This is a genomic window from Niallia sp. FSL W8-0951, assembly GCF_038006525.1.
GTDB lineage: Bacteria > Bacillota > Bacilli > Bacillales > Cytobacillaceae > Niallia > Niallia circulans.
The window spans coordinates 980416-1037960 of the sequence record NZ_JBBOVK010000001.1 but is presented as its reverse complement, the minus strand read 5'-3'; the positions used below and the strand labels follow the sequence as shown (position 1 = coordinate 1037960).

The window sequence follows — 57545 nt, the reverse complement described above, 5'->3', positions numbered from 1 at the left end:
GAGGCATTGTTCTCCTCCTGACTGTAATTCTATTTTTTCTATTATTTCCGTTAGACAGATCTCTATTCTTTCAGTGCAGGAAAAAGACAAATATATAGCGAATGTTTATAGTAATTTAATGTTTAAAGGAGTGGATAAAATGGAACCACGTCAGGAAGTTTTGTTTAAACAATTAGAAACCTATCGAAAGGAACTTTTAGGGGCCGTTGAATCGTTGACAGAAGAACAGGCAGAAATCATTCCAGCGAGGTTTAGGAATAATATCCGCTGGAATCTTGGTCACCTATATCTTGATCAGTTATTATGGATTGAGGCATTGACTAAACTACCCACTGCTATCTCAAAACAATTCAATCAATGGTTTGGTTTCGGTACTACACCAGCCAACTTTACAGAAGAAACACCTTCTTTTACGGAATTAAAAGTACTTTTGCAGTCACAACCACAAGCCATATTAGAGAAGTACGGCGCTGATCTGGAAAAAGAATATCCCCCAATTGATATGGGAATGCAGACAATCGAACAAGTGCTGATTCGTACGATTTTTCACGAAGGCATGCATTTACAGGCGATTAATGATTTGAAAAAATTTATCTAACTAAAAATAGTCGGTCTCCAGCAAGTCTTGAATTTCCCTAGTCGCATTTATGTAGAGTAATATATCAGACTAATTGATTCCATAACAAGAGGGATATCCCCACCAGCTTGTACAAATGATTTAGTATACTTATAAACTATATGTTCAACAGCATGGTCAGTAAATAAAATAATCCTCTCCTATAGCAAATGTTAATATTGATCTATCTGAATGCAGCTGTTTTAAAAAGTTTTGTAAAGTTTATATGCAAACCAGATTCCTTGCGGATATTTATTAAACTCGTTATTGGCCATCATTTCTAATTTCAGCTTTTGAGGCGTGACCGATTAATTGGCTCTCGCACCCGCCTCAAAAGGAGAAATAGAAATTCGGGCGTTTTCATTTCCCTTAGTTAATACGTTCCTTATTCTTTAAGGATTCCTTGATCTAACGAATAAAGATAAGTAATAATATGCTCCTGAGTCAGCAGATATTGCTACTACCGTCCTAAAATTAGAATCTGACTCTAGCTTTTGGAGGCATTGATAATCAGGATATATTTTTACTATTGTTTTTTGATATATTGATTGTATTATTTTTTATTAAATGAACTAATAACGCGATTAAAGGCAAAGCTGTTCCAATGAGCAATGGTACTTCACTATTAAATTTATAGTATGAATAACTTCCAATCCATGAACCAAATGCTCCTCCTAAAAAGAAAATAGTCATATATAATCCATTAAGTCTATTTCTTTCCTCGGGATTCAAACTAAAGATAACTTTTTGACCTAATAATAAATTTCCTGATACCCCAACATCGATGCTAATGCCTGAGATTAAGATCAAAATCACACTCAATGGTGAATGATCTTGAACAAAAAATAATAGAACGATAGATAATAGAACAAGTGCCATTGATACATTAGTCATTGAAAAAATATAGCCTTTATCTGCTAGTTTACCAATAGTAGGAGTTAATAAAGCACCAGCAATTGCAACAAATCCAATTAATGCAATTTCGTTATTTGAAAAATCTAATGGTTCAGACCTTAATAAAATTGGGAGTACCGTCCAATAAAGGCTAAATGCTGCAAATAAACATGCGTGATAAAAAGCTCTTTGTTGTAAAGGAGAAGTATTTATTAGCAGCTTCACCATAGAAGCAATTAAATTGGAATATGACATATTACTATTTGATACAACTTCATAATTAGGCAAAAATTTTAAAATGATCAGTAATACAGCAACAAGGATTATTAATGAAAATAGAAAAACCATTCTCCAGCCGTACCATTCAGTTATTCCGATAGATAGTGGGCGAGCAATCATAATTCCAATCAATAAGCCACTCATCACTTTGCCAACATATTTACCTGTCTCTTCAACAGGTACAATCCTCATAGTTAGCGGAACTAATATTTGAGCTGCACAAGCCCCAATACCAATGATGATTGTTAATAACAAAAAGACAATTCCATTAGATGAAATCAGTGTACCAATTAATGAAATAACGGTAAACCCAATCAGAATAGTAATTATTTTTTTGCTTTTAAATAAGTCAGCCATTGGAACAATAAAAAATAATCCCAATCCATATCCAATTTGGGTCAAAGTAGTGAGCAATCCTGATAAATTAGAAGAGATGTTTAGATCTTTTGCAATGAACTGTACGATTGGTTGAGCATAGTAAATATTAGCAGCAAGTGATCCGCAACTAATTGCCAAAATGAAAATTAGAAAATTTGTTTTTTTAATCAATTTTATCAATCCTTTTGTTTATTTTGGTACGATCGTTCCGAAATACTAAAAAAAGAAAGACTATAGGTCTGCAATAGTCTTATCCACTAGATTATAGGCTAGATTTTTCTCTTTTTTGTATCTGGACATTAAATTAATGCTATGATTTAAACTTAATAAAGAATATGCAACTAATTCAGAGTCAGCCTCCTGTGAAATTTCTCCTTTCTTTTTTCCTTCTTCAATGACTTGCTTAAATACTTTTTCTAATTCATTAAAATCATTTATAAGTATTTCTTCTATGGAAGGATCAATATGTCCAATAAGCAGTGAAGAATTAGTTATAATACAACTTTTTGGATTGTCATCTGAATAGCATTTTTCAATATGTTGATAAAAAAAAGATTTAAGTGATCCTTTAGTGTCTATTCCGCTAAAAAGTAAATTTCTTTTTCGGCGGCCATAGTTTTTATAATGTTCTAAAACCAGTTTAAATAGTTCATCCTTATCTCCAAAACTCTCATAGAGTGTTGATCGACTTATTCCCATCGTTTCAATAAGATCTGATATGTATGTAGCATCATAGCCTTTTTCCCAAAATAAATACATAGCTTTATTCATAGCCTGTTCTTTATTAAAACTAATCCTTCTCCCCAATTTATAACACCCCCATTCATATAAAGTAGTATAAAGCTTTCGGAACGAAGAGTCCAGAAAAACATATTTTTAATCAAATCTTACGTTAAGAGCCTTTTCTGGAACAATGAAAAATGTTCTTTTGTGCTTTAGAATACATTGAATTAATAAATTTGCGACATAAGGAGATGAAAAAGATGAGTTAATAAACTCACCTTTTTTTCATACTGAACAGAGTACATATCAGTATGCTTGCACAGTGATGCATTCAAAAACTTTATAAGCATTTTAGCTGGGTTGGACAATTTTAGTTCAACCTCAAGACTTTCATTAGTTTCAATTTATTTAGTACAAATAGAACATTTTAATTGTTTATTTTTATTCACAAAAGCACTATGTATAAATATTATGCTTTAAAATAATAGTGGTGCGCAGTTCGAATAAATAGTAAAAGAGTGATTTTCAGTAAACAACACTAAACAGAATATGAAAGCATACGCTTTTCATTTTTGACGAAGATTTGTTTAATAAAAGTACTAGAAAATAGTCGGTACCATACCTCCATCCATGCGAATCGGAGAACCTTTAAAAGCGGATGCATAAGGGCTGCATATAAAGGCAGCTAATCTACCTATCTCAGCTGGTCTGATAAATCGCTGGATTTCAGACTGAGGTAGATTTGTGGTCATAAATTTTTTCTCTTTTTCTGAAAATGTCATATCTTCATTAGGATACATCCCCTCAATTATTTGATGAACATTTTCGGAGAGTGTTGGACCTGGCATAATCGTATTAACAGTGACTTCTTTTCCTATTGTTAATTTAGATAGACTTTTTGACAATGATAATAGCATTGTTTTTGTCATACAATATTGCGGCATTTGTCCCGAAGGCATAACTGCTTCTTCACTCGCAATAAAAATAATTCTACCAAAATTATTTTTTATCATTTTCGGTAAGTAAAATTTAGATAATCCATTTGCGGCAAGAACATTAGTATGGATATACTTTTCCCATACTTCATCGTTGACGTCCTCGTATTTCATTATTTCATAAATCCCCGTATTGTTAACTAAAATATCAATTTGAGGATGCTTTTTAAATAATGCTTCCCTTTGTTGAATATCTACTATATCAGCAGTGGCATTTTGAGGGAAGGTATCAGGGAACTCTAGTTTAATTTCATTTACGGTTTGTTCCACCTCCTCGTAATTTCGGCCATTAATTAGTACATTAACACCTTCTTTTGCTAGTTCAATGGCAATTCCTTTGCCGATCCCTCTTGATGATCCAGTGACTAAAGCTGTTTTATTTTTTAAATCTAGCTGCATAATCCATTGCTCCTTTTATTTTGTAGTTATTAATAATTATCCGACTGATAATACAGTTCCAAAAGTAAACGATCATTTAATCAAGTTTAAACCGAGATATTCAGTGCGCCATTTTAAAGGAGTAGTACCTTCCCAAAGATGAAAGGCTCGATAGAACGAGCTTTGATCTTCATATCCAATTAAAAAGGCGACCTCTTTAATATCAAGTGAGGGGTCTGCCAGGTACTCTTTTGCCTGCTCATGTCGAACTTTTGTTAACAAATGCTTGAAGCTCGTGCCTTCTTCCGTAAGCCGCCGCTGCAAAGTACGATCGCTTAACCCTAACTCGCTCGCAATAGCCGGAATATCAGGGCGACCTCCTGTTAGGCTGCGTTTCATGATCCACTTGACTGTCTCAGTAATAGAAGGTCTGCGTACTTGCTCATTCAACGACTGTTCCAGTACGGGAGTCAATATTTCTAGCAATTCTGCATTGTATGAGACAAAGGGACGATTCAGATCTGCTCGATGTATAGTTAACCTGTTACAATTTGTACCGAGCTGAATTCGGCAGCCAAAGTAATCTTCAAGTAACTGTAGGTCGCCAATTGAATGGGTAGAAAATTCTACGAATCTTGCTGTCAAAGGTTGACCTGTACCCCGACGTCCCAGTTCGAGAAGAAATGCCATCGTAATACCAATTAATATGGTCAGACCGGGATGTTCACTATGCAATGATTTTATTTCAATTGTACAGTGTTCCCCTTCCTCGGTAATATGTAAGCTTTCAGGAGGGCACAGTTGTTTGTACCTAGCCATCCGCTTTAAGGCATCACGGTAGTCACGAGCATGGTAAGTTGCTAAGACAGTCGGAGGGAAATGATCTGTTTCAAAGGATGTCGCAAGCTTGATGATTCCTTTCGCAGTGTCGTCAACGAGATCGGAATAAGCCTGCCAAATCGCAAAATATTGGGCTGTGGTGACAACTGGATCAGAAACAATGGTGATTGGCAATTGTGCTTTTCCAACCATGTCGATGGCGTCTATCCCCAATTGACGTAATCCTGTCCAAAATCCTGCCGGAATTTTAATACGGTCAGAGGCATAAAACGTCATATATATGGTCCTCCTTTCTCTATTTACATTACTAATTTTAAATGTAATTATGTCCTTTTTTACAAATGGTACTGTTTAATAATACCTCTCCAATAGAGTCTTGTAACTAGCGAACTGTGACAAACCACTTGCAAAATACGCCAATATTATAAGCAGAAAGAATGGTCATAAAGTTTTTTATTAGTCGTTACTATACGATTTTTATTTCTTATGATTAGTGTATTTACTTTAAGAAATAAGGATATGAAAAACGGCCAGACAAAAATCTGGTCGTTTTCATGTTAATTACATATCTAATTGGATTGTTTTCTCTATACTCCAAAAAAGAACCCGTTATAATCCACCAGCAACCTTTTAAAAACTTTCCATTTAGTATTAACAACTTAGAGAGAAACCTATTATACTTGAAATCTTTTGTTCCTTTTACCTTGTTTTCAACTATTTATGTAAGTTGCCACGAGAAGACTTTAATACCATAAAAATAGCTATAGCTAATCCAAGTACTCCTACCCAGGTGATGGAACCTAGCGATACCTTTTCTACAAATATCCCACCAATTCCTGCCCCTGCAGCCATCGATAATTGCATCATTGACTGGTTTAGTCCTAGAAGTACTCCGGATGATTCTGGTTTTATGGTTGCCAAATTGAACTGTTGTGCTGGAGCTGATGTCCACGCAGCAAAGGACCACAATATTAGTATGATTACAACACCAACATAAGTGTGAGTGATTAATGATAAAAGAATAAGCATGACAATGTGCAGAATCATCGAACCTATTAATGTACGTGACACACCCCATTTGTCTGTGCTAAAACCACCGAATTTTGAGCCGAATAAACTAGCAACACCGAATATAAGCAGAACTCCACTTAATAATTTTTCATGGATACCTGAGATGTTCAAAAGATAAGGAGATAAGTATGTGTAAGCAACTGAATACCCGCCAAGCCAGAAAAAGGTGATGGATAAACCAATCGCTACTTTTCGATCCTTTAGGAGAGCAAGTTGTTGTCTCAACGGAACCGATTCATCTCCTTTTGTTGACGGTATTACGAATGAGATGATGATCATTGCTAATAACCCAAGGAACGCAATTCCGCCAAATACTGCTTTCCAGTTGAATGCATCTGTAATAATTCGTCCTAGTGGAACACCAATGATTAAAGATGCTGTAAATCCCATCACTACAGTAGCTATTGCACTACCTTGTTTACCTTCAGGTGCTATTTTTGCCGCGATAGTCAGAGCTGTAACGACGACCATTCCAGCGCCTAGTGCCATTATAATTCTTGAGAAAACAAATAAGGTGTAACCTGGCAATAAGAATGCAAATATGTTTGCTATCACAAACAAGCCCAGTGATACAATCATAAGCTTTCGTCTATCCATGCCTGATGTTAGTGCCATAAGAATGGGTGTAAAGATTGCATAGACAAGCGAGAATATCGTTATTAATTGTCCTGCAGCCGCCAAAGTGATTCCTAGTGAATCTGCAATGTTATCCAATACACCAGAGATAATATACTCCGATGTTCCAACTAAAAAACTAATAAGTGCTAAAATATAAATTTTAAATGTGTTAGACAAAATAATCTCTCCTTCGCATATTATATTTACATATCTAGAAAAGACGATATGTAAATGATAAATATAAACATATCGTGATATATCGATATGTTAGGTGTAAATAAAGCTGAATTCTTAGAGAGAATTCAGTTACATTTACTTTAGATCTCTTGCTCCAAAATAGCTGCAATATTTTTTATTGCTTCTTCATCTCTTTTGTAATACGTATACTTTCCAATACGCTCTGTCTTAATCAGCCCAGCTCGCAAAAGTATATTTAGGTATTGAGAAGCTGTTGATTGCGTCATTTTTAATTGCTCTGTTATTTGACTAACGCATACCCCTGTTTTTCTCATATCAATCCCTTCATGAGGTACAAAATGACGTTCAGGTTCTTTTAGCCAGTGTAAAATTTGCAGCCTTGATTCATTTGATAAGGCTTTAAAGATTTCAATAGGTTTCATGTTTTTTATTATATCTAAAGAATACGATATGTCAATTTGTATTTAATTGAATTTTACAGATGAGGGAAGTGTTATAAATAATCAACATCTATTCTTTCGTTAATAAAACAACTGCCAGTCTCCCGAAAATTGCTTTGTAGAGCTATTTATTCTTTTGTATACGACTTATCATATCAACTAATTTTTTTGTTAATGATAATTCCGTTGTTATCCATCTGACAAAACATTTGTATAATAGGTATCTTCCTTTAGTTTCTTTTCTCTTTCTAAGACTATACTTCTCCTTTCCACAAAAACATCCCCAGAGAATAAGACATACACTAAATATGGTCTAATTCTCGGGGGATTTCTTCTTCGTTACATTTTTATCTTAAAATCTCAGTAATACAGATTATTTTTTATTATCTTTTGCAATCTTCTTAATCAAAGCTGGCAGCCAATCATCCAGATTCGTAAACGTAAATCCTGCTTTTTCTGCCTTTTCCGTATTCATATACCATGATGCAGGAATGGCATACGGAGAGAAATCTTCTTCATCTCCGTCAAGGGTAATTTTTGCAGTATGTCCTGTAATCTTTTCGATTATTTGGATTAATTTTTTCATTGTAATTTTCCCATTTGCTGTCGCATTAAATGGCCCTTCCACCTCTGAAAAACCTGCCCACATTAAAAATGCGGCCGCTTCCGAAGCAAGAATAAAGGACATTTCTGCCTCCATATTAACAAAGCCGATCGTTCTATCCTGTTGAATTCGCTCAACATGAAAATGCAGCCGGCGCGTGTAATCATCTTCCCCTAACACAATTGGAAATCTTACCGCTACAACGGGGAAATCTGCATACTGGAAAAATGCTGCTTCTGCCTGCCGCTTTCCTTCATCATAAACAAATTCGCTCTTATCTAGTTGTATTGGATAGTTGTATGGATGAAAATCTGCCTCTCTTTTTTCGTTTCCATCAACAGGATAAGTAGATAAAGAGGAAGTAAACACAAGCTTTCCTATTTTCCCATTAAATACATCACAAAAGTCTTTTGCTTCATTAGGTGTATAACAGATATTGTCATAAACAATATCAAAGGTTTGATCTGCGAAATGATGTTGTAATTGTTCCTTTTTAGAACGATCAGCGATAATATGTTTCACTTCGTTGTCAAATGGATGACTTACTGTCCCTCGAGTCATAATCGTAACACGGTGTCCCTCTTTCAGCAGCAATTCCACAAGCTTCCTTCCAAAAAAACGCGTGCCGCCTAGCACTAATATATTTTTCATCTTTTTCTCCTAATCTATGACATTATTTTAAAAATTCCATAGAAAGGAGCTAATTCCTCTTTTTCATTCACGATATTATTTCAATAAATCTATTATTTTGCAATAAAATATTCTATATTTACAATCTGTTCTTTTTGAATTATAGGTGTCACCCCTTGAACTATTTGATCCCCGTTATTCCATATTTCTGAATTACGCAATTTTGCTAAATCGAAAATTCTTTCCCAGCTTTGCTCCTTTGTAATAGTTAATTTACCATCGTCGAATAAAGTATCTTCCTCCTCAGTCATAGGGCAAAAACCGTTATTTAGCACACAATGCCAAGCAGAAAAATCAGAAAACAGAATTTGGTTTTCTGGTATCTCGACTGTTAAACATACAGCTTTTGTTCCTTTATTAAAATGTCCTTCCGACTGTAAATTTGGTTTTGTCGTCCACAGCCAAATAGGATAGGAGCCATTATGATTCAGCCTCTTACCCATTTGTTCTATCATCCATCTATAAGAAGGGAGAAAGTCTTTATCCACAAATTCTGCTTTTCCAGTTAAATAGCCAGTTTTATTTAATTGATTTACCATTTCGATTTCTTGGTTGGTGAAGTAAATAGGCATTTATCTATCAAACTCCTTTTCTTTATTATTAAAGCTGCAATATGGTAATATTAAACAAAAAAGGATAAGAGATTATATAAAACGGAATTTCTTTGGTGTTGGATCTTTTGTTATTTTTATTATATCGCTGATGGCTTTTATCGTTGTATTTTTTATGCGTGTCTCTATTCCAATACTCTTTCTATCATACTCATATGGCTTCTTCCTCTCATTGGGATTATCTCTGGTTTCTTAAAAAAAGGAGTCATTCAAATTAGCGCCTTATCGGCAATGTCCTTATCTTTTTCTTAACGGTATAGTACCGTTACTTCGTTCTTTTGGAATGAACCTTAATTTCCCTTAGTTTCCCTTATATACTTTCTATTTAAGGCATTGATAACAGATAAAGCGGATTTTTTTCTATAGGAGAATTCTACTTTGATTTATTTTTAGCTCTTTATGTTTTTTCTTTGATAGAGTTATTACTATTAATTTGTTTGAATGGGGTTACGTTTATTTAAAAAATGGTTAGGAGTGAGTCATGATGAATAAGTTACATGTATTGATAAAAATTTTGATTACTGGTTTAGGTCTTCTATTAATCTTAACAAACATTGATACTATCTGGTATAACATTTTTATTGTATTTGTCATTGTCTATCTTATCTATGATTTGCTTTTAAATATGTATCGCAAAAAGGATAATAGTCGAAAGCAATAAATTATTGCACTCTTCTATCATTATAGAGGATATGCTTGAAAAAATGTCCCAAAATCATTAGTTAACATAATAATATTATTATAAATTATTCTATTGACCTATCTCATCAAGATTCTTTCTTTACTCTTTTCTCGGCCATGAAAAAAATAGAATAATAGAAAGATGGTGAAAGAATTGAACGAATTACCACTAAAGCAGTTAGAGAAAATAATTGGATCGCTTCTATCTATTTCTCTTGTTGCTGAACAAGGCAGTACTTCTACCGTGTATCAAATGCTGGCCAGAAGTGGCACCTACATACTAAAAAGCGCTTTTGATGAAAAATATCGAGATTGGCTTCAGACAGAAGCATGTGTTTTAGAAAAATTAATCGGGAAAGAATTTATTCCTGTTCCGTATTACTATGGATTTATAAAGGTACAAGCCAGCAGTCATTTGATCATGTCCTATGAACAAGGGATTACCTTAACAGCTGCTTTAAACCAAGCAAAAACAGACACAGAGAAATGTGCTTTAATCCAAAGCTTTGGTCAACTTTTACATAATCTGCATACTACAGAAATAATGGATCCATTTCATCATGTAGGTGAATGGCTATCTGAACGTCTCCTAAAAGCGGAGTATTATGTTAAAAAAGGATGGACAGAAGGATCCAATGACCTTCTCACTTTGTTGAAAAATAATAAGCCAGCGCCAATAAACCAAACGATTATACATGGAGATTGCACAACAGACAATGTTCTTGTTGAGAATGGCGCTGCAACAAAGTTCATTGATGTCGCTGGCATGACAGTTGGTGATCCCCGCTATGATGAAGCATTAGCCATTAGAAGCTTTGTTCATAATAACAGGTTTAAAGAAGCCTTTTATGCAGGCTATAAACATTATCAGATTACCATGGATGAATTTCGATATTTTGACGAAGGGTTGTATGAATTTTTTTAATTTGTAAACAAATTGATTGATTAGTTGCACACTAAATAAAGGGATTAAAATGTACTCTCAGCAAGGACATTTTAATCCCTTTTGTCTTTTTGTGGTGCCAGGCACTCTTAATGGACACTTTTAATAATTCGTTGTTCAAACCCTTTTGTAAGTGGCACGACGATGATGCCGGCGATGACAAGTTGCATGATATTACCTGGCACGGAGCCGAATGGCTGGATCCAGTTGCCATAAAGGATTACTTCTGTAAAATAGTAGCCGACAACTTTGATGATCATGGCAACAGCAACTGCCATTATATATACAAAAGACTTTTTGCCAGGCATCTTCTCCGCAATAAGTCCTGCTATATATCCCATAGTACCAACAATTATAAATGTAAATGGAGCCCATAATGTCCAGCCTGACATAATATCAAATAAAGCCATTCCAAAAGCGCCTACAATCGCACCAGATTTCTTGCCAAAAAGAAATGCAGCAATCAAAAACGGCACGTTACCCAAATGGATTAGTCCCCCATTTCCCATCAGTGGCAGCCTGATGTTGATAAACATTGTAGCAAGAAACGTTAAAGTAATAAAAAGTGCATTGAGAACTAGGATTCTCGTTTTGTTTTGTTTTGTCGTAAACATGCAAAATTCTCCTCTTCCTTCAAGTATTTGTTATTCAGTTTAAAAAAAGAATATCCTCTTCTTCATGATTACTAGTATAATAAAATCTGACAATATAAAAAGTGTCAATTTTTATAAAAATAACGTGGTCAGAAAGGATACTTCCCGAATGGATATGCTTATGTTTGAATTGAATAAAAACACAACAAAACCCTTATATGAGCAGCTATATATGGGAATCAAATCTGCTATTTTAAGCCAACAAATTGAAGTTGGAACGCAACTCCCCTCCAAAAAAAAATTGGCCGATTTTTTAAACATCAGCCAAACAACTATCGAAGTGGCATATGCTCAGCTGGTTGCAGAGGGATTTATTGTCTCAAAACCACGGATTGGTTTTTTTGTAGAGGATATAAACGAATTACCTTATATTGAAACAGAAAATGTTGAGTTGCCTATGGAGGATATAGAGAAAGAAATGATCCGAATTGACTTTCATCCTGGAAAAATCGACACAGATTCCTTTCCTTTTTCCCAGTGGAGAAAGTATGCAAAAAATTTATATGATACACCGTCAAAGGAGTTGCTACAGATTGGAGAACCACAAGGGGAATACACTTTACGGGCGGAAATAGCCAAATACCTATATCAATCGCGTGGGATAATATGTAAACCAGAGCAAATTGTGATTGGGTCAGGAACAGAACAACTCTTTCCTATGATTTTAAAGTTGCTTGAAAAAGATTCAACCTTAGCCCTTGAAAATCCTGGCTATTCAGCAAGCCCTAGAATTCAACTGCAAAATAAAGCCATCCCTATTCCAGTTGATGAAGACGGATTGATGGTGGATCAACTGGAAAAAACAAAGGCGAATGTGGTCTATGTTACACCTTCTCACCAATTTCCGACAGGTGCCGTTCTTTCCGCCACAAGGAGAACACAGTTAATGCAGTGGGCAGCCAAAAGTAAAAATCGCTACATTATTGAAGACGATTACGACAGCGAGTTTCGTTACACTGGTAAACCCATTCCCGCCTTACACGGGATGGACCAAAACAATAAGGTGATTTATCTAAGTACGTTCACCAAGTCATTAATGCCTTCATTGCGATTGGCCTATTTTCTTTTGCCTTCTACATTGTTGAAGAAATATAAGGAAACATTCAGTTATTATTCGGCAACTGTACCAAGGTTTGACCAGCATATAGTAGCCAGCTTCATGAGAGACGGTTATTTTTCAAAACACTTAAATCGTATGCGGAAAATTTATCGTAAAAAACTTGATAAACTGATCCATATCTTTAAAACAGATTATCCAGAAGTCATCATCACTGGAGATCAAGCCGGGATGCATATTTTAATTTCCCTACCCTTGCCCAAAAGTGAAAATGAGCTAAAAGCTATCGCAGCAAAAAGCCATATCTCCATTTATCCATTAAGCGATTATCTTATAAAACCAATTGAATATAAGTATCCAACATTCCTGTTAGGGTTTGGAGGCATTCCATTAGAAAAAATCGAGGAAAGCATACACCAATTAATGCAATGCTGGAAAATGGAAAAATAATTCAGCTTGTACTAACTCTAGCTAGAATCTCTATTTAATTTAAACTATTGCACAGTATTATATAAGAAGTAGTGTTCATTTTTCTATTAACTAGATTATTGAATAATAAAGAAAACGTCTAATCCTTATTTAGCAAGGTTTAGACGTTTAATGATTTAAGCATTAATACAATAAGTACAATCCAACGAACGATACATTAGCTGCCATGACTAGAAAGGCGTCTGTAATATGTATTTTTGAAATCCAGCTTTATAAAAGTAGGATCTAACTTCAAGCTTTAAAGCACATGTTAGTTTAAGTGAATAACCTCACAATCTTTTGTTTAGAGTATAAAAAAGACAACTTCTTACATTAGAAACGAGCCAGTTTATTTAATAAGCAATACGTACTTTTTTCATATTTCATTGACAAAAGTTAAAGTATTGAATATAGTTTTATTAAATTAGTTTTAACAAAACTATAGAAGGGAGCTTGATAATGAATGTATGAACTTCTTGTACTTTCGTTATTAATGAAATTTCCATTACATGCATATCTTATCTCAAAAATATCAAATGACACCATTGGTCCATGGGAGCAGGTGAGCAGAGGAACTCTTTCAACATTGCTTAATAAATTAGAGAAAGCTGGTCTGATTCAAGAATCTGATCCAGCCACTGTCCCTTTTCCTACCGATCGGCCAAGTCGTACTTTCGAAATAACGAATAAAGGTAAATCACGTTTTTTTGAGTTGATGATGGATACAAAAAAAAATCTTGGAAATTACCAAAAAATTTTTCACATAAAGGCCATCTACTTTGAATTTCTAAACGAAGAAGATCAACTCTATTTGGTTCATCACTATATAAAATATTGTCAAACAGCAATTGATCATATCAAGGCCCAACAATTAGAATTTGATGAAAATCCTGAGCATGTTAAGTCAATGCATCGTACCTCATTTTATACGACCATAGAAAGTTTAATGCACCTAAATGCAGAGCAATGGAATCTAGAAAAACAATGGGCAACTAATTTTAAAGAACAGATTAAGATGAGCATAAAAAACGATAAGAGAAAGGAACATTCAAATGACACAAAAATGGAAAACAGATAAAGAAGCCATACACTTTTTATTTAATGAAATGTTTTCGGCATGGAGTCATGGAGATGGCGAAGCATTTGCGAATTGCTTTACGGAAGATGTTGACTATGTTACTTTTTTCGGACAGCATTTAAAAGGAAAAAAAGAAGTAGAGAGATCACATCAGGATTTATTTAATGGTGTCTTAAAGGGATCACAAATGCAAGGACGAATTACGAGCATTCGTTTCCTAAATGATGAACTAGCAATTGTTCACTGTATAGGAAATACAAAAATGTCAAACCAAAAAAATTATAATAAGAAAAGAGAATCTATCAATACTAATGTAATAGCCAAACAAAATGGGGAATGGAAGATCTCTGCTTTTCACAACTGTCGAATCAAAGAGCCAAACTTTTTTATTAAATGGCTTTTGAAAAAAGGTAAAAAAAAGAGTGAAAAAAGCTAAGTTGAATGTATGTTTAAAGACGGTTTTCCTGGTATCTAAAATTGTTATCCATTATGACTAGTTATAAACTCATTATGCCTAAACCGGTTCTATCCTAAACAAAAGGGGAGCGCCGGTTTCGTCTCTCTTGAATAATATCTGGCTCTAAAAAAAGCTATGAACGATTAAACTGCAAGTTAGCACAAGAAGTAAACGGGAGCGCCACAGCCATTCCATCTTTAACGAAAGCATTCGTTGAATAAGGGTGTTACTGTTTAATTCATCATTTTCTTCAGATATTTAATTAATAAACTCCTCTAAACTAGCTGCATATTCGTCTAATTCCCTTGTTTCGTGATTCCAGAGAAAAATGGTATCTTCAATTTTTCTGTTCACTTTTTTAAAGCACAGTAGATCTCCCGAACCATCATCACCAATTGCAATAAGGTCTTCAGACATTCTTTCATCTCTTGCTTCCTTATTTTGTCTAACAACATCGTCCCATGTTTTTTTAGAATTTATTTGGGTTTTAATAGGATAGAGAATCCATTCATCGATTTCTACATTATTTACTAACTTAAAAAGTTCTTTGTACTTATTTAGAGGCCCATTTGACTGCTTGTACCTCTTCAGTCTGTATTGTCAATTCATTCAAATCTAATTCATATTCAATTAAATAATAATCATCAAAGCCATGTTCAAAGTTAATAGTAAATTGTAGACGAATCCTTTCAAAGTTATTATGAATTCCCCAATTCCTCGAATAGCTCGCTTGAAGCAGCCTGCTGACTGTATCACCTGCAACAGCACTACCACCACAAGTGATATTCCAAAGGTTCGACCACCCTTGCTTAAAGGGCTGACGTTGCTGAATCTTTTGAATTAAATATACATATGTGTACTATTAAATAGAACTCTCCTGGTTTCATTTCATCCTCCCTGAGCTATTTGTTTCTCTATTTTATTACGATACTTATCAAATAAATCCCACTTTTCCATTGCAAAAATCCTTATGTATATTATTGTAATAAGATTCCCAGTATACTATATAATCAGATTATCATAATGAATTTCACAATAGATATTTAAAGATTTGGAATAAAGTTAAGTAACTTTCCCATAACGACGATTAGGAACATTTATTACTTCGAGTTGAAAGTCCGCAAAAAACTGACCATCGTTTTATCGAGCTAATGCCCCCTTTAGTTGAAGTACATTTCTTTACAAACTTGGTTGCCTTTTTAAATAAAATTTGTTTATTTATTAAGGAAATGCATCCCTGACAACTATACCTCTCTTTAGCAATCCATAACATTCTTAATTATTGTTACAACATCTTTCAAATATGAACCAGAGTGTGGTACGAAATCTTCTTTTGTAACACTTTTTGTAATTTCTAACTTTTCATCATAAGTATTAATTATGAAACCATTTACAGTAATTTCAGTTCTCTTCTCAAAAACAAAATCATAAAAATTTTTGAATTTGGTTCTTACAATGCCAGATACTTCTTCTTTTTGAAGTTTATATACAGGTTCTTCATTTACTCTATACATATATACATTGCCAAATTCTTTATCAATAAAATTTTCAGTAATAATACAATCCTTTATAACACCTATTAATTCTAAATCTTCCATTGATACATCCATGCCTAATTCTTCTTTTATTTCCCTAATACCCTCTCCAACAGTTTCATTGGCCAAGATATGACCAGCAGCCGTAATATCCAATAAATTAGGAAAATCATTTTTAACCTTACTACGTAATTGAAAATATATATAATCTATATTATTTTCATTTTTTAAAAACCAACAATGAAAGGTATCGTGCCAGTAACCTTTTTGGTGAACGATATCACGACTAGTTATGCCTAATGGATTTTTTTGTTCATCGTAAATTTTTATCATTTCAATACTCATAAATTACCCCCTATTAACTCAATAATCATTTTATTTTCTTATAAAATGCAGAATAAACCAATATTTATAAATTCTTTACTGACTAATCTGCCATTATAGCAAGATCAAGAAAGAGTGCCGTTGCTTCATAGTATCTATTAGTCATTAAAAAAAGGCTCCCTCTTTTTCATTGACTCCTTTGTCAATAAATCGTAGCATTCCTTTTCCAACAGATATAACATCTTCTTGATTAAAAATAATACAAGCTGTTCCTCCAACATACTTCTCACATTCAAACTCACCAAGAACTGTCACGTACCCCTTTTCAAAATGATAAATGAGTTCACCGTCATGTTCCTCTATAGCACTTAATTCGTTGTGTAAATATGCTCTAATCGGTTTATCGTATAATTTCATATGGATCACACCTTTTTTGTATTCATAAGTTTAATACCAAGCAGCCTGCCGCTTCAGTACCATAATGGATAAAAAAGCATTCATCCGTCTTGGATCAATGCCCCTAGTCTAAGTACAATTCTTCCCTTACTTTAATTTATTCCAATCATGCTGCCTCTTTTTTCCTATATTAAGCAAGTTACCCTTTGAGCAAACTATATATTGATATAATTATAATCCTGATCTATATGCTTTCTTGTAACAATTTCATTTTCATCTAAGCCATTACATATTGCAAAAAAACCTTCATTAGTTTCAAAACCGACGCCAATCAATTGTTCCATCCATTGAATAATTTCAACAGTATTTATTTCTTTCTTTAAAAATTTATTAAGCTCTACCAATTTGTTCTTTTTCCAAACTAGTTTTCTACCAAAGTAATTAATCTCTTGTAACAGGTCAATGTGGTCAAAAGTTACAGCATATTGATTAGTCTTGTATGCACATAGTTCTAACTGGCAAGTTTTAAATTTTAATATTACTGGCAGGTCATTAAACCATTCATCATTAATACTATCCCAGGACACCCATAGTTCTTCTATTGTTTGCCCTTTCAGAGATTCCAGCTTACATTTATATTCAGCTATGATTCCAAACGATTCTTCATACAATTTGGGATTGTAATTTTTTATTCCGAAAATAACAATTCCCTCCTTCTCCATTTTCCTTTATAACTAAATTTCCTAAGTTAATCCCGTTTGTCACATAATACATTTATTATAGAAATACAGCTCCTGATAATAACAAAAAGAAAAAAATGTGCCTGATAGTTCAAGAAAAATGAACAAATTTTAGATCTCTGCCAACAAAACTAGAAGACGGAGGTTGTAGTCCCAATTCTCTCGACCAAACTGAAAGTTGTCCGATATGATGAATTTCGTGTGCAATAATATGGTGAATTATATCATTTACAGCGTATTTCTTTTCATCCCAAGGGACACTGACACTCTGTTCCTTCAAGTCATCTATGTTTCTCAAATATTCAGCGATTTCCTTCCGTAATTTATCTGAAAGAGCTTTAACCTTTTCAAGTGTATTATAGTCATCAAACTGAAATACTACATCCTCTTTCCCTTTAATACCACGAATCCAACTATATTCCACATCAATTATATGGAAAAGTGTAAATAAAATATTTCCTACTCCGCCAATACGATTTTTTAATAACTCTTTAATTGTTAATTGATTACACCAGTCAAACCATTCATCTCTTACTTGCCAGTTATATTCAAAGAATTTTATCAATATTTTGAACACCCCTAATTTAGTTTAATACAATACCTTTCGCTATAAAGTATTTATTTCCTTCTTCCACCAAACTAACATCCTACTTTAGAAAGAAATCAATACCTTTTTGGAAAAGTATCGCACCAAATAGTTTAAGTGTACTACTTCACAAGTGAACAACTAATCTTATATTTTTTGTATGCTAATGGTGTCATGTTCATAGACTTTCGGAATTTATCGATGAAATAACTTGTACTGTTAAACCCTACTTGATAGGTAACATCTGTAACATTGGAATCTGGATGTTGTAATAAAATTAAACTTTTTTGAATTCGATAATCGTTTACGTAATTTAAAGGTGTTTTCTTTAAAATTCGTTTAAAATATCGACAGCATTCGGAACGGCTTAATTGACCAGCTCGTGCAATATCGTCTAAAAGGATTTTCTCAGCATAATGCAGGTGTATCCAATTTAGCATTTGTTTCATTCGATTATTCTTTAACATTTCCGTCTCTTCGGACTCTAATTGAATACCATTTATTATTAGGTTCTTCCAAATTAAAGTAAGATGTACGGTAATGTCAATTTCATAGCATGGTGGATTTTGTTGTATCAACTGATTGATTTTCATGATAGAGGCTAAAATATTTTTCGCCCAAAGCTCCGTTGGATCCAATAATAAATAAGGTATATTAGTTGCTTGAATATAGGGATTTACATAGGTTGTATAAAGTTCCTGAGATAAAATGAAGTGTGGTGAAACATTCAAACAAATATAGACACAACCCGACTCATTCTTATCTTTTGCCATGTGAAGGCAGCCACTATTTATAAATAGCCCTTCACTTTCTTGAACTGTAATATTCTCCTCATTTATTTGAAAAATTGCTTCTCCTTTTACAATGAAGATAAACTGAAATTCATCATGCCAATGAAGTGGTACATATCCATTTATATTTTGGTTAATGATAGTTTCATAACAAGCAATAGGTAACTCAACTGTACGGTGTTCAGTTAATTCTTTTAAACTTTCATCAACCATAAATTTTTTTATTTGCATATATATCACCTCAATATACTTATATTTTTTTATTCGATTCAGATATTATTTTAGAGGTTTTCCACTTATTATTTAAATATTATAACACTATTTTTATATTTAAGGGTGGAGGATCTATGATGAATAGACGAAAGGGCATATTTCTTGTTATAACGGGAGCAGTATTTTGGGGGATCGGTGGTACAGTTGCAAAAAAGCTTTTTCAACAGTATCAAATCGATCTAGATTGGTTGGTAATAATCCGATTGCTTATAGCTGGATTTTTACTCTTAGCAGTTCAGTTTTTCAGAAAAGATCGTTCCCAAATACTTGGTGTTTGGAAATCTCGAAGGACAGCTATTCATTTAATTATCTTCGGGTTACTCGGTATGCTTGCGGTTCAATACACATATATGGCTTCCATTAAATATGGAAATGCTGCTGTTGCAACACTATTACAGTATTTAGCGCCTGTTATGATTATCGTATACTTAATTTTCCGCAAACAATTGGTTTTAACACGAAGTGATTTGTTGACTGTTTCTTTGGCCTTATTGGGTTGTTTTTTCTTATTAACAAACGGCTCAATCTCTCAATTATCTGTACCTGCACTTTCAATCATTTGGGGTGTTTTATCAGGAATAGCATTAGCATTTTATACTCTTTATGCAGTTCCATTACTGAAGCAATATCATTCACTTGTCATTGTCGGATGGGCTATGATTATCGGTGGTTTTGCATTAAGTTTTATCCATCCTCCTTGGCAAATGGACCTTAAAAGCTTAACGATAGAAGCTTATTTATATTTAGTCTTCGTTATCATATTTGGTACCATGATTGCATTTTGGTTCTATATAGAAAGTTTACAAAGTCTGCTACCTAAAGAATCAAGTCTTTTTGGAAGCATAGAGCCACTAGCTGCTGTTTTGACAACGGTCTTTTGGTTAAAAGAAGCCTTTGGTTTATTTCAATGGGTAGGTACAGCTTGTATCATTGGAATGATATTATTGTTGGCTTTGAATAAAGAGTCTTCTCCAAGAACTGGTCAACCTCCTAAAAATGAAGAGCCCCTCAAAGTTAGTTGATTAGAGGGGCTTTCTTAAACTAACGCACTATTTTAAGGACAATACTTCACATCATCTTTTTGTGTTCTCACCAGATCTTTATATGTTTTTATCCTTTACACGTTTCATTTAAAGACAAACAGAGCCATAATGATGTCGCCCCTCAAAAAGAAAAGCAATGATACTCTCATAATAGGGTATAAATTTTTTTAATTCGATTAGCTCTAAGATTTCTTCTTTAGAGGCCCATTTGACTGCTTGTACCTCTTCAGTCTGTAATGTCAATTCATTCAAATCTAATTCATATTCAATTAAATAATAATCATCAAAGCCTCTTTCAAAGTTAATAGTAAATCGTGGGCGTATCCGTTCAAAGTTATAAAGAATCCCCAGCTCCTCGAATAACTCTCTTGAAGCAGCCTGCTGACTTGTTTCGCCTGCAACCGCACTACCACCACAAGTGATATCCCAAAGGTTCGACCATCCTTGCTTAAAGGGCTGACGCTGCTGAATGAGCATCTCTCCTTTTGGGTTAAATATACATACGTGTACTACTAAATGAAACTCATCTGAAGTCATTTCGTCGCCACGAGCTATTTGTTTATCAATTTTATTACGGTGCTTATCATACAAATCCCACTTTTCCATCGCCTAACTCCTATGTATATTTTTTGTACAAGATTCTCAGTATACTATTGATTAAATTTATAATAATGATTTTTACAAAATATATCCAACACTTCGTAATAAAATGATAACGATCCAAAAAATCGTGGGAGAACATTTTATACTAAAAGTTAAAAGTCCCGTAAAACTGACGATACTCCTTATTAAACCAAACTACCTCTTTAGAAAGAAATGCGATACCTTTTTGTAAAAGTATCGCTCCCGTTTGTTTAAGTACATGTCTTCACAAACAACGTCTTTTCCGTTCATTCTACTTTAAATTTCTTGGGTTATTTCTCTTAAAAATTGTTTTCTCTTCTCATCTGTTGTTAAGTTGACTCTAGAAAAATGAATCCATTTAGTGTATTCATTTTTAATTCCCAAGTCAGCTAAAGTTCGGTTAATGAAAACTCCTTGAATAGCATTGCCTCCTTCAGATTCAATATAATCTTTATCCGTTGTAGAAGTTGAAATCACAGTTGTTTTTTCTATATTTGTCAATAGCCCTTTGAGAGTACTTGTTGTTTTATCCTCTAGGAATGCGAATCCACTCAACATCACTTTATCAATAAATCCTTTTAGAATAGCAGGTAAGTCCCACCACCAGACAGGAAATATAAAAATCAACTCGGTTGTCTGACTTAATTTTTTTTGATAGTCCTTAACTAATTCGTAAGGTGTTTCTCCTCTATTAAATTGCGCCAATTCTTCTGCTGTAAATACGGGATTAAATCCATCTTTATATAGATCGATCACTTGAAATGTTTCTTTCTTAGCTTCTAAGTGTTTCGTGATAGAAGTTAAAATTGCATGATTATAGCTTCCTTCCCATGGATGTGCATAGACAATGGTTTTCATTACTAGTTCACCCTTCTCCCTTATTTTCATTATTTTGATGTACATTCATCTTATTGTATGCTATATATTTTTACAAGTACGGTAATTAAAGTATGATACTAACCTAAAGGAGAGTGCTAAATGAAAAAAGAATCTTATCTATTTGAAGGGAATTTGAAGGATACTGGTTTTGGATATACTTTGTCATTAATTGGCGGAAAATACAAAATGACAGTTTTATATGCGTTATATTTAAACAATAACCCTATACGATATAATCAGTTGAAACGGAAGCTTGGCAATATTTCTTTTAAAACATTAACCAATACACTAAAGGAACTTGAGAGTGATCAACTAATTATTCGAATGGAATATCCTCAAGTGCCGCCAAAAGTAGAATATAGTTTATCAGAAAAGGGGTTGTCACTGATTCCTGTATTAGATGCAATTTGCTATTGGGGAGAGGAACAATTGGATAAAAGGAAGGAAGTCACGATTAAAGAAAATAATAACTAAATAAAGCTGCCTTGTCAGCAGCTGTAGATTCATTTTCCATAGTATTATTCAATAAACATACCCCGATTATGAAAAAAGATTGGTTATTGACATGCTGGCGACTATATTCAATAACAAGCATAATCAAGCAAATAACAGTAATTTTTACTATAGGATGAATAAATTGAATATATGAAGTTATTTTAGGTGAAAATACCAGTGATTATCATATAGATCGTATATTCTCGGAGGTTGTTTATGAAAGGAAACTGGAAAATGTATTTATTATTGGTATTGCCTTGGTTAACTATAAGAAAACTTGGTAAATTTAGCTTTCTTCGCTTTCTCCCCACTATTATTTTTAGCGACTTGGTTATTGCATTAATAAGTGAGCTATCCCGAAATTTAAAATGGTGGAAAGTAAGAAAACCTATATTCCCCAAATTAGCAACGGATGTCTCTTTTGTATTTGGACCTTTTACAATCCTAAACTTTTGGATTTTTAAATTAACTTACAAAAGATTTTGGCTATATCTATTTTCTAATGTCATTGCTGACTATTTATTTGCATATCCATTAACTTCAATAGCCGAGAAGCTTAGAGTATATAAAATGGTAAGAATGAGCCGAAAACAACTTTTCTTTTTAAGCATTGCAGTAGCAATAATTAACTACTTATATCAATCATTATTTGTCGAACCTTTAAGAAGGAAGCATAAAGAATGTAAATGAGAATTTATATCTATACCAAAGAACCCCTAGTTTATGTGTTGTTCAAACCAGGGTTCTTCTATTGTTTCATCTACACAAAGAATGCAAATTTTGTTAACCTGCCCCGTTAATACCAAGTCTAAAAGCAGCAATAATACCTATTGGATTAACAACCGGAAATGAAATAAGTTAGTCTCTTATAACTGTAAACTCATAGTAATAGTCCTGGTGTTAAATCCCAATTTCTCATACAGTTTAATTGCATGATTCTCTGCAAATGCACTTAGACGGATTTCTGAATATCCATCTTGTTTTAGATGGTCAATACCTGCTCTCATTAACAGTTTGGAGATCCCTTTCCCTCTAAATTCTTCTATAACAAATAGTTCGTAAATAAATCCAATTACCCTATCAGTAAATTGGTCTTTACTTGTCCCTATAAGAATCCAGCCCATTATTTTGTTGTTTTTTGTTGCTATTAAATAATAGCTTCCGTTTTCCAAAAGTGGTTTAACAAGCTGGTCAATTTTTTCCTTCGTAGGTTCCACTTGTCCTAAAGTACCATCAAAAACAGCTTGTGGTGAAAGAGATAATACCTTTTTTAGTTCAAAATCATTAGGTTTTCTAATATCCATTAATTGAATCAGTCCTTTGATTTTCTTTTATTCAAGTTTAGCATATATTTTGAAGGCGATTATGCTAAACTTGAATTCTATTTGCGCCAACCTGCCCTGCCCCTATAGCTACACAAGAATATCGCTAAGATATTGCATAAACTCCAGTAAATTTAATATGAAAATAGCCACTAGAGGATGTATGGAATTATTAAATTTACCTACTATTTTATAGGTTCATCAAATTAACCACAGCGATTTCCACTATAGCAACATAGAATATGGCCCTCTTTCTTTAAAGAAAGCCTCTGCTAAAAATTATGTATAATTATATTCACTCTAGATCAACTATCCTACTTTAGTAAGAAATGCGATACCTCTTTGTTGAAGTATCTCACCCTATCGTTTAAGTGAATACATTCACAATCATTCCATCTCTTAAGAAAAAAGAGCTGACAATAAGCAGCTCTTTGATCTAAAAATTAAAATTATTTTCTTAAAACTGGAATCCAAATTTCGCTTTTCACAGATGGTGAAGTTAAATCTTGGGTTTTAATCGACAAGATTTCGGGTCCTTCTGTTACTTGATAATTGGAAGATGGAAACCACTCAGAAAAAATCCTACCCCAAGTTTCCTGTAAAGTACTAGGAAAAGGTCCCGTTGATTCAAATATCGCCCAGGTTAAAGCAGGAACTTCAAGTTTTGAAAAGTTTTCAGGACATTCTTCTGTTGTTGCCACTCCTATATACTGATCAAGCTCTCCTTTTTCTTCCATACGTCCATCAGAAAAGTTTGTAGATGCTTGAATCATCCCTTTAGGTTCAACATTAGAGAGTTTTTTTAATTGATCTATTTTTCCCATATCCAAAGATTTCCACATTGCTGTAATTTCTGGGTTTTCCCCTTCAAAAATAATTGGAACTCTTTTCATAATACCAACTATGTTAAATGCCTTTTTGTGTTCAATTCGGTAATTCATTTCATTTCCTCCCCTAATTGATAATTGGAAGGTCATTGGTGGAAAGGCCTTTAATTGCTGTCCGTTGTTTCTTGCTTCTGATGGTGTTACACCATGTAAATTTTGAAAAGCTCTAGTAAAAGAGTCTGGAGAATTGTATCCATATTTAACCGCAATATCAATTATCTTTAAAATACTATTTGTAAGCTCAAATGCTGCCAAACTCAGTCGTCTACGGCGAATGTATTCTGATAATGTTATACCTGCCAGAAACGAAAACATTCTTTTAAAATGATATTCAGAGCAATGAGCAATTCTTGCCACTATTTTAAAGTCTATTTCGTTCGTGAGGTTATCCTCAATATACCTCATTGCATTATTCATGTTCTTAAGCAAATCCATTAAATGACCCCCTTTCATCAATAGAGTAACAGGAGTTGAATGTATCTGTCCGACATTATGTGCACCATTTTGTCGGTTTAATCCTATCTTTTACTAAACTGACCTTTTCTACCATAAGAAAGATCTTACATATTACAGTTTACTGCCACTTTAGCACCACATGAAAAAGGCCTCCCTTTATATAAGAAATGCACCCTTTTGTTTAAGTACATTCTTTCACAAACAGAACCCATAATCTCCATAGTAAGAAAGCTGCCCAGTTTGGATTAGATTTTGGATATTCCCATCCTTCATTAGCAGCACTTTAGTTCCACCTTCTTTAATTCCCACTACTTTCATATCTTCGGTACCAAAGGTCTCATTGACTTACAAAAGTGAAGTATTCAGCCCCTCTGCCTTCAACTCTTCTTCAGATTGGCCAATGCCATTTTGAATATTGGAGGGCGATGCATTTCCGATTCCAATAGGACTGGCCGTATTTTCAGCAAACAAGCTATTGTAAAAAAGAGTATCTGCATGTGCAAGTGGAGATTTATTAGAGACCAAGGCAATTTCACTTAGAAAATGTGAACCTTCGTCTGGTTCGATGAGATTATGTAACACTTCTTGTCCCTTTGCGGCATAATAGTCGGTAATCCGTCCATCTTTAAAAATTAGATAAAATTCATCGATCAATTGAAGTTCCAGAAGATCTAAATTGCAATCTATAGAAAACAGAAAAAAATATATCTGTTCTCTTGGCTAAAATCTTCATCTGATCTGATCTTCTCCTCCTCATCTTTACAATTCTCCATCAAGATACTTTATTAGGTACAATTCAGGCTGCGCGAAGAACTCTGTAAAGCTGCATAAATCCAGATACGTCTGATGCTCTACATCATAACATCCTATCAGGCCATTATTCTTTGGGTTCCAAACCAACTGTAGGTCAGAGTAATTGTCGATATCAGCTGAAAGACGCAGCAGCTTTTGTCCACCGATTTTCATCTCAATTGTATCGTTCAACGTAAAAAAATCTATATACTCGATTTCATATTCATTTTGCGCTAGCTCAAGGCGTAGCTGATCTCCTGTAAGGAAGCAGACCAGTTCATCAGGTAATTTATATTTTTTAAGCTCATTTTTCTTGTTCGCTGGATCATGAAATTCAGCCGGCTCCAACGATTTCAAATAATTAGCCATAACCGTATCCTTATTGCTGACCGCAATCGTATATGGCCGATCGCCGTCTTTTTCCGCTTTAGTAACATCTGCACCATGTTCAATTAAAAATTTAACCATGCCCATATTCCCCATACGAGCAGCCACTGTTAATGGAGTCGCTTGATAAGGATAGACCATATCCGGTTGATTATAATTGATGTCCACTCCATGATTGAGCAAATACTTGAGTGTCTTCAGGTCATGGTCCGATGCAGCTTCACGCATGATGGCACCGCCGTGCAGCTTGATATCTAATCCCAGCTCATGAATAAGCGGAATGTTTTTTTTGTTGCCATAATAGGCTTCTGAATAGGCACCCGACCCCATTTGATTAAGCTTGTCCATATCGGCTCCTTGCGCTGCAATGTAACGGACGATATCCTCCCCGCAATAACGTACAGCTCTCAAAAAAGCTGGATTATGATGAACATTCAGGTTAACGCCATGCTCTACCAGCAGCTTTAGAACCTCCATTTTCTGCAATACGAGCGCCAGATCTAACGGACTAAGAGAAATACGCTTACTAAGTACGATACCCTCCTCAATATCCCAGCCTGCTGCGATTTCCGCCTCTAAAGCCGAAATATTTCCTTCATAAATATGCATCGCAATTTCCGGCAGCTCCTGAAATCTTCCAATATCTCTCAAGACGATCAACCTTATCACTCCTTAATTCAAAATTTTATGACTCACCTTAACGGCTCTTTTTTTATAATTGTAAAACATAGTTAAATTGGGTTATTTTTTTTGATTATAACAATCCTTTATATTCTTAGTATTACTACGATTAGTTTTAGAAAAAGTTCCCGTTATTTAACAAACCTTTACCAATAGCAAGATTTCACTTATTGCAGGAATGCTTCCCCTTTAATAACTTAATAGACAAAAGTGCGTTCATCCGTCTTGGATCAATGCAACAGTTAGCTGAAGAACTAGCGTATTATCTTTATCTCCTTAAAGCCCCTATCCAAACATCACCTTTGTCGAGACTATATTGCAGGAAACTCCCATCTTCATCTTTAATTCTTACGGCATCATAGGCTTTTTCTTTTATTCTTGATACTTCTTTTTCAGTTAAAGCTCCTTCTTCTAACCATTCATTTAAGTCGTTTTCATCGTAATAATCACTCTCTATATGCAAATCCCATTCAAATTGTTCTAACTTGTCTCTCAAAGAATGAAATTTATCAAATGGAAATCTCTTATTTTCTTGCCTTCTTTTGAAGGTTTCATCATAAAAATCAAGACAATTTCTATATGCGACGACAATTTGTGAATTAATAAAATGGGGGTCATAAAGCCAGAGTTTCAAATAAAAGTCTTCATCTTCTTTTTTCATTTTTTGATGCCACTTTAGGTAAACTTCGATCATTGCATCAAGTAAAAGGCAATTATACCAATTAGGAGGGGTTCTTCGTTCTAATCCATAAAAAGGGTGAATCCATAATTTTTCGTATTGTCTTTGGTAATTCCTTAAGTAGTCCATATCTAAATTCATTGCATTTTGCTTCCATCTTTCGATTTTTCTTTTATGCCTTTTCCAACCTCGTATTTTCTTCTTTTTTGAAAAATAAAACACTTGTACACTTCCTTTATTGATTTATATAACTCAATGATACCTTATCTTCTTATTTAACTCCCTGCACCTTTAGCTACATGAGAGAAAAACTTCCCTTCTATTTAAGAAAAGCCCCCCATAGTTTAAGTACCTTCACAAAGTGATATTTAGAATATACCAAAAAGATGAATCAAAAAGAATGAGTAGCAACTTTCATTTCATGCTGTCCATAAATCAAATCAGGTGACGTTAGAGATGTTTAAAAGGATAAAAAAATGCAACTAATAATATCAGCTGCATTTTTTTAATATATTCTTTGGACTTTTTATCTGTTACTTATGGTCATGGATTGAAATTCTAGCGGCTTACTCCCCTACCATACCGTCGTTATCATTATCGCGCATATATTTGTACAACCAATGATCACTTGTTATTGGCATGCTATATCCTGCTGCTTTTGCTTCTTTAATTGTTACTTGACCATCACCGTTTGTATCCACAGTAGAAATATCCTCTTTCTTCTTCGAACTAGCTGATTCAGAAGACTTACTGCCAGTTAATCCAAGTGATTTATTTACTTCATCAGGGTTCACATTGTCGAATTCATCCTTAATGACATTTCCTTTTATTGTATAGGTATACTGATATCTAGAAGGAATCTGCGTTTCTGTATTAGGATATGTGATGATTGCTTCAAAGTTCGTGGCTCCACCTGCCTTACGGATTGCGTCTTCCATATAAGCTTGATCACCATGGCGGTTAAGCGTACTATCTTGTGGGGTAATATTATAAGCATTCGACACTCCCCCAAGTGAATCTGCAATGATATGTCCTTCATCTAAATCTGCTCTCTCGACACCAGGAACCTTTGCTTCATCAGAGTAGTATCTGCCAGACGATGTTACTGGTTCCTTATTGTCATCTTGTAGAATGATTTCTTCAGCAATGACACGGACTAGCTGCCCATGCTTATTCGTAAATGCCCAATATTCACGATCCCCGTATCCAATATCAACAACAACATTCGGTTCACGATGACCAGATAAATCACCGCCATCCACTTCAATAAGTTTGTATCCTTTGAACAGTTCATTTTTTGATTGGGCTGCTGCTTCCTCTACTACTTGTTTTTCAGTCGATGTTTTTTCTGTTTCACTATTTTTGGTAGTTACTTCTTGTGAATCAGCTTTCCCATCTGTATTCGATACATCTTCTACGTTGGAACAACCAACTATAAAGATAGCAGTTAAAAGTAAGATTAAATAGTTCATTTTCTTTTTCATGTTAAGACTCCTCATGATGTTTTCTTATTATTCATTCTAGAAATTTTCAACTTATACAGAATTAACAATGTTAACCTGTTTAAAATAGTATATTACAATTTTAATATTATTACAGTAAATACTTAGATTATGTAGTATTAAATTCAATAAAAGATTTGGAGAGATATTACATTATTTTTTTCTAATTAGAAGTTTCACTAGTATTTGCTTTTCGATTCAACAAAAGATGCTATTTGATTAATTTTAGTACTGAAATAGGCACTATTCCAAGTCAGAAATTGTCCCCTTTAATATTACCTAGCATCTACAGTAGAAAATTTCTTTTTGTTTACTTTAACCAAGGTAAAAGATAATAAAGCAGAAATAAAGATTAGGATGGAGGCAAATATATAAACGGCTCTTATTCCAACAAAGTCAGCAATGAAACCTATTAGAAAAATGGATAAACCTGTAACAGTTGATAATAGAATACTCTGTGATGCAAATACCTTGGGTAAGTCTATGGTTTGAATATTTATTTGAAATGCAGTTTGTTGAGCCACATCTCTTATTTGGTAGGCTGGACCCATTGCAATACAAAGCAGAAGAGCCAATATAGGACTACTGGTCAGCCCATAAATTAAAGTAAAAATACTAAATACTAACGAACCAACTGCCATACTAAGTATCAAGTGCTTCTGAATTATTTTAGCTATGAATATGGTGATTATCCCCCCTAAAATAGCACCAACATAATAGCTTGCATTAATAAAACCCCACCATTGCTCTCCTTGGTTTAGGGCTTCTTTTACATACACCAATGTTATTGCCCCAACCCAAATGGAACCTGCCATTCCCTCAATAACATCCATTAAAGTAACCATTCTAAGCGTCTGATTATGCCATAAAATCTTCCATCCTTCATTCATCAGCGCCCACTTGGATTTATTTTCGACAGGAACTTCCATATTAGAAACGAAATGTTTTGATGTAATATATAAAGCCAATACAGAAAGCCAAAGCAATACTACATTAAACGCCAAAGTAGAATTATGTCCCCAATTTATTACTGCAAAACCTGTAAAGCTGTAACCCGCTATTTGAACAGATTGAGTTGTGATGGATAGTGAACTGTTAGCTCTCACAAGATTTTCCTTTGGTACAATTTTAGGTGTAACAGAGTTAAGTAATGGGTTTCCCCATCCTTCCATAAAAGATATAACTAAAATAAATAGAAGCAAAACATAAATATGATTCGTTATCGGCATAAAACCGAGTAGTAAAAAAGAAAGTAATAATGCTTTCAACCCCTGAAGCTTTAACATTAATTTAGTGAAAGCAAACTTTCTATAAATTAATGGGGATGTTAGACCTGCAGTTAAATTAGCCAAAGCCTTGAATAAAGGAAACAATGAGGACATTAATGCAGATTCCGTTTTTTGATATATGTAGGTGGTAATGACCATAATGTAAATGACATCCGCTAAGGCTATGCTTGTCTTAGCAAACCAGAAACTATAAAAACGTATACTATTCATACTATCTCCTCTCTTGATTAATCGAAAACAACCCTATGATTATATCATTAAAATACAAGTTTTTCCTTCTTCTTTTTGTTTATTGCGCACATATCAAACGATTATATATCCATTCCACCGCATAAAAACGCAGCTTTTATACAACCTGAAAGTTAACTTAAACAAGTAGTCAACTTTTTTAGTTACCTTATAAAATTACGCTCTTACTTCTTCATTACTTTTTTAAAGTGGAAAAATTCATATTCTGTATCTGGTTTCGTTTCATCCACTTCAAAGTCTGGGCCAGGGTTACCTCTATGCAAAAATTCCACAATATGAAAACCACATTTATTCACATAAAAGTGAATATTGCGTTTTTCAAAATAGGGTGTATATAGCTCCCAAACTTTTGTTTCTGGGTATGCTGCCTCTATTGCTTGCCACGCTTTTGTCCCGATTCCTTTACCATGGGCATTCGCATTCATATATAAAAATACAACTTCATTATGCTGTGTGTCTTCATCAATCTTTAACACTGCTCCACCCAGATTTTCTCCGCTCATTACGAGATGATAGATCGCTGCATCTGGTTCTGCGAGCATTTGCTCAACATCCTTTTCAGATGGAACCGGTGCTATTTCAGCTGGATTGTCATGCTCTGGAAAACTATCCTTTAACCCTTTTAAGAAAGCTTCGTGTAATTCCTGCTTAAAATCAGCCAGCATATACTTCTTTACCGGAAGAAGTGTAACGTTTTGTTCCATATTACCTATCATCCTGCCACGTCCTTTCCACACTTCTTTGTGCTTTACCTTATTAATTATCCTCCAAGTACAGAGCAGAACTATAGTAAAAGGTATATAAATACCTAATCTACTTCCCGTTCACTGCATGTTTATATATAAAAGGAAGTCATCTTAAAATGGCTGTTGAAGTGATCAATATTAGATCTTATCCTAGTAATCAGCCCACGCCCCCTTATGCAAAAATCTTTTGCCCGATCTTGCTCCTTATTTATGTAATCGGTACTTTTCCTTTAAACTTGAAACACCATATTTGCTCGTTCTTTTGGATATTCTGTGTTTACATAATAATCCTCTGCCTTCCAATATCTATTCTTAAATTTATTTAGATTCTGCTGCGTTTCCTTGCTTTCTCGTGCAAATCTAGTTTCCTTTGAACAATCTAAATAGAGGATAAAATCGAAAAACTCTCTCCATTCTTTCCGTTGTAAGAAAACTCCTTCTATTATGATTAAGTCAGTATGCGATAAGGAAATCGTTTCTATTTGGTGGGTATCATCGTCTGAATTATATTTACGCAGCTGTAATTCTGTTGTCTCTTTTAGTTCCTTAAAAAGTGATTCTCGTAACGTATGGACATCCCATTGTAAATGATAGTATTCATACCATTCCTCATAGCCGGTATGATAACGCCGATTTTTTTCTACAATATAATCATCTATGTGTAAAACTGTTACAGAAAATCCTTTTTCATGGAGACTTGCTTGTAGTTTTTTCACGATGGTTGTTTTTCCAGACCGGCTTAACCCGTCTATCCCAACCACAACTCTTTTCCCACTTGCGGGTATTGGAATGCTTGCTGCTATAGCATTTATATGATCTTGCAAATTAGTCCCTCTTTTCCTTTAGAGCTGTTTCACTAAATTTGTTATCATTCTCTCATTCTTCTTTATCATTAGATTTTAACAGACCAGTCTGATTACATCCAGTTTTTTGGAAAATTCCTCACCTATTAGGTATCTCTTTTTTCAATCTAGAAATCAATTATTTTTCTCTTTTTATCATCTGACCTCTCCTACTTCAATTAAATAAGCGTTTTAAATTTCCTAATCTAAAGCAATGGAGACCAAAACTTTTTGGTCTCACTTTCTCTTTTACTAAAAGGGGATGCTTGCTGCTTTTCTTTTGTAAAATTCTATTAAACTTTTTTCGTTAATGGAAACAGTACACAATCTTTAATTGTCTCACTGTCTGTTAATATCATTAAAAGGCGTTCAATCCCAAATCCCCAACCAGAAATTGGCGGCATTCCATATTCCATTGCCAATAAGTAGTCTTCATCCATTTCCATTGCCTCTAAATCACCGCCGCTTTTCAAAACAGCCTGTGCCTCTAATCTTCTTCTTTGCTCAAGAGGATCCACTAATTCAGAATATGCATTGATAATTTCAGCTCCATTTACTACTAATTGAAAGCGATCCGTAATTGCGGGATTATGATCATTTGCTCTTGCCAAAGGTGACAAATCAATAGGATGATTGATTAAAAAAGTTGGCTCTATTAGTTGCGGACGGCACATTTTTTTATATAACAAATCGATAAAGTTCCCTCTTCCTAAGGTCTCGATATTGTCTTGTTCTAAATAGATACTTCTCCGCTTTGTTTCTTCATACAAGTCATCTACATTGGGAAATAAATCAATATCAATGCCTGTATCTTTTAGAATTAAATCCCTAAAGGAGACGACTTTCCAGTCTAAAGAAAAATCAATGGTTTTTCCTTGGATGGAAATAACGGTTGTATGAAAAACCTCATTCAGCACATATAGAAGTAAATCACGCATGAGTGCCATTGTATCCTCATAGCTCCAATAAGCCGCATAGCCTTCTACCATCGTAAATTCTTGAAGATGCTGAGGACTGACTCCTTCATTTCGAAAGCACTTTGCAAGCTCAAATATTTTAGTAAAGCCTCCTACTATTAATCTTTTTAAGTAAATCTCTGGTGCAATTCGTAAATTTAATTCCGAATCCAATGCATTATGATACGTTCTAAATGGACGAGCTAATGCCCCGGAAGAAGTATGCTGTAATATAGGTGTCTCCACTTCTAGGAAATCTCTTTCTTCTAAAAATCTCCGAATTGCACGGACTAACTTTGTTCGTGTTAACATTCGTTCTTTTGTTTCCTTTGTCATCATCAGGTCTAAATAACGTTGTCGATAACGGGTCTCTACGTTGTTTAATCCATGCCATTTTTCTGGCAGAGGATGCAGAGCCTTTCCTAGTAAAACATATTTTTCGATCCGCAGCGTTTTTTCCTTTGTTTTTGTCGAATACATTTTTCCTTCCACACCAATAAAATCTCCTACATCAAAATAGTTAGCGAAAACATTGGCTGACTGCTCTCCGACCTCTTCTTTTTTCAAAAGCAGCTGCAGACTTCCTTGAATATCTGAAATCGTCAGGAAGCTAAATTTACTAAACTGGCGAATCCCCATGATTCTTCCTGCCACTCGCACTTCTTCTGTGCCATCCTCCAGTAAAGCTGCTTCATAAAGTTCATAATTTGTCTCATATCTTTCTGGATATACGAAAACTCCCTCTGATCTTAATGCCGCTAATTTTTCTATTCTCCGTATTGTTTGTTCCTGGCTCATTCTATGGCCCTCCAGTCCTTTTATTGGATTTTTTATTTATTCTATATAAAATAAAAAAACTCCCACCCCCAAGATTATTCATCTTGAGGACGAGAGTTATTATTAACTTCGTGGTACCACCCCAGTTTATTGATATGTTGCCATATCAACCTCTTCGGGTACGGCAATTAAAAAATTGGTTATACCCTATCTCTATAACGGGAGATCCCGTCGCAGTATCACAAAGAGTGTTTCTTTGATCCGTGCGAAAGCTCCAAGTCTTTTTTCATTAAGATTCTTATTACTCCTTTTCACCAGCTGGAGCTCTCTTTAAATAATAAATCAAAATTACTCTTCTCTTCTTAGCCAACTATTCCGTATTTATTTTAGAAAATATTACCTTAAATTAGATTTATAGTCAATAGTTACAACTAAAGATTACTTGTATACTAGTTTTTTTATTTTCATTATAACTGGCTCTAAAGCAGTTATACTATTTGGCCGAGATATCTCACTTATAAATTTCGTGAATTCTTCCCCACATTTTAGTAATTCTTTTAGAAATAATTGCTCTTCAAATGCGAATTTTTTCTGCTTGTTTCTTATACTGAACAATATTTGATTTTCTGGCTTTGTGTTGATTCTTTCCATTTTCCAAGTCTGATCGTTCATAAAATAACTCGTTTCTCCGCTGCCATTTTCCAAGTATTCTAACATCATTCGCAGCAAACCAATCCACATTAATTCTACATCATCGCTGTTTTCCTCTGATGTTATATTATGATTATAATATGTGATATGGATGAAGCCGTCTATATAACCATTGTTTCGCACTTGATAGTCATTTGCTATGCTTATTGCTTTCTCTTCTGTAATAGCAATTTTTTCCCTTTGCGAATTAAATATATATGTATGTATATTTATCACACTCTCTCCTCCTTAAACGTTAAAAGAGAATATCCACCACTTGAATATTCTCTTTTATTTCCCTATTTAAAAAGTAGGCAAATTATCTAAGTTATTTTCTTTAATCCCATCTGGTTCACTACGAATAATATCCCTGCCATATTTATGAAAAACATCCACATGCGCTAATTTTCCTGCTTTAGCTTCATCAAGGGCAGTAATATAATCTAATTCTCTACCACTGCTCGTTTTAAAAGCAATAATATCATCATCCTCATTTTTACGAACAGCGACAATTTGTTCTACATTAGGATCTATTTCTTCGGCCGCTTCTTTTTGAGCTTGGCCACTTGCTTGCTGCAAGTAATTATCGTATATTTTTTGATAGTCTTTTTCATCCATTATAGCCACCTCCAAACCATTAGTATGCTCTGGAGTTTTCAAGTTATGTATCATCTATCTTTCATCATGGTTAATCAAGTATTTTTCTTTAAAGCTCGGGCTTAACTGACTCCACACATCAAATTTATTTCCATCAAGATCGTAAAAAACAAAATTGTTGCCTGTATGTCCTCTATCCTCAATATCGTCAACCGTAACACCTTTTTCTTTTAAGGAGGAATGAAGTTTCTTTAATTGGTCTATCCCATCAACTTCAAATGTCAGGAAGAAATGCTCATTTCCTACGTCATCTTGAAAGGCTGCTTTTTCTCCTTTTTCCGCTTTAACAAGAAAGAAACTTTGATTCGCAAAATCTAAAATAGCTTTATCTTCATTTCTGAAATTTTCTCTTGCTCCTAATTTTTCTTGATACCAGTTTGAGGCTAATTCTGGATTTTCAACTGGCAGATAAATCGTTCCCACTCTGTGGATGATTGTATTCATTATTTTTCTCCTTTTCGATAGAATAGCTTGCTTTTATATTCGACGAAAAGGAAAATATATCCTCTTCTTTGTATGTGGTTTGGCTGATATCTTGTTGCTTTGGCTGATTTTCCCGCTGGTTTGGCTGATATCTTTTTACTTTGGCTGATTTCCTCGCTAGTTTGGCTGATATCTTTTTACTTTGGCTGATTTTCCCGCTAGTTTGGCTGATATCTTTTTACTTTGGCTGATTTTCCCGCTGGTTTGGCTGATATTTTTTTATTTTGGCTGATTCCCTCGCTGGTTTGGCTGATATTTGGTTACTTTGGCTGATTTCCCCGCTGGTTTGGCTGATATTTTTTTACTTTGGCTGATTCCCCTGCTAGTTTGGCTGATAAATTTTTAGTTTGGCTGATTTCCCCGCTGGTTTGGCTGATATTTTTTTATTTTGGCTGATTCCCCTGCTAGTTTGGCTGATATTTTTTTATTTTGGCTGATTTCTCCGCTGCTTTGAATAATATTTCACTATTCTGCCCCATTGCAACGTAAAAAAAGCTTCCCTTTTATTTAAAGGAAAGCACCTAAATGTTAAATCCATTTAGTTATTTTATCGTGGACAAGATTACTAGTTAATACTGTTTCTATTGCTGCGGATAACTCAATTGGAAAATTAATCTTTTCCTTACTATTTACAAACCTGATTCCTTTTATTTTATCCATTTCATTCATCGAAGGTATTCCGCTAACAGACTCTGCAAAATAGAAATAGCCCTTCCATTTAGTATGTCCGAAATAAAAATCTCCTTGGAAAACCTCTGTAAGTTGATGAATATAAAGAGCGATTTCTTCTTGTATTTCTCATTTTGCACACTCTAAAGATGTCTTCTCCTAATTCCTGTTTGCCTCCTGGGAAATTCCAATTGTTTGCTCTATCTTGAATTACTAACATATGAAGTCCTCATCTTTTATAAGGACACGAGAAAATACCTTTTCCATATAATCACCTCTTTTTACACAATATCCCTCTCTATCTTTTTCTCTCCATTAGACTATTTTGCTTTATACTGCTTGTTATTTGCGCATACTGCACTTAGTACCAAAGAGTCCTAAAACTTAGGAATATTAATTAATGAATAGAACGATTAGCATTAAGATTCCCTTGAGATAGAATTAAACTTCAAATATCACTAAAGAACATTTCCACATAATATTCTATTTCCTTATCGTCACGTATAATAGATAGCATATTCTCAATACCTTCAGAAGAGATTATCCCCATTTTATTGAAATGATTAGCATAATTTGCTGCTATTTCCTTTATTTCAAGCACTGAGCTCTGTAGAAGATTTATTAACTTCTGCTCAATAAAGCCTTCATTCCCTTTCATATTTATACAGAGATAGTCTAAAGCTAACATCACTTGCGGTATGTCGTAAGTTGACAAGGCTGATTCAACATTATTTAGGTTCCAATTGATTGTCTCTGGCTGAAGATAAGTTTCTTCATCTTCTTCATTCTCCATTTCTGCTTCGACAGAGTATAACTCACTTAAGAATGTGGAAAAATCAGGAGCCAGGTTAATAATCTGTTCCATTTCTACATCAACAAAGATAATTGGTGGTTCTTCTCTTACGTTCCTGTAATCAAATGCAATCCAAGAGTGCCCATCTCCACTAAATAAGACAATATTATCCGGCAAACCCCACTCTTTAATAAGGTATTCACTATTTAATATGCCCTCTTCTTCTGCTATACCGAAAATATGGTCTACATTGATATGGTCTTCTGCCCATGAATTAGGGACTTTCGAGGGAAAGGCATTGAATTTAATAGATCCACCATTCTGTTTCTGCAGTAAATTAAGATAAGATAATGGCAGCTTAATATTTAATTGTTCTTCGGCCTTTTTTATAAGTTTATCTGTTAATGGAGCTAGCCTATAGTAATCATCATCTTCTTGCCATATATTATTTAACATTGATTCTCTCCCAATATCATTTTTTAATTTCCATAATTTTAGATATCCTTTTCACACTACTACGTAGCCACTAACTTGTATTCTCTAACCAGAGTGAGAAACCCTGCTTCTGCCAAAAAAGTCCTAAAACATAAACAATACTATTCTTTTTGAAATAACCAAATTTCTTTATCCCAGCTAATAATTTACTTCACAAATAACTTCCCTTTTCGCAATGCTTGTGCTTCTAACTTATTTTCTTCCATAAGACATCCAAACGAAAAAGACATTAATCTTTTTTAGATCAATGTCCTTTATGTTTAGAATAACCTTCGAAATTTCTTATGGTAAATCCTTGCTTTCGGGCATATTCATTAATGGCTCGAAGTAATTTATTTTTAGCGATAGAAAAAGACCCGTGAATTTCTCTCTTATCATCTATAACATACTCTACATAAACGATGAAATTTAAAAGATCCATTTTCCGAATGACAAATTCATTGCATTCATATTCTCCACATCTTATATTGCCATTATAAATAAAATCAATAATGCCGTCATAAAACTCTTGATCTGAAATTTCTACTTCTAAAAATGATTGCAGTATCCCTTCCATCGTATATCATCCCCTTGTAAATTCTCCCCTTTTATATTCTTTGTTCTCTCGTTGTACTCCTTCTTCAACATAAGTCATTTAAGTAAATATTGGACAACTTTTGTTTTCCAAACACCATATCCTATCCATGCACCTAACATATTTAAGATAAAATCATCAATATCGAAACTCCCTAATCTTGTAACTACTTGAACTACTTCAATAACTATTAGCAAGAAACTCATCGAAATAGTAAATCTGCTAAACTTGTTTAAATGCTTGAATAAATAAGGTAAGTATATACCCATTGGCATAAACATCATAAAATTACCAAATAGATTTTCAATAGGTATATACATATTCATACTTCCGTCAAATATTGCTAGAATATAGGTAGTTATCGTTTTAAATGGAACAAAATTGGATGAGTTTTTTATATATTCTATCCATGATATATCTGACCAGAAGATCGCTCTTGTGCCTAAGAATAATAAATATACTAATGCTAATAAATAAAACACGAAACTTATCTTTAGAGCTACTTTTCCTATTTTCTTCATTTTCCCCTCCATTACCTTTCTATGTTTGTAAGCTGCATACCTTTATTTACTCTCTTTCAATGATTAGACGATCCTCAATCAAGGTAAGTTTTACCTCTACTAATATTTGTTTATCCCAGCATAAAAAAAGGCTTCCCTTTTAACTAAGGAAAGACCTGTTAAATCCTACAAACGTGCCCTTTTAATGGTTTATCTCTTTGAACTTCAAGGGTTATCTGCCTATTCTAGTTCTTCTTGCTTCATATAAAATGCCATTGCTTGGTTAAACCATTGTTGTTCTTCTTCCGTAAAAGGAGATGGTGTCATATTTTCAATTTCTTGAATATCAAGTTCTTCCATATTAGTATCAGCCAGCTTTTGCATCAAATCCTCCCCAAGAAATGCCAAGGATGCTTCTATATAGGTCTTTATCATTTCTTGGACTTCTGGATCCTCTACTGGTTTACCATATAATCGTTTTACTTTTTTAGACATCTGAATATATGTTTTATCTAAAGTGATTTTATCTTCTTCCGATTTCTTTGATAGCTCTTCAACAACATCTGTTAACATATGACGCTCCATCCACTCTTCTTGGATATATTCGGTACGCATGCTATGAATGAGGCTAAATAAAACAGCACTATCTACTTCTCCTTCTTCCTTGACTAGCTTAATTACTCTTTTAATAGATTTTATGGATTGTTCAATTTGTTCTTGTTCTTTTTCTAACACTTGCAATTGGAGAGACAGACTTTCATTCAAATCAGTAGTAAAACTTGATTCATATAACAAATTAGCGATATTATCTAGACTATATCCTAGAAATTTTAGGCTAAGAATTTTCTGTAAGGTTACAATATCCTGATATTTGTAAATTCGGTGACCGGATGATGGATTCTTTTCGGGTCGTAATATACCAATCTCATCATAGTAATGTAAAGTAGGAATTGATACTCCTGTCTTTTCTGAGAATTCCCCAATCGAAAACTTGTTATTTTTGTCCATTAAAATTCCCCCTATTCAAAGTTTAATTTCATTATAACTCCTCAAGTAACTGGAGGTTCAAGGGAGAATTGGAAAAATTCTACCTAATGGTTGGCGATTGCCGAATAAGTTAAAAATCCCCCAACTTATAGACTGGGGATATACTTCTTCTAACAACAAATAACCCCACTTTCTGGATGGCTCTCATCCATCCAATAAGTGGGGTTTTATCATTTATTCTTATCCAGCTTACTCGCCTAAATCCACATTGTGGTATACTTGCTGCACGTCATCTAAATCTTCGATTGCATCAATCATTTTCTCAAATTGCGCCTGTGCCTCTGGATCTAATGTTACATCGTTTTGAGCAAGCATTGTTAACTCGGCTACAGTGAATTCTGTTACACCAGCTTGTTTAAATGCTTCTTGGACAGCGTGGAATTGATCTGGCTCTGCGTATATAATAACAGAATCTTCTTCTTCCATGATATCACGGACATCTACATCTGCTTCCATTAGTAGCTCTAATGCTTCTTCTTCTGTTTTTCCTTCTACACCGATAACAGCTGTTGCATCAAACATATAAGAAACAGATCCACTTACTCCCATGTTTCCGCCATTTTTGCCAAATGCCGCACGAACATCTGAAGCAGTTCTGTTTACGTTATTTGTTAAAGCATCAACGATTACCATCGAACCGTTAGGGCCAAAGCCTTCATAGCGAAGCTCGTCATATGTTTCTTCGGAACCGCCTTTTGCTTTTTCAATCGCACGATCAATAATGTGTTTTGGTACACTATATGTTTTTGCACGCTCTAGTACAACTTTTAATGCTTGGTTAGATTCTGGATCTGGTTCCCCTTGTTTAGCCGCTACATAAATTTCACGTCCGAATTTTGCATAAATCCGACTAGTATTTGCATCTTTTGAAGCTTTTTTGTCTTTAATATTGTTCCATTTACGACCCATTATGAACACTCTCTTTCTGCTTATACATTCAACTTATTTATTATAGATAAAAACACGGTACTTCTTCAACTTTTAGTTACTGTATTTAGGCGCTTATCTATCTGTCATTACTTAAAGCCACTAATATTATACATGAAATGACCATTTTATTCAGCTTTTTGAAAAAAACTTTGTGGCAAACCTTGGACATTTTTAATGGGAATGCAAAAAAACTTGCAACCAAGGTTACAAGTTTTTACGATCAATTACTGTTTTTGCACAAATAGCTTTTCTCTGGTTTCTTTCGCTGCCTCTACCATTACTTCAAGTGCACGAATCGTTTCTTCTTCATTTCTAGTCTTCAAGCCGCAATCAGGATTAATCCAGAATAATTGTGGATCCAAAACACCTAAGGAGTTTCCGATTGTTTGCGTTATTTCTTCTTTTGTTGGCACTCTAGGACTATGTATATCATATACACCAAGGCCAATTCCTTTCTCATATGTTTTATTTGCAAATGTTTGAATAAATTCACCGTGACTTCTCGAAGTTTCAATAGAAATGACATCCACATCGAGGGCATCAATAGCATCGATAATGTCTTCAAAATTCGAATAACACATATGGGTATGAATTTGTGTTTCCTTTTCCACAAAAGTGGTAGCAAGTTTAAAAGAATAGACGGCAGTATTTAAATAGCCCTGCCACTTTTCTTTTTTCAATGGCAGCCCTTCACGAAGTGCCGGTTCATCTACTTGGATCATGCGTATATCGTTTTTCTCCAGCTCCTCTACTTCATTCTTAAGGCTGAAGGCAATTTGTTTGGCAACTTCTGATCGTGAAATATCATCTCTTACAAAAGACCAGTTTAAAATCGTAATGGGCCCTGTCAGCATTCCTTTCACAGGCTTATTCGTCAGGCTTTGGGCATAAACCGTTTCTTTCACCGTCATTGGATTCACATAAGCAACATCTCCATATATAATAGGCGGCTTCACACAGCGGGAACCATAGGATTGAACCCAGCCAAATGTTGTAAACTGAAAACCAGCTAGTTTTTCGCCAAAATATTCAACCATATCGGTTCGTTCGAATTCTCCATGTACCAATACATCTAATCCCAAGTCTTCTTGTATTTCCATCCATTTTTTTATTTCTGCTTGAATAAAAGTCTCGTACTCCTCATTCGTTATTTCTCCTTTTCGCCATCTCAAGCGTTCTTTTCGTACTTCCTTTGTCTGCGGAAAACTTCCGATTGTGGTGGTTGGAAGAATTGGGAGTTTAAAAGCTTCTTGTTGTGCTTGCTGTCTGATTTTTGCATTTTCACTTCTTTCCACTTTATCAGGAAGCCATTTTAATTCTTCTTGAAGGTGTTGATTATTTCTTGCTGAGGAGGCATTCAATTGACCGATTGCTTCTACGCTTTTATTGATTTCTGCTTGAATGACTGCTTTTCCATTTCTAATTCCTTTTGTTAATGCATTTAATTCTTGCAGTTTTTCATCTGCAAAAGAAAGTGCCTCTTTTAAAATGGGAGCAATTTGCTCTTCCTTCACTGTTACCGGTACATGAAGTAAGCTTGATGACGGCTGAATAATTAACTTATCACTTCCGACCGCTTTCTGTATCTCTGTAAGCAGATTCCATTTTTCCTCTAAATTAGCTCTCCATACATTTCTACCATCAATAATGCCTGCCGCTAGGATTTTATCTTGGGGAAATCCGTATTGCTGGATAGATGCTAAATTCTCTCCATCATCATGAACGAAATCTAAACCGATTCCTGCAACAGGCAACGAAACAATTGTTTTATAATCTGTTACAGAATCAAAATAGGTTTGTAGAATTATTTTTAAGTTTGGAGCCGCTTCTCGCAATGTTTGATATATTTGCTGCGTGATCTCCCATTCTCTTGCTGTGACATCTGTTACTAAATATGGTTCATCAATTTGAAGCCATTGTACCCCTTCTGCTTCTAGCTCTTTTAAAACCTGCGCATATAAAGGAAGATAGGATGCCACTGTTTCTGCAAGCTTATCTTCTTCATAGCCTTTTGCTAATTTCACAAAGGTCAGCGGTCCTAATAATACTGGTTTCCCTTCGATTCCTAATGCTTCTTTTGCTTCCCGATAAAAAAACAGCGGGCGATTCTCCGTTAATGTTGGTGTTCTCTCCCCAAGCTCTGGCACGATATAGTGATAATTTGTGTTAAACCATTTTTTCATGGCTGCTGCTACAGCAGTCGGATTTCCGCGAGCTATCTGAAAATAAGTTTGTAACGGGACCCTGCCCCCATCATAAGCAAATCTAGCTGGCACTTGCCCAAACATTGCAGCCGTATCTAATACATGGTCATAGAAACTAAAATCACCAACTGGAATCAAGTCAATTCCTTGAAGCTTTTGCTTTTGTAAGTTTTTCAATCGAAGGTTTTTCGTTTCTTGTAAAAGCTCTTCTTCGGAACACTCTCCCTTCCAATAACGTTCCAATGCTTTTTTCCATTCTCGCTTTTCTCCAATTCTCGGATAGCCTAAATTAGAACTTTTGTACATTTCTTTTCCCCATTTCTTATTTTTTCTCAGCCAAAAGTTAGTAAAAAAAGAGTCTGACATCCACATTCTCTTCAGAAGCTTCCTACTTTCTTGCTTCTTGGATAAACAGTGGAGTCAGACTCTTATGAGATTTTCTCTCATTTTAGTCCAGCACTAACTAGAGTTGAGATACGCTTTATCCCAACACATGGTCTCCCTCCTCTATATCCACGTAGAGTAGCTTACTTACAAAATAGGCAGGTCTCCTGACTTAGAATCATCACTCTTTCTCCCCTTCCCATCTAAAAAAGACAGTGGATATTGAGAAATTGCTCCTCCTTACAGTGGCGGGACCGTGCCGGATTCTAACCGGTCTTCCCTTTTAAGCTATGAATACTTCATTCACAGCACCTATTTGCGCTATTCAATTGTCCTGTGCAAAAATAAAAAACCTCCCTTTAAAAAAAAGAGAGGTTTCACCTTGTATCCTTATCCCCCTCTTATCTTTCAAAGCATAATAGCTTTGCTGGAATTAGCACCTTTTCTTTAAAAAGAATGGTTGCTGAGGCTTCGACGGGCCAGTCCCTCCACCTCTCTATATAAGAGTTTTTATTCGATTTTGAATTAACAAAATATTAGCACGATAATTTCTTGTTGTCAATTCTTGTTTTATAGACGTTGAAAGTTTTTTTACTTATTTTGGATACGTAAAATTTTTATTCTCTAATATTTCATTTCCTTCTTTTACCTCTTATTTTTCTTGTTCCCTTCCTTGTTTACGAACGTTTGTTCTGATATGATGAAACCATTAAGGAGATGATGAATACGCAATCGAGGCTCGATTAAATGGACATCGCTGCTGCCGCCGGAGCATGTTTCAAAGTATAAAAGAGATTTTAGAGTAACCGGAAAAAATAACAATTCTCATTTTAGAAAAAGATAAAATGCAGAAATGGAGCTACTCTTACTAGAAGGACTCGAAAATAAGCTTTTGCTTCACTACGATATTTTTAACAATGGAACGATTGATCGTTTAAATGGCAAAACCACCTAAAACAAGAGTTTCGTATTCAAGGATAAGAATAATCATATGCACTCTATTCCTTTTCACAGCTTAGTAAACATACAAAATGATTAAAAAAAGGAGCATTACCGTGTTTGATTATGACCAATTGCCCAATAGAGCGATTCTTTGCGTCGATATGAAAAGTTTTTATGCGAGTATTATAGCGGTCACTAAAGGTTTAGACCCTCTAACCTGTCATCTAGTTGTTGTCGGCAATACCGATCAAAAGGGCAGTGTCGTACTTGCGGCATCTCCAGCTATGAAGAAGGATTTTAAGATAAAGACTGGCTCCCGCCTTTTTGAAATACCAGATGATCCAAGAATTCTCGTAAGTAATCCCAAAATGGAACTATTTATTCGGGTGTCAACGGAAATAACGAAATTATTTTTTCGATATGTCCCTGTTACTGCTGTCCATACCTATTCTGTCGATGAAAGCTTTCTGGATGTCAGTGGAATGGAAAAAAGCTTGGGCACACCTTTCCAAATAGCACAAAAAATAAAAGCCGATATTATGCGTGAGTTTGGGCTGCCTTCAACGATCGGCATCGGCCCAAATATGCTTATGGCAAAGCTTTGCCTCGATTTAGAAGCCAAAAAGGCAGAAGGTGGTATAAGCAGATGGACTTATGAAGACATTCCAGATAAATTATGGCCTATCTCCCCTTTACGCGATATGTGGGGGATTGGGAAGCGAACGGAAAAGACATTAAATAATATGGGAATATTCTCTGTTGGTCAACTTGCACACTATGATTTAGGATTACTAGAGAAAAAATTGGGAATTATGGGCAATCAACTTTACCATCATGCTTGGGGCATTGATTTATCGGAAATTGGCGCACCTATTATGCAGGGACAAATCAGCTATGGGAAAAGTCAAATTTTATTACGGGATTATAAAGAGATTGATGAAATCAAATCGGTTCTTCTTGAAATGTGCGAAGATGTTGCCAAAAGAGCACGAAGTAATCACCATGCAGGACGCACGGTTACATTAGGCATTTCTTACAGCAAAGATGAATTCGGCGGCGGTTTCCAGCGCTCACGAACAATCGAAAATCCGACTAATGTAACCATGATTATTTATCAAGTTTGTCTTGAATTGTTTCATGAAAATCACCGAGGACAAACCGTTAGACAAATTTCTGTTTCTATTACAAAATTAGAGAATGATGATGAAATGCAATTAGATTTATTTGATACAGGCGGCTGGAAAAAAAGAAAGCTTGGATATGTTGTCGATACTATTCGAAATCGCTATGGATCAACTGCCCTCTTACGTGCTGTTTCCTACACTTCTGGCGGTACAGCCTTGCAGCGCGCACAGCTGCTTGGCGGTCATAAAAAATAAACAAAAATGAGGTGCATCAAATGTTAAAGCAAATTCGCTTAAAAAAAGAAAATATCCCATCAAAAAGTGGCTATCCTTTTACAATCCCTGCTATTAGCCATTTCAGCTCCCTTGATTTTCAAAATAAAGTGACTTTTTTTGTAGGGGAAAATGGTTCTGGAAAGTCGACCTTGCTTGAGGCAATTGCCTATCAATGTCAATTTAACACAGCAGGCGGCGGAAGAAATAACAGTTATGATATTCATGCTTCTCAATCGGATTTAGGAGAATATCTGCAGCTATCTTGGTCTCCGACTAAGCTCACCAATGGATTCTTTCTGCGGGCTGAATCCTTTTATCAATTTGCCACCCATATTGATCAACTAGAAAGTGAAAAAAAGTATGTGAGCTATGGTGGAAAGTCCTTATTGCAGCAATCTCATGGCGAATCCTTCTTATCCCTCTTTCTCCATCGTTTTAGAGGGGAAGCCATTTACTTGCTGGATGAGCCCGAGGCTGCGCTATCCCCGCAGCGGCAATTAAGCTTTCTCCGCATCCTCCATGATTTAGCTGAAACGGAAGAATGCCAATTTATTATTGCCACCCATTCTCCAATTCTATTAGGGTATCCAAGTGCAACAATTCTAAGCTTCGACGGGGACCAAATCGAAGAAATAGCATACGAGGATACAGAACATTATCAGATTACTAAATACTTTTTGCAATATCGGGAGAAAATGTTAAAAGATATATTTACAGAAGAAGAAATGTAAAAAAACATATATAGGATAATCTAATCAAAGTAAGTAAATAGTATAACTATCTAATTACTTCCAGGAGGATGTTATGCTTGGATTATTACTCTCTGTCTTTTTATTTAACTTGATTGCTTATAAAACAAATAAAAAGTTAACAGTAAATCAAATCTTACATATATGGATCTTCACGATTGCATTTCAGCAGCTATTTGACTTATATATTGATATTGGATATCATGCCTACTGGTACTTCAGCAAAACCGAAGTAGATTGGGAATCCATCATTCATATTCTATTTTTAGTACCGCCTGTAAATATTATTTTCTTAAACCTTTATCCGATGAAAAAGCGGATTCTAAATAAAATTTTGTTTATTTTCCTATGGAATTTTATCATTGTGGGATACGAGTGGCTTACTTTACTCCCTTCTCCATGGGGATTCTTTCATTACGGCTGGTGGAAACTCGCCTACTCCTTTCTTATTAACCCGTTCTTATTATTTATTTTAATTAAATATTATAAGCTAATAAATAAGCTCGAGAAGAAATCCTTTTTGGCGTAATTATAAAGAAAGCGCGTCCTGGTTGGGTTGCTACTCGGCTTTTTGTTGGGGTTTTATTTGGTTTGGCTGATATTTCTGCAGGTTGGCTGATTTCCCCTCCACTTTGGCTGATATTTCTGCAGGTTGGCTGATTTCCTCTCCACTTTGGCTGATATTTCTGCAGGTTGGCTGATTTCCCCTCTACTTTGGCTGATATACCCTGCAGGTTGGCTGATTTCCCCTCCACTTTGGCTGATATATCCTGCAGGTTGGCTGATATAGCGGCAATTCATCCTGTTCCCTGCCGCTTTTGGCGGTATACCAAAAAATCCATCTCTTTTTTCCTGCCACATTCATGAATATAATCGAATATATATCTGAAATTAGTATTTACGCTCGTCTTATTTCCTTATTTGACAATAAATAGGTCTATAAACTCATTTTTTTTACAAAAACATTAAAAAATCATGACTTTATACCTTGAATTAACAGAGGAACATGGTAGAATTAAATTTGGGCAAATTTTACGAAAGTAAAAGACGCAAAGCCACGGGCCTAAAGCAAAAATGCTATGGTAGCCGGGTTGCCAAGATTATCGTATATCTTGTTAATAAATCTTCCTGTCTAATTTGCCTTATAAAATTAGAAAAGAGGAATGTTAATGTTTTACCCAACTGTAGTAACGGATGAAAAGCCTTGTCTTAGACATGTTGTAAAGGACAAAAATTATTGTATGTGTGGATCAAAGTATAAATCATACTCCACCTTTAAAAAATCAGACTTTAAACGAATTGAATTTAAACAGTTAACTGATATCACCTGTCCTTACTGCCAATCCATCATTAATTAATGATGGATTTTTTATTGTCTACTGTTCCTTTCCATTCCCTTTGCCAAATCAGACTTTATTCTCCACATTTCCCGACTCTACTGAGAATAAAATTATTAAATAGACGAAAACTAAAAATGATTCATATTTAGGAAAATTTCAAAATGGGGATGGAATCCAATGTCGATTGTTATTTTAAGAATTTGTATGGTTCTGATTAGTTGGGGAAGCTTGTTTTTTCTTCCTAAATCAGCAGTTAAAAAATTTCTTCCGGTTACTTTTTTCTCTGCTTCTATCCTTTTAGTTGAAACGCTCTTATCACTTATCTTTAAATGGTGGGAGGTAAAAGGCGGATTAAAATCATTGGTCGCAGACGCATTAGGGTTTATATTCGGACCTTTCGCCGCCATTAATATTGGGATATTTCATTTCACATATAAAAGATTCCTTGTGTACACACTAGTAAACTTAATCATGGATCTTATTTTTGCGTTTCCACTAAATTCCTTTTTTCAAAAAGCAGGCTTTTATAAATTAAAAAAATTCACATCCATTCATTTATTCTTAATTGCATATGGCCTCTCTTTTCTTAATTACTGGTTTCAAAAATTTATCATCTCCGATAAAAAGATAAGGACTGCTTCTTAACGAGCAGTCCTTATCTTTTTAGTTATTATTTTCCCATTCGGCAATTTCTTTACGGACAATCGGGGCAACTTCTGTTCCAAGCAATTCGATTGAACGCATCACTTGGTCGTGTGGCATGCTGCCAACAGGAACATGAAGCATAAAACGTGTGATTCCTACATTTTTGCGCAGAGCAATAATTTTATCTGCGACTGTACGCGGATCTCCGACATATAAAGCACCAGTTTCACTACGAGCTGCATCAAAAGTTTCTCGCGTATATGGTTCCCATCCTCTTTCTTTTCCAAGCACATTCATTGCATATTGAGTGGATGGGAAGAATGCATCTGCTGCAAGCAGTGTATCTTCTCCTACAAATCCATGAGAATGAGACGCGACTGTTAACTTTTTCGGATCATGACCGGCATGCTCCACTGCACGGTAATACAGGTCGACAAGCGGGGCAAAGTTTGCTGGGTTCCCTCCGATTATTGCTAACACTAGTGGCAATCCAAGAATCCCAGCACGTACAACAGACTCACTATTTCCTCCACTTCCAATCCATATTGGCAGTGGATCTTGTACTGGCCGTGGATAAACACCACGATTCTGAATAGCTGCGCGATGCTTTCCACTCCAGGTTACTTTCTCGGATGCTTGCAATTTTAAAAGCAAATCTAATTTTTCATCAAATAATTCATTATAATCATTTAAATCATAGCCAAAGAGCGGAAATGATTCAATGAAAGAACCACGGCCGGCCATAATTTCGGCACGTCCATTTGATAGCCCGTCCAATGTTGCAAAATCTTGAAACACGCGAACCGGATCATCAGAAGAAAGAACCGTCACCGCACTTGTTAACCGAATCTTACTTGTCTGTGTGGCAGCTGCTGCTAAAATAAGCGCAGGTGCGGACGCGGCATAATCTTTTCGATGATGTTCTCCTACGCCAAAAACATCTAATCCAACTTTATCTGCTAAAATAATTTCCTCCACTACTTGGCGAATTCGCTCTGCATGACTTACTACCTTCCCTGTATGCGGGTCTGGAGTTGTCTCTACAAATGTACTTATTCCTATCTCCACTATATATATATCCTCCTTAATAATGACAAAAATCATCCCTTCTTCTCTATTAAAACAGGAGATGTCTCGAATTACAACTATTGTGTTAGCGAAGAAAAAAGTAATGAACTTCTGACTCACTTCCCTTACAATGAAAGAATATACATAATCTAACCGCGGAGGGATACATATGTTTGAACATACAATTGACGAAAATTTAGCACTACGAGTGTTCCGTTTAGACGATGCCGAAGAATTTTTTCAATTAACAATGAAAAATAAAGCTTATTTAAAGAAATGGCTCGGCTGGCTTGATTATACGCGAACAGTGGAAGACACAAAAGAAAATATTCGGCAAAGACTTCAAGGAATGCTGGAAACTGGTGGCTATCCAAAATCCACCGCCATTCTCTATAAAGGAAAAATTGCTGGAACCATCGGCTTCAATGAGATTAACCGTACGAGTAAGATTGGCGAAATTGGCTATTGGTTAGGAGAAGAATATCAGGGAAAGGGAATTATGACAAAAGCATGCCAAGCGATCATCCATTATGGCTTCACTGAATTAAAGCTTAATCGTATTCAAATTGCAGCAGCAAGCGAAAACAAAAAAAGCAGAGCACTTCCAGAAAGACTTGGATTTACAGAAGAAGGCATTATCAGACAAGCAGAATGGCTTTATGACCATTATGTTGACCATGTTATCTATGGTTTGCTGCGTGAAGAATGGGAAAACTCAAAATAAAGGACGGGATACCATGTTTTATAAATTAACTAGAGAACAGCAAAATGCGATGATTGCAGACATTCAATACTTCTTTTCTCAAGAGCGAGAAGAAGAAATCTCGGAATTTGCTGCCGAACGGTTGTTAGACTTTGTGAAAGAGTCTCTTGCTCCCCATTTTTATAATGCTGGAGTAAAAGATGCAAGAAAAATCGTAGAAGAAAGAGCCAGCTCTCTTGAAGACGAATTATTGACACTTGAAAGACCTATTAAATAAAAAGGAAAAGGGTTGGCTCACTGCCTTCCCCTTCTTTTCTTTCTTTTTCAAAAACTACCTCCATTGTTAAAGACTACTCCACCGTTTCTTGCATATTCATGAACAAATTGGTTGATAATCCATTTGGAGTATTCCACTCAATCCTTTAACGGGAATGGAAACAAATTGATAGGCAAACATATAATCAGCTCCTCCACGTTTTTTAGCGAATCACCGAAAACCCCCTTCTCTCTTCGATCTCCCTCGCTTTATACGTATTCACCTCATCAGTGGTTTTCTATACGCTACGATTTTTTTCCCTAACTTCACATATATATCATCATTATGCGCATATTATAAAACGAACAAATGTTCTCAAAAAAGTATTGAAAAGAACGTCTGTTCGTTTTATTATAATAATATAAGGAGTGTGTTTGCATGATTAAAGACCGTGGAACAAAAAAATGGGTAGCAATGATGCTGCCAGAACATGTTGCTGCTGTGAAAGAAGAGCTATTAAATGAGAAAAAAATAAAAAAACCAGAATTGGATCAAGAAAAATTAAATGATATCGATTTGCTTATTCACGAGGGAATGGAATACCATTTATTCCTGCAATTTTCATTATTTAAAAATGGATTTATCGAAACACTCATTGGCAGAACTGTTTTTATTGACTACTTAAAAAAAGAACTTCGGATAGAGGACGAAACCAATGTTATTCACTACATTCCATTCCATCTATTAATCGATGTGGAACGCCTATAATTTAAAGGAAATCACCATGAATAGACTATCAAAGGAAGACATAAAAATACTGGAACATCTCATATATTTGCCTCTCTTACTAACTGTTTTAGAAAGAGATTACCAGCAAGCAAAAACAACTCCCTTTAAACTTAATCAAGTCTATCTAAACTTAATCGAACATACGATGAAAAAAGTCCAAGATGATTTAAAAGGCTTCAGAGAAAAAATGTATAGAAAGAAAATAAAACTACTAAAAGGCAATGTGGATAAAAACTTTACCGAGTATCATTACTATGTAGCCAACTATCACGAAGTTCACCGATTTGCCAATACAGAATTAAAAGCAAATACAGAAAAGCTATTATCTTACTATTTATTTAAGGAAAATGCCATTTTTTAAGTTGCCTTAAATAAAATCCTGAGATTAATGGTCATGAAAAATGGACTCCATTTATCTCAGGAATCAATTTTTTAGTCTACTTAAATATACTAACAATCAAATCCCTCATAACTGGGATATCTGCTTCCTGCTTTACTCTAAATAAATGATCCGCTTCCCCTTCTGCTGGATCTCCCCCTGTTTGTTTATGCTGACGCTCAAGAACCTCTTCGTAAGTGGCCGCTGTTCTTAAACGTAATTTATCCCGCTTACTTTTAACTATTCTCTCCTTTAGCAGCTCTATCGGCAGATCAAAATGGACAAGAATCGTCGTGAAACCAAGTGTTTTATAATATGGAAGCAGTTCTGCCCGACTTTCACGATCGCGATTGCTATTACTCAAAATAAGATGGCAGTCAGAGTGATGGACGGCATAATCAACAATTGTTTTTGTGAGGGCATGCTTAATAAGATTAGGCCCCTTTTTTGGCAAAAGCTTTTCATAATAGGTCTGCAAAAATTCTGCATGATTATCTTGATCAATGACAATCGCGTTTTCAAGTCTGCTTTTTAACGTTTGCGCAAAAGTGGACTTTCCGCTATGTGTCATGCCCACTGTCATAATGACTAATCTTTTCATATTCCCCCTCCATTAGCTAATGCTTCCTTCACTCTAACAAAAATCATCAGCTTTTCCTATCAAAAAATTTCCAACTCTCCCTAGTTCAGAATAGATTCAGCTACTTTTGGAATCATAAAAGCGATATGCAGATTATCAAAAAGGAGCTAGATGATGTATGTATTTTTATAAAGAAGATTTAATCAATATGATCGTCCCTGACAAACCAGATCCAAATGCAGCAAAAGTATTGCAGGAGGCATTAGGCGGACAGTTTGGAGAAATGAGAACACTAATGCAGTTCTCTTTTCAAAGCGCTAACTTCCGTGGAAAAGCAAAACAGTATCGTGATCTTATCCGCGGTGTATTCTTGGAAGAGCTTAGCCATGTAGAGCTTGTACAATCCACTATCAATCAGCTTCTAAACGATTCTGGTGGTAGCATGCCAGGAAATATGGCAAGTGATGGAGCTCCTTTAGATGATGTCATTAAAGGCGGGGCAAACCCTCACCATTATATAATTGGTGCAAAAGCTTCTCTTCCTGTCGATGCAGGCGGAAATCCATGGAATGGTTCTTGGGTGTACGACCATGGAAACCTCGTTGCTAATCTTCTCAATAATGTGATGTTAGAATCAACAGGTGTACTTCAAAAATCAAGAATTTATGAAATGAGCGATAATAAGACATTAAGAGAAACGATTGCCTTTTTAATCGTTCGTGATAATGCTCATCAAAATGCTTTTGCCAAAGCATTAGAAACATTAGGAGTAAATTGGGGGAAAATTCTGCCTGTTCCAAACTACGATATTAATAAATATCCTGAATGTCGCAAATATGTAGAGATGGGCTTCCATAATGCCCAATTTAATTTCCGCCTAGACGACACGAGAATCGGTGAGATTTTTCAAGGCACAACCCCTAGCCGAAATAATGGCGATTTAAATGTTGTTCCACCACCGCAAGGCTATCCAGTTCCAGAACTGCCAGATATGCCAAATGAGCATGCATCAGGCCTTATGGATTTAAATAATTAAGCCTGAAAAATGGGAGAAGCCTATTATGGCATCTTCCATTTTTTCTTCCTCTTTTCTTTCTCTCCTTAACACCATCGTCATTCCATGTGCATATTAAAAAATAGGATCTATTCCTTAAAATTATGTATTGGAGGAAAACACATGTCAAAGTCAGGCTATATTCCTGATAACACGAATATTCATTCATCGAGTGGCACTCCTAATCTTATTTATAACACTCGTGATAATGTATTTTTTGAAAGAAATCCTGAAAACATTGCCTATAAAGTTACGTCTACACAATTACCAGCCATGATTGGCGGAGCCTTTGTCGATTTATTTTTAACAAAAGGACATATGCGAGAGCCGCATTGGCATCCAAACGCTTGGGAATTAGATGTCATTGTATCCGGTGAAGCAATGATTTCGATTGTCGATCCAGATACAAGAAAACTTCATCATTACCATGCAAAGGTTGGGGATGTCGTATTTATTCCAATGGCATGGTGGCATTGGATTCAGCCGACGACAGAGAAATTGCATTTACATCTCTTCTTTAATAATGACCAGTTTGAAAGTGCGGAAGGCTCCGATACATTACGCTTAACTCCACCAGAAGTTTTTGAAGCAGCATATGGAGTGGATTCAGAAAAGGTTGCCAATGCTTTTTCTGCGCTGAAGGAATCTGTTGTCATTGGTCCACCAGATTCCCATCGCCTCCAAACTTCCTCCGTCTCCAATCTGGAACAAACAAAAAAAGAAGTTCCAGATAAAATATCTATCCAAATTAATCATAAACAGATTGCTTATTAATTTTTTGCTAAAAAAACTCTGCTCAGGATGAAATGAGCAGAGTTTTTCGCGTGCCTAGCTGGCAAGTTATTGGTTGTCCATCCACTTTATCATATGCAATCTTGACAATTTGGCTATAGAAAAAACAGCATTTTTTCAATTCTTGGGGAAAGTTTCATAACGAAAGGAAACTTTCTCATCCACTAGCGCGTATATGTATAAACAAAACTATTTGGAGTGATACAAATGAACATAAATAAGAAGTATTGGCTATTAATGCCTCCTTTTTTGATACTAGGAATTGTGCTTATTCTCTTTCTTCCACCAGAAAAGAATTTTATTCCCTTATCATTGCCGATTGTATTTTGGTGCATTTATTATGTTTGGAAGCATTATGAGCAAGACAGAGAACGTAAGCAATAAATTTGTTGCTGCTATTCTCCCTTCCCGCACTTCTCTATCTGCCAGTGGACAATTGCTCTCCACCTGCCTGCATTTGTTAATAGGAAGAATATCTAGAAATCTTCCTTTATATTTTTCTGGATAAATTCAGTCCCAGCGGCAATACTATGGATAACTATCTATTTGAGCAGGTGAAATTCCCATGAATATGGAAAGATGGATTTTAGTAGGAATTATTGTAATCAGTATCCTTGCCATTTTCTTACTTGTTCCCAAACAGAAAACGAGAGAAGCGTGGGTGATATTTTTATCTCTGCAGATTATCACCTGGCCTGCCGGATTACTTGCTGTGGAATGGAATATGATTGACTACCCTGTTCAACTTTTCTCCTCCGCAAACAAATTTAACCGGTCTAGCTTTACGTTTGAATTCTTTCTTTTCCCAGTGACAGCGATTATGTTTAGTTTATATTTCCCCAAAAAATTTAAAAAAACAGGCAAATTCTTATATTATTTTCTCTTTGCTGGATTCTTCACTTGTCTTGAAGTAGTGATAGAGCGCTACACCGAACTCGTGGACTATCTTAGTTGGCACGGATCTTATACGCTACTAAGTGTTATGGTCACATTGTATATTAACCATACTTACTATAGTTGGTTTAAGAAGGAACTGAAAAAGAATGAATAAGGAACTAATTATTTTAATTATTTCATGGGTTGTCTGTTTGATTTTACTCATTCGCATTATTCCAAAAGAGAGAAAAAGATATTTTCAAATTGTTTTTTTATTTGCCCATGCAACAGCTTGGATTTTTACACATATACAAGTATCTATGGACTTGGTGAGATTTCCATATAGAGAATTTTCGCATGCAACAAAAATGAGTTTCTCCCTCTACTACATTGTATTGCCAACTTTCGCTGTTCTATTTCTTCTCTATTATCCGGAAAAGAAACATTGGCTAAAAATTTTCCTCTATTACTTAATCTTTAGCAATGGCATACATCTTTTTATGTTTTTAGTAGAGAAAAATAGCAATCTTATACATGATCTAAACTGGCATTGGTGGCTTGCTGTCAGCATCGACTTTCTCGTTTTATATATGACTAAGAAATTTGCCTTCTGGTTTAGAAAAGGTTTTGCATGATTACAAAGAGCTACAACATAAGGCCAAATTCCCTGTGAGCATGAAGGAATTTGGCCTTTTTCTTAACATCTTACATATTTCCTTTTAAATCCTAGCATTCCTCTGTCCAGCTCTTTTTGAATTCTGTCTGAAACAATTGAGGTCGTGCTTTTTTTCTTGCCTTTCTTGATTTCCACTGGGCCTACTGCTCTAGCCGTTTCTACTGCCATTTCATGTAAGGAAACATAGGAAATGGCTACAGTAGCGATAAAATTATTCATAGATGATTTTACAATATCTGGAGCTTGATGAATCGTATTTTCTACTTGATTCAGCATACTCGCCAGCTTAGTTTCACTAAATTCCTCGTCCTTGCGGTTTCCTAACAGCCAGCAATAACAGCTCCATCCGGCTGACATGCGAAATTCTTCTCCGCTTTCGATCCACTTATCAGCAACATCTTGGGCAAAGTCAGTTTCCGCTAAAGAAACGGCTACTATAAAATCGGAAATCATGTAAAAATAGGCTGCATCAATCCACCGCTCAAAATCTTCCTCTGTCATGCTCTTTGGATCACAAATAACCCCTGCAAAATACATGGCATCATAGTTACCCGTTGCATATAGCTCTTCTGCCAAGGCTTGATCCTTCTTAATCATCCTAGAAAGTGGCTTCATCGCACCTGTTGCAACCCCAAAAACCGGCTCTTGTGCGCCATTGCCCATATAAATCTTTTTCGTTCTCTCCTTCCCTAGTGCTTCTAGTTCCTGCATAACTGTTTCCAAATCCATTGTTTCACTTCCTCTTCTATTATTTTAATTCAAATATGTATCCTGCGGACTTTTCCCCATCTTTAGAAGACAATTGAAGGAATTTATCTGTTTCTTGTTGAAATATACACCTATCCATTGTATTTAGAAAAAAGGAGTATTGTCAATGAAGCAGCCATTCCCTATCATAGAAACAGAGCGTTTGCATTTAAGACAGGCAACAAATGAAGATGCAAAAGATATGTATATCTACTTATCGGATCAAGAGGTAGTGCAGCATATGGGGCTTGAACCTTACAAGTCAGCAGAAGATGTATTAGAAGAAATAAATTGGTACAAATCAATCTGGGAAAAAGGTACTGGCATACGCTGGTGCATCACATTGAAAAAAGAGAACATCGTTATAGGAAGCTGCGGCTTTCTGAATAGACAGCCAAAGCATTATAAAGCAGAAATTGGCTATGAATTAAGCAGTAGCTATTGGAGACAAGGAATCGCAGGCGAAGCTCTCAACGCTGTTCTCGCCTATGGATTTCAACAGCTTAGCTTAGAAAGAGTCGAAGCCTTAATCGAACCAACCAATACAGCCTCCCAAAAATTAGTCGAAAAACACGGCTTCTTAAAAGAAGGCCTATTAAGGCACTATGAGTATACACGCGGAAAGTTTGATGATTTATATATGTATTCGATCCTTAAAGGAGATTTTGAAAAAAGCTCTGTGTAAGAAGCAGAGCTTTTCTAATTTCTATCTTGCTTATTCATCCATCCTCATATTCCCATTAAAAAAAGCAGAGGAAATCTTTCTTCTTTGGTTAAACTAAAAGAAAAGCAAAGGAAAGGGCGAACTACTGTGAAGAAACGCAAGCAAGAAAAGCTCCTGTTACGGGTCCTATTTGTAATTGGAATAGGTTCGTTTTTAAATTTACTGCGAAAGCCGCCACTAAAAGATTGGCTCATTATTTTCTTATTGAAAAGTTATATCGCCTCTATTTTAGATAATCTGTTAGTAAAAAAGGGCTATCTAACTTATCCTGTAAAATTTTTAAAGACATTTGATGTCAGTGTGATTTTCAGTTATCTTCTCTTTCCTGTCACTTGTATCTATTATAATCAAGTAACAAGAAATTCAAGTATAGTGGGAATTTTGGTTAAATGCTTATTGTTTAGCCTTCCAATAGCGATTGCCGAACATTGGATCGAAAAAAAAACCAATTTAATTAAATACAAAAAATCCTGGAC

General features: G+C 35.0%; 65 protein-coding genes, 2 pseudogenes, 3 riboswitches and 1 other annotated feature (2 of these 71 only partly in view). Of the genes and pseudogenes, 25 read left to right on the top strand and 42 right to left on the bottom strand.

All coding sequences use genetic code 11. The features are described from left to right. A protein-coding gene (locus NSS71_RS04760; protein ID WP_047940197.1) for a hypothetical protein crosses the window boundary here: on the bottom strand, positions 1–7 show its 5' end (the start). 305 nt of this gene lie to the left of the window's left edge; 7 of the gene's 312 nt are visible here — the first part of the coding sequence; its start codon is at positions 5–7; its stop codon lies beyond the left edge, outside the window. 132 nt (positions 8–139) lie between these two features. Between NSS71_RS04760 and NSS71_RS04755 the strand changes: the two genes are divergently transcribed. After that, positions 140–598 carry a DinB family protein gene (locus NSS71_RS04755; protein WP_341151328.1) on the top strand — a complete coding sequence of 153 codons (459 nt, stop codon included), beginning with the start codon at positions 140–142 and terminating at the stop codon, positions 596–598. 528 nt (positions 599–1126) lie between these two features. Here NSS71_RS04755 and NSS71_RS04750 read toward each other — a convergent pair. The 8 genes from NSS71_RS04750 to NSS71_RS04715 all read right to left on the bottom strand — a co-directional run bounded on the left by NSS71_RS04750 (position 1127) and on the right by NSS71_RS04715 (position 9296). Then, positions 1127–2338, bottom strand: a complete 1212-nt coding sequence (locus NSS71_RS04750; protein WP_141231613.1) for an MFS transporter — start codon at positions 2336–2338, stop codon at positions 1127–1129. Positions 2339–2398: 60 nt separating this feature from the next. Continuing rightward, a complete protein-coding gene (locus NSS71_RS04745) occupies positions 2399–2974 on the bottom strand; it encodes a TetR/AcrR family transcriptional regulator (protein ID WP_061800551.1) in 576 nt (191 codons plus the stop codon). Positions 2975–3489: 515 nt separating this feature from the next. Next, entirely contained in the window at positions 3490–4284 is a 795-nt protein-coding gene (locus tag NSS71_RS04740) for an SDR family NAD(P)-dependent oxidoreductase (protein ID WP_095321378.1), read from the bottom strand. A gap of 72 nt (positions 4285–4356) precedes the next feature. Beyond that, positions 4357–5379: a helix-turn-helix transcriptional regulator gene (locus tag NSS71_RS04735; RefSeq protein WP_341151327.1), complete on the bottom strand. Its 1023-nt coding sequence runs from the start codon at positions 5377–5379 to the stop codon at positions 4357–4359. A 438-nt stretch (positions 5380–5817) separates the two neighbouring features. Next, positions 5818–6969 carry an MFS transporter gene (locus NSS71_RS04730; protein WP_061800557.1) on the bottom strand — a complete coding sequence of 384 codons (1152 nt, stop codon included), beginning with the start codon at positions 6967–6969 and terminating at the stop codon, positions 5818–5820. A 140-nt stretch (positions 6970–7109) separates the two neighbouring features. Beyond that, the gene (locus tag NSS71_RS04725) at positions 7110–7412 is read right to left on the bottom strand and encodes an ArsR/SmtB family transcription factor (protein ID WP_047940192.1); all 303 of its coding nucleotides are present in this window, start codon (positions 7410–7412) and stop codon (positions 7110–7112) included. A gap of 391 nt (positions 7413–7803) precedes the next feature. After that, entirely contained in the window at positions 7804–8685 is an 882-nt protein-coding gene (locus NSS71_RS04720) for an NAD-dependent epimerase/dehydratase family protein (RefSeq protein WP_144581307.1), read from the bottom strand. A 92-nt stretch (positions 8686–8777) separates the two neighbouring features. Beyond that, positions 8778–9296: a DUF3841 domain-containing protein gene (locus NSS71_RS04715; RefSeq protein WP_341151326.1), complete on the bottom strand. Its 519-nt coding sequence runs from the start codon at positions 9294–9296 to the stop codon at positions 8778–8780. A gap of 520 nt (positions 9297–9816) precedes the next feature. Here NSS71_RS04715 and NSS71_RS04710 point away from each other — a divergent pair. Further along, entirely contained in the window at positions 9817–9996 is a 180-nt protein-coding gene (locus tag NSS71_RS04710) for a hypothetical protein (protein WP_341151325.1), read from the top strand. 174 nt (positions 9997–10170) lie between these two features. Then, entirely contained in the window at positions 10171–10941 is a 771-nt protein-coding gene (locus tag NSS71_RS04705; RefSeq protein ID WP_445668925.1) for a phosphotransferase, read from the top strand. A 107-nt stretch (positions 10942–11048) separates the two neighbouring features. Here NSS71_RS04705 and NSS71_RS04700 read toward each other — a convergent pair whose 3' ends face one another. After that, complete coding sequence (locus NSS71_RS04700; protein WP_047940189.1) at positions 11049–11573, bottom strand: ECF transporter S component; 525 nt, start codon at positions 11571–11573, stop codon at positions 11049–11051. Between the two features lie 148 nt (positions 11574–11721). Here NSS71_RS04700 and pdxR point away from each other — a divergent pair, with 148 nt between their 5' ends. The 3 genes from pdxR to NSS71_RS04685 all read left to right on the top strand — a co-directional run bounded on the left by pdxR (position 11722) and on the right by NSS71_RS04685 (position 14651). Beyond that, positions 11722–13119 carry a MocR-like pyridoxine biosynthesis transcription factor PdxR gene (gene pdxR / locus NSS71_RS04695; protein ID WP_341151324.1) on the top strand — a complete coding sequence of 466 codons (1398 nt, stop codon included), beginning with the start codon at positions 11722–11724 and terminating at the stop codon, positions 13117–13119. A 481-nt stretch (positions 13120–13600) separates the two neighbouring features. Then, the gene (locus NSS71_RS04690) at positions 13601–14215 is read left to right on the top strand and encodes a PadR family transcriptional regulator (protein ID WP_053215551.1); all 615 of its coding nucleotides are present in this window, start codon (positions 13601–13603) and stop codon (positions 14213–14215) included. Continuing rightward, positions 14190–14651 carry an SgcJ/EcaC family oxidoreductase gene (locus NSS71_RS04685; protein ID WP_047940188.1) on the top strand — a complete coding sequence of 154 codons (462 nt, stop codon included), beginning with the start codon at positions 14190–14192 and terminating at the stop codon, positions 14649–14651. Before NSS71_RS04690 ends, NSS71_RS04685 begins: the two co-directional genes overlap by 26 nt. A gap of 279 nt (positions 14652–14930) precedes the next feature. Here the strand turns inward: NSS71_RS04685 and NSS71_RS04680 are convergent. From NSS71_RS04680 to NSS71_RS04655, 6 genes and pseudogenes are all read right to left on the bottom strand, one after another. After that, a pseudogene (locus NSS71_RS04680) lies at positions 14931–15227 on the bottom strand (SMI1/KNR4 family protein); the annotation flags it as partial. 701 nt (positions 15228–15928) lie between these two features. Beyond that, positions 15929–16552: an NUDIX hydrolase gene (locus tag NSS71_RS04675; protein WP_047940186.1), complete on the bottom strand. Its 624-nt coding sequence runs from the start codon at positions 16550–16552 to the stop codon at positions 15929–15931. Between the two features lie 144 nt (positions 16553–16696). Continuing rightward, positions 16697–16948, bottom strand: coding sequence for a hypothetical protein (locus NSS71_RS04670; RefSeq protein ID WP_047940185.1), 252 nt, complete (start codon positions 16946–16948; stop codon positions 16697–16699). Between the two features lie 194 nt (positions 16949–17142). Beyond that, a complete protein-coding gene (locus NSS71_RS04665; protein ID WP_061800561.1) occupies positions 17143–17649 on the bottom strand; it encodes a hypothetical protein in 507 nt (168 codons plus the stop codon). Between the two features lie 109 nt (positions 17650–17758). Beyond that, positions 17759–18232, bottom strand: coding sequence for a DinB family protein (locus tag NSS71_RS04660; protein WP_144545915.1), 474 nt, complete (start codon positions 18230–18232; stop codon positions 17759–17761). A gap of 143 nt (positions 18233–18375) precedes the next feature. Then, positions 18376–19275 carry an AraC family transcriptional regulator gene (locus NSS71_RS04655; protein ID WP_047940183.1) on the bottom strand — a complete coding sequence of 300 codons (900 nt, stop codon included), beginning with the start codon at positions 19273–19275 and terminating at the stop codon, positions 18376–18378. Positions 19276–19394: 119 nt separating this feature from the next. Here NSS71_RS04655 and NSS71_RS04650 point away from each other — a divergent pair, with 119 nt between their 5' ends. After that, positions 19395–20339: an EamA family transporter gene (locus NSS71_RS04650; protein WP_095321368.1), complete on the top strand. Its 945-nt coding sequence runs from the start codon at positions 19395–19397 to the stop codon at positions 20337–20339. 108 nt (positions 20340–20447) lie between these two features. On the opposite strand, the gene NSS71_RS04645 is transcribed toward NSS71_RS04650, so the two are convergent. Further along, positions 20448–20966 carry an NUDIX hydrolase gene (locus NSS71_RS04645; RefSeq protein WP_047940181.1) on the bottom strand — a complete coding sequence of 173 codons (519 nt, stop codon included), beginning with the start codon at positions 20964–20966 and terminating at the stop codon, positions 20448–20450. Positions 20967–21260: 294 nt separating this feature from the next. Beyond that, entirely contained in the window at positions 21261–21842 is a 582-nt protein-coding gene (locus NSS71_RS04640) for an NAD(P)H-dependent oxidoreductase (RefSeq protein WP_341151323.1), read from the bottom strand. A 120-nt stretch (positions 21843–21962) separates the two neighbouring features. Between NSS71_RS04640 and NSS71_RS04635 the strand changes: the two genes are divergently transcribed. Both NSS71_RS04635 and NSS71_RS04630 read left to right on the top strand, forming a co-directional pair. Continuing rightward, complete coding sequence (locus NSS71_RS04635) at positions 21963–22337, top strand: winged helix-turn-helix transcriptional regulator (RefSeq protein WP_061800967.1); 375 nt, start codon at positions 21963–21965, stop codon at positions 22335–22337. 237 nt (positions 22338–22574) lie between these two features. Continuing rightward, entirely contained in the window at positions 22575–23048 is a 474-nt protein-coding gene (locus NSS71_RS04630) for a hypothetical protein (protein ID WP_061800968.1), read from the top strand. A 176-nt stretch (positions 23049–23224) separates the two neighbouring features. Here the strand turns inward: NSS71_RS04630 and NSS71_RS04625 are convergent, their stop codons facing one another. The 20 genes and pseudogenes from NSS71_RS04625 to metE all read right to left on the bottom strand — a co-directional run bounded on the left by NSS71_RS04625 (position 23225) and on the right by metE (position 43271). After that, positions 23225–23662: a GNAT family N-acetyltransferase gene (locus NSS71_RS04625; RefSeq protein ID WP_047940177.1), complete on the bottom strand. Its 438-nt coding sequence runs from the start codon at positions 23660–23662 to the stop codon at positions 23225–23227. A gap of 467 nt (positions 23663–24129) precedes the next feature. After that, positions 24130–25002: an AraC family transcriptional regulator gene (locus NSS71_RS04620; protein ID WP_341151322.1), complete on the bottom strand. Its 873-nt coding sequence runs from the start codon at positions 25000–25002 to the stop codon at positions 24130–24132. 366 nt (positions 25003–25368) lie between these two features. Further along, positions 25369–25677 carry an aminopeptidase gene (locus NSS71_RS04615; protein WP_341151321.1) on the bottom strand — a complete coding sequence of 103 codons (309 nt, stop codon included), beginning with the start codon at positions 25675–25677 and terminating at the stop codon, positions 25369–25371. Positions 25678–25782: 105 nt separating this feature from the next. Continuing rightward, on the bottom strand, positions 25783–26862 hold the full coding sequence (locus tag NSS71_RS04610; protein WP_341151320.1) for an ankyrin repeat domain-containing protein: 1080 nt from the start codon (positions 26860–26862) through the stop codon (positions 25783–25785). Positions 26863–27151: 289 nt separating this feature from the next. Beyond that, positions 27152–27544 carry a hypothetical protein gene (locus tag NSS71_RS04605; protein WP_321198320.1) on the bottom strand — a complete coding sequence of 131 codons (393 nt, stop codon included), beginning with the start codon at positions 27542–27544 and terminating at the stop codon, positions 27152–27154. A 584-nt stretch (positions 27545–28128) separates the two neighbouring features. Then, positions 28129–29046 carry a DNA/RNA non-specific endonuclease gene (locus NSS71_RS04600; protein ID WP_061800972.1) on the bottom strand — a complete coding sequence of 306 codons (918 nt, stop codon included), beginning with the start codon at positions 29044–29046 and terminating at the stop codon, positions 28129–28131. Positions 29047–29339: 293 nt separating this feature from the next. Next, positions 29340–30563 carry an MFS transporter gene (locus NSS71_RS04595; protein WP_061800973.1) on the bottom strand — a complete coding sequence of 408 codons (1224 nt, stop codon included), beginning with the start codon at positions 30561–30563 and terminating at the stop codon, positions 29340–29342. Between the two features lie 203 nt (positions 30564–30766). Continuing rightward, positions 30767–31306: a GNAT family N-acetyltransferase gene (locus tag NSS71_RS04590; RefSeq protein WP_341151319.1), complete on the bottom strand. Its 540-nt coding sequence runs from the start codon at positions 31304–31306 to the stop codon at positions 30767–30769. A gap of 272 nt (positions 31307–31578) precedes the next feature. Next, positions 31579–32172 (bottom strand): kinase, encoded by a 594-nt coding sequence (locus NSS71_RS04585; protein ID WP_341151318.1) that lies wholly within the window; start codon positions 32170–32172, stop codon positions 31579–31581. Positions 32173–32483: 311 nt separating this feature from the next. Continuing rightward, the gene (gene lysS, locus NSS71_RS04580) at positions 32484–33944 is read right to left on the bottom strand and encodes a lysine--tRNA ligase (RefSeq protein WP_341151317.1); all 1461 of its coding nucleotides are present in this window, start codon (positions 33942–33944) and stop codon (positions 32484–32486) included. Positions 33945–34026: 82 nt separating this feature from the next. After that, positions 34027–34296: a binding site (T-box leader), on the bottom strand. Between the two features lie 65 nt (positions 34297–34361). Then, positions 34362–34850, bottom strand: a complete 489-nt coding sequence (locus tag NSS71_RS04575) for a hypothetical protein (protein ID WP_341151316.1) — start codon at positions 34848–34850, stop codon at positions 34362–34364. A 66-nt stretch (positions 34851–34916) separates the two neighbouring features. Next, positions 34917–35231, bottom strand: coding sequence for a DUF3892 domain-containing protein (locus tag NSS71_RS04570; RefSeq protein ID WP_341151315.1), 315 nt, complete (start codon positions 35229–35231; stop codon positions 34917–34919). Between the two features lie 54 nt (positions 35232–35285). Beyond that, entirely contained in the window at positions 35286–35714 is a 429-nt protein-coding gene (locus NSS71_RS04565) for a VOC family protein (protein ID WP_341151314.1), read from the bottom strand. A gap of 567 nt (positions 35715–36281) precedes the next feature. After that, the gene (locus tag NSS71_RS04560) at positions 36282–36422 is read right to left on the bottom strand and encodes a hypothetical protein (RefSeq protein WP_341151313.1); all 141 of its coding nucleotides are present in this window, start codon (positions 36420–36422) and stop codon (positions 36282–36284) included. Positions 36423–37209: 787 nt separating this feature from the next. Next, positions 37210–37671: pseudogene (locus NSS71_RS04555) on the bottom strand (SMI1/KNR4 family protein); the annotation flags it as partial. Between the two features lie 283 nt (positions 37672–37954). Further along, complete coding sequence (locus NSS71_RS04550) at positions 37955–38266, bottom strand: hypothetical protein (RefSeq protein ID WP_095319991.1); 312 nt, start codon at positions 38264–38266, stop codon at positions 37955–37957. Between the two features lie 74 nt (positions 38267–38340). Then, on the bottom strand, positions 38341–38805 hold the full coding sequence (locus tag NSS71_RS04545) for a VanZ family protein (protein WP_341151312.1): 465 nt from the start codon (positions 38803–38805) through the stop codon (positions 38341–38343). A gap of 219 nt (positions 38806–39024) precedes the next feature. Then, the gene (locus NSS71_RS04540) at positions 39025–39792 is read right to left on the bottom strand and encodes a MerR family transcriptional regulator (protein ID WP_047940163.1); all 768 of its coding nucleotides are present in this window, start codon (positions 39790–39792) and stop codon (positions 39025–39027) included. Positions 39793–40020: 228 nt separating this feature from the next. Continuing rightward, positions 40021–40740 carry a YebC/PmpR family DNA-binding transcriptional regulator gene (locus NSS71_RS04535; RefSeq protein ID WP_061800980.1) on the bottom strand — a complete coding sequence of 240 codons (720 nt, stop codon included), beginning with the start codon at positions 40738–40740 and terminating at the stop codon, positions 40021–40023. Positions 40741–40985: 245 nt separating this feature from the next. Continuing rightward, complete coding sequence (gene metE / locus NSS71_RS04530) at positions 40986–43271, bottom strand: 5-methyltetrahydropteroyltriglutamate--homocysteine S-methyltransferase (RefSeq protein ID WP_061801002.1); 2286 nt, start codon at positions 43269–43271, stop codon at positions 40986–40988. 218 nt (positions 43272–43489) lie between these two features. Then, positions 43490–43680: riboswitch (cobalamin riboswitch) on the bottom strand. Between the two features lie 67 nt (positions 43681–43747). Next, a riboswitch (SAM riboswitch) is annotated at positions 43748–43856 on the bottom strand. Positions 43857–44452: 596 nt separating this feature from the next. On the opposite strand from metE, the gene NSS71_RS04525 reads away from it, so the two are divergent. From NSS71_RS04525 to NSS71_RS04515, 3 genes are all read left to right on the top strand, one after another. Further along, complete coding sequence (locus NSS71_RS04525; RefSeq protein WP_369988621.1) at positions 44453–45670, top strand: Y-family DNA polymerase; 1218 nt, start codon at positions 44453–44455, stop codon at positions 45668–45670. A gap of 20 nt (positions 45671–45690) precedes the next feature. Next, positions 45691–46422 carry an AAA family ATPase gene (locus NSS71_RS04520; protein WP_061800981.1) on the top strand — a complete coding sequence of 244 codons (732 nt, stop codon included), beginning with the start codon at positions 45691–45693 and terminating at the stop codon, positions 46420–46422. A gap of 73 nt (positions 46423–46495) precedes the next feature. Continuing rightward, complete coding sequence (locus NSS71_RS04515) at positions 46496–46969, top strand: hypothetical protein (protein WP_095319988.1); 474 nt, start codon at positions 46496–46498, stop codon at positions 46967–46969. 53 nt (positions 46970–47022) lie between these two features. Here NSS71_RS04515 and NSS71_RS04510 read toward each other — a convergent pair whose 3' ends face one another. Next, entirely contained in the window at positions 47023–47241 is a 219-nt protein-coding gene (locus tag NSS71_RS04510) for a hypothetical protein (protein ID WP_341151311.1), read from the bottom strand. A 213-nt stretch (positions 47242–47454) separates the two neighbouring features. Then, positions 47455–47539: riboswitch (cyclic di-GMP riboswitch) on the top strand. A 70-nt stretch (positions 47540–47609) separates the two neighbouring features. Between NSS71_RS04510 and NSS71_RS04505 the strand changes: the two genes are divergently transcribed. Together NSS71_RS04505 and NSS71_RS04500 are read left to right on the top strand one after the other, a co-directional pair. After that, positions 47610–47798: a hypothetical protein gene (locus tag NSS71_RS04505; protein ID WP_141231309.1), complete on the top strand. Its 189-nt coding sequence runs from the start codon at positions 47610–47612 to the stop codon at positions 47796–47798. Between the two features lie 159 nt (positions 47799–47957). Next, positions 47958–48425, top strand: a complete 468-nt coding sequence (locus tag NSS71_RS04500) for a hypothetical protein (protein WP_047940157.1) — start codon at positions 47958–47960, stop codon at positions 48423–48425. An 18-nt stretch (positions 48426–48443) separates the two neighbouring features. On the opposite strand, the gene NSS71_RS04495 is transcribed toward NSS71_RS04500, so the two are convergent. After that, positions 48444–49493 (bottom strand): LLM class flavin-dependent oxidoreductase, encoded by a 1050-nt coding sequence (locus NSS71_RS04495; RefSeq protein WP_047940156.1) that lies wholly within the window; start codon positions 49491–49493, stop codon positions 48444–48446. A 169-nt stretch (positions 49494–49662) separates the two neighbouring features. On the opposite strand from NSS71_RS04495, the gene NSS71_RS04490 reads away from it, so the two are divergent. The 4 genes from NSS71_RS04490 (at position 49663) to NSS71_RS04475 (ending at position 51602) form a co-directional block, all read left to right on the top strand. Continuing rightward, positions 49663–50217, top strand: a complete 555-nt coding sequence (locus NSS71_RS04490; RefSeq protein WP_047940155.1) for a GNAT family N-acetyltransferase — start codon at positions 49663–49665, stop codon at positions 50215–50217. A gap of 13 nt (positions 50218–50230) precedes the next feature. After that, entirely contained in the window at positions 50231–50473 is a 243-nt protein-coding gene (locus tag NSS71_RS04485; protein WP_047940154.1) for a DUF2164 domain-containing protein, read from the top strand. 417 nt (positions 50474–50890) lie between these two features. Further along, positions 50891–51220, top strand: coding sequence for a YolD-like family protein (locus NSS71_RS04480; RefSeq protein ID WP_047940153.1), 330 nt, complete (start codon positions 50891–50893; stop codon positions 51218–51220). A 16-nt stretch (positions 51221–51236) separates the two neighbouring features. Continuing rightward, positions 51237–51602, top strand: a complete 366-nt coding sequence (locus NSS71_RS04475; protein ID WP_095257475.1) for a hypothetical protein — start codon at positions 51237–51239, stop codon at positions 51600–51602. A gap of 76 nt (positions 51603–51678) precedes the next feature. Here NSS71_RS04475 and NSS71_RS04470 read toward each other — a convergent pair whose 3' ends face one another. Beyond that, positions 51679–52221 (bottom strand): ATP-binding protein, encoded by a 543-nt coding sequence (locus NSS71_RS04470; RefSeq protein WP_328283567.1) that lies wholly within the window; start codon positions 52219–52221, stop codon positions 51679–51681. A gap of 157 nt (positions 52222–52378) precedes the next feature. Between NSS71_RS04470 and NSS71_RS04465 the strand changes: the two genes are divergently transcribed. The 5 genes from NSS71_RS04465 (at position 52379) to NSS71_RS04445 (ending at position 55557) form a co-directional block, all read left to right on the top strand. Then, positions 52379–53236: a manganese catalase family protein gene (locus NSS71_RS04465; protein WP_047940151.1), complete on the top strand. Its 858-nt coding sequence runs from the start codon at positions 52379–52381 to the stop codon at positions 53234–53236. A gap of 141 nt (positions 53237–53377) precedes the next feature. Beyond that, the gene (locus tag NSS71_RS04460; protein WP_047940150.1) at positions 53378–54028 is read left to right on the top strand and encodes a cupin domain-containing protein; all 651 of its coding nucleotides are present in this window, start codon (positions 53378–53380) and stop codon (positions 54026–54028) included. A 225-nt stretch (positions 54029–54253) separates the two neighbouring features. Then, the gene (locus NSS71_RS04455) at positions 54254–54430 is read left to right on the top strand and encodes a hypothetical protein (RefSeq protein ID WP_172866534.1); all 177 of its coding nucleotides are present in this window, start codon (positions 54254–54256) and stop codon (positions 54428–54430) included. 181 nt (positions 54431–54611) lie between these two features. Next, a complete protein-coding gene (locus NSS71_RS04450; protein WP_095319985.1) occupies positions 54612–55097 on the top strand; it encodes a CBO0543 family protein in 486 nt (161 codons plus the stop codon). Then, entirely contained in the window at positions 55090–55557 is a 468-nt protein-coding gene (locus NSS71_RS04445; RefSeq protein WP_047940148.1) for a CBO0543 family protein, read from the top strand. The genes NSS71_RS04450 and NSS71_RS04445 overlap by 8 nt, the downstream gene beginning before the upstream one ends. A gap of 62 nt (positions 55558–55619) precedes the next feature. Here NSS71_RS04445 and NSS71_RS04440 read toward each other — a convergent pair whose 3' ends face one another. Next, positions 55620–56327: a DNA alkylation repair protein gene (locus tag NSS71_RS04440; RefSeq protein WP_095257478.1), complete on the bottom strand. Its 708-nt coding sequence runs from the start codon at positions 56325–56327 to the stop codon at positions 55620–55622. Between the two features lie 145 nt (positions 56328–56472). Here NSS71_RS04440 and NSS71_RS04435 point away from each other — a divergent pair, with 145 nt between their 5' ends. Together NSS71_RS04435 and NSS71_RS04430 are read left to right on the top strand one after the other, a co-directional pair. Continuing rightward, positions 56473–57030, top strand: a complete 558-nt coding sequence (locus NSS71_RS04435; RefSeq protein WP_328283569.1) for a GNAT family N-acetyltransferase — start codon at positions 56473–56475, stop codon at positions 57028–57030. A gap of 126 nt (positions 57031–57156) precedes the next feature. Then, positions 57157–57545, top strand: the 5' portion of a protein-coding gene (locus NSS71_RS04430) for a CBO0543 family protein (protein ID WP_328283570.1). It continues 103 nt past the right edge of the window; only the first 389 of its 492 coding nucleotides appear in the window; its start codon is at positions 57157–57159; its stop codon lies off the right edge, out of view.

Bases quoted from the DNA above. Each gene is read 5' to 3' on its own strand.
- NSS71_RS04755 (WP_341151328.1), top strand. From the start codon at position 140: ATGGAACCACGTCAGGAAGTTTTGTTTAAACAATTAGAAACCTATCGA.
- NSS71_RS04740 (WP_095321378.1), bottom strand. From the start codon at position 4,284: ATGCAGCTAGATTTAAAAAATAAAACAGCTTTAGTCACTGGATCATCA.
- NSS71_RS04735 (WP_341151327.1), bottom strand. From the start codon at position 5,379: ATGACGTTTTATGCCTCTGACCGTATTAAAATTCCGGCAGGATTTTGG.
- NSS71_RS04725 (WP_047940192.1), bottom strand. From the start codon at position 7,412: ATGAAACCTATTGAAATCTTTAAAGCCTTATCAAATGAATCAAGGCTG.
- NSS71_RS04720 (WP_144581307.1), bottom strand. From the start codon at position 8,685: ATGAAAAATATATTAGTGCTAGGCGGCACGCGTTTTTTTGGAAGGAAG.
- NSS71_RS04715 (WP_341151326.1), bottom strand. From the start codon at position 9,296: ATGCCTATTTACTTCACCAACCAAGAAATCGAAATGGTAAATCAATTA.
- NSS71_RS04710 (WP_341151325.1), top strand. From the start codon at position 9,817: ATGATGAATAAGTTACATGTATTGATAAAAATTTTGATTACTGGTTTA.
- NSS71_RS04700 (WP_047940189.1), bottom strand. From the start codon at position 11,573: ATGTTTACGACAAAACAAAACAAAACGAGAATCCTAGTTCTCAATGCA.
- pdxR (WP_341151324.1), top strand. From the start codon at position 11,722: ATGGATATGCTTATGTTTGAATTGAATAAAAACACAACAAAACCCTTA.
- NSS71_RS04690 (WP_053215551.1), top strand. From the start codon at position 13,601: ATGTATGAACTTCTTGTACTTTCGTTATTAATGAAATTTCCATTACAT.
- NSS71_RS04685 (WP_047940188.1), top strand. From the start codon at position 14,190: ATGACACAAAAATGGAAAACAGATAAAGAAGCCATACACTTTTTATTT.
- NSS71_RS04675 (WP_047940186.1), bottom strand. From the start codon at position 16,552: ATGAGTATTGAAATGATAAAAATTTACGATGAACAAAAAAATCCATTA.
- NSS71_RS04670 (WP_047940185.1), bottom strand. From the start codon at position 16,948: ATGAAATTATACGATAAACCGATTAGAGCATATTTACACAACGAATTA.
- NSS71_RS04665 (WP_061800561.1), bottom strand. From the start codon at position 17,649: ATGGAGAAGGAGGGAATTGTTATTTTCGGAATAAAAAATTACAATCCC.
- NSS71_RS04655 (WP_047940183.1), bottom strand. From the start codon at position 19,275: ATGCAAATAAAAAAATTTATGGTTGATGAAAGTTTAAAAGAATTAACT.
- NSS71_RS04650 (WP_095321368.1), top strand. From the start codon at position 19,395: ATGAATAGACGAAAGGGCATATTTCTTGTTATAACGGGAGCAGTATTT.
- NSS71_RS04645 (WP_047940181.1), bottom strand. From the start codon at position 20,966: ATGGAAAAGTGGGATTTGTATGATAAGCACCGTAATAAAATTGATAAA.
- NSS71_RS04640 (WP_341151323.1), bottom strand. From the start codon at position 21,842: ATGAAAACCATTGTCTATGCACATCCATGGGAAGGAAGCTATAATCAT.
- NSS71_RS04635 (WP_061800967.1), top strand. From the start codon at position 21,963: ATGAAAAAAGAATCTTATCTATTTGAAGGGAATTTGAAGGATACTGGT.
- NSS71_RS04630 (WP_061800968.1), top strand. From the start codon at position 22,575: ATGAAAGGAAACTGGAAAATGTATTTATTATTGGTATTGCCTTGGTTA.
- NSS71_RS04625 (WP_047940177.1), bottom strand. From the start codon at position 23,662: ATGGATATTAGAAAACCTAATGATTTTGAACTAAAAAAGGTATTATCT.
- NSS71_RS04620 (WP_341151322.1), bottom strand. From the start codon at position 25,002: ATGGATTTGCTTAAGAACATGAATAATGCAATGAGGTATATTGAGGAT.
- NSS71_RS04605 (WP_321198320.1), bottom strand. From the start codon at position 27,544: ATGAAAAAAGAAGATGAAGACTTTTATTTGAAACTCTGGCTTTATGAC.
- NSS71_RS04600 (WP_061800972.1), bottom strand. From the start codon at position 29,046: ATGAAAAAGAAAATGAACTATTTAATCTTACTTTTAACTGCTATCTTT.
- NSS71_RS04595 (WP_061800973.1), bottom strand. From the start codon at position 30,563: ATGAATAGTATACGTTTTTATAGTTTCTGGTTTGCTAAGACAAGCATA.
- NSS71_RS04590 (WP_341151319.1), bottom strand. From the start codon at position 31,306: ATGGAACAAAACGTTACACTTCTTCCGGTAAAGAAGTATATGCTGGCT.
- lysS (WP_341151317.1), bottom strand. From the start codon at position 33,944: ATGAGCCAGGAACAAACAATACGGAGAATAGAAAAATTAGCGGCATTA.
- NSS71_RS04570 (WP_341151315.1), bottom strand. From the start codon at position 35,231: ATGGATGAAAAAGACTATCAAAAAATATACGATAATTACTTGCAGCAA.
- NSS71_RS04565 (WP_341151314.1), bottom strand. From the start codon at position 35,714: ATGAATACAATCATCCACAGAGTGGGAACGATTTATCTGCCAGTTGAA.
- NSS71_RS04560 (WP_341151313.1), bottom strand. From the start codon at position 36,422: ATGAATGAAATGGATAAAATAAAAGGAATCAGGTTTGTAAATAGTAAG.
- NSS71_RS04550 (WP_095319991.1), bottom strand. From the start codon at position 38,266: ATGGAAGGGATACTGCAATCATTTTTAGAAGTAGAAATTTCAGATCAA.
- NSS71_RS04545 (WP_341151312.1), bottom strand. From the start codon at position 38,805: ATGAAGAAAATAGGAAAAGTAGCTCTAAAGATAAGTTTCGTGTTTTAT.
- NSS71_RS04540 (WP_047940163.1), bottom strand. From the start codon at position 39,792: ATGGACAAAAATAACAAGTTTTCGATTGGGGAATTCTCAGAAAAGACA.
- NSS71_RS04535 (WP_061800980.1), bottom strand. From the start codon at position 40,740: ATGGGTCGTAAATGGAACAATATTAAAGACAAAAAAGCTTCAAAAGAT.
- metE (WP_061801002.1), bottom strand. From the start codon at position 43,271: ATGTACAAAAGTTCTAATTTAGGCTATCCGAGAATTGGAGAAAAGCGA.
- NSS71_RS04525 (WP_369988621.1), top strand. From the start codon at position 44,453: ATGAAAAGTTTTTATGCGAGTATTATAGCGGTCACTAAAGGTTTAGAC.
- NSS71_RS04520 (WP_061800981.1), top strand. From the start codon at position 45,691: ATGTTAAAGCAAATTCGCTTAAAAAAAGAAAATATCCCATCAAAAAGT.
- NSS71_RS04515 (WP_095319988.1), top strand. From the start codon at position 46,496: ATGCTTGGATTATTACTCTCTGTCTTTTTATTTAACTTGATTGCTTAT.
- NSS71_RS04510 (WP_341151311.1), bottom strand. From the start codon at position 47,241: ATGAATTGCCGCTATATCAGCCAACCTGCAGGATATATCAGCCAAAGT.
- NSS71_RS04505 (WP_141231309.1), top strand. From the start codon at position 47,610: ATGTTTTACCCAACTGTAGTAACGGATGAAAAGCCTTGTCTTAGACAT.
- NSS71_RS04500 (WP_047940157.1), top strand. From the start codon at position 47,958: ATGTCGATTGTTATTTTAAGAATTTGTATGGTTCTGATTAGTTGGGGA.
- NSS71_RS04490 (WP_047940155.1), top strand. From the start codon at position 49,663: ATGTTTGAACATACAATTGACGAAAATTTAGCACTACGAGTGTTCCGT.
- NSS71_RS04485 (WP_047940154.1), top strand. From the start codon at position 50,231: ATGTTTTATAAATTAACTAGAGAACAGCAAAATGCGATGATTGCAGAC.
- NSS71_RS04480 (WP_047940153.1), top strand. From the start codon at position 50,891: ATGATTAAAGACCGTGGAACAAAAAAATGGGTAGCAATGATGCTGCCA.
- NSS71_RS04475 (WP_095257475.1), top strand. From the start codon at position 51,237: ATGAATAGACTATCAAAGGAAGACATAAAAATACTGGAACATCTCATA.
- NSS71_RS04470 (WP_328283567.1), bottom strand. From the start codon at position 52,221: ATGAAAAGATTAGTCATTATGACAGTGGGCATGACACATAGCGGAAAG.
- NSS71_RS04465 (WP_047940151.1), top strand. From the start codon at position 52,379: ATGTATTTTTATAAAGAAGATTTAATCAATATGATCGTCCCTGACAAA.
- NSS71_RS04460 (WP_047940150.1), top strand. From the start codon at position 53,378: ATGTCAAAGTCAGGCTATATTCCTGATAACACGAATATTCATTCATCG.
- NSS71_RS04455 (WP_172866534.1), top strand. From the start codon at position 54,254: ATGAACATAAATAAGAAGTATTGGCTATTAATGCCTCCTTTTTTGATA.
- NSS71_RS04450 (WP_095319985.1), top strand. From the start codon at position 54,612: ATGAATATGGAAAGATGGATTTTAGTAGGAATTATTGTAATCAGTATC.
- NSS71_RS04445 (WP_047940148.1), top strand. From the start codon at position 55,090: ATGAATAAGGAACTAATTATTTTAATTATTTCATGGGTTGTCTGTTTG.
- NSS71_RS04440 (WP_095257478.1), bottom strand. From the start codon at position 56,327: ATGGATTTGGAAACAGTTATGCAGGAACTAGAAGCACTAGGGAAGGAG.
- NSS71_RS04435 (WP_328283569.1), top strand. From the start codon at position 56,473: ATGAAGCAGCCATTCCCTATCATAGAAACAGAGCGTTTGCATTTAAGA.